This window comes from Methylobacterium sp. Leaf399, from assembly GCF_001424525.1.
Lineage (GTDB): Bacteria > Pseudomonadota > Alphaproteobacteria > Rhizobiales > Beijerinckiaceae > Methylobacterium.
The window spans coordinates 1-44,810 of the sequence record NZ_LMQK01000011.1; the positions used below are offsets into that span (position 1 = coordinate 1).

Sequence of the window (44,810 nt, forward strand, 5' to 3'; positions counted from 1 at the left end):
CCTGACCCTGCCCGACGTCTACCAGGACCACGACACCCCCGAGCGCATGTACGCCCAGGCCGGCCTCGACACCGACGGCATCGTCAAGGCCGTCACCAGCGCCCTGCCCGAGCGCAAGGCGCACGGCGGCGGCAACGTCGTCTCGGTGGGGCGACGCCCGCGCTGAGGCGTCCCGCGAGGCGCGGGACGCCTCAGCGCGTCCTACTTGATGACCGCGCAGGCGATCCGCGCGCCGGCACCGCCGATCGGCTGCGTGGTGTGATCGTCCTCGTTGGCATGGATCACCAGGGCCGACCCGTCTCCGTCCTTGAGCCCGCCTTCGCCGGTCAGTGGGGTATCGCTCGACACCTCGGCGTTCACGGACCCGTCGGCGGCGGCATGGACGTTGGGCAGGTCGCCCTCGTCGGGCCCGTCCGTATTGAGCAGGCCGTGCTTGCTCTGGTCGTGGTTCACATGGGCCTTCGATTTCGCGAAGCCCTCGGGGTCCGAGCAATCGCCCACCGCATGGAAATGCAGGCCGTGCCAGCCCGGCGGCAGCCCGCCCGGCCGGATGGTGAGGCGCAGCACCAGGGCGTTGGCCCCGTCGCGGATCACGATCCGGCCGATGGCCTCGCCCTTGCCGTCGACGACGTCGCTCTCGACGGTGGGGATCGCGGGCGGAGGCGTCTGGGCCAGGGCGGGCATCGCGACCAGCCCGGCTGCGAAGGCAGCGCCGAGGGCGCCGCGAACGACCGTCGGCATGGCGTGTGTCATCATGGATGTCTTCTCCTGTCCGCATCGGCGCAGCGCCCGGGCCGGTGGCCGCCACGGGCCGCTCATGTGGCTCCACGGTCGGGCGAGGGCAACGCCCGGAGGCCCCGCGCCCGCGATTCTGGACGCGACGGCCCGAACTCCCTAAGGTCGGCGGCCAGGACGGCACAGGGGCACATCGGGTTCCGGCGACCGCTTCGAGACAGCCCGGGGGCCGCGCGATGACGATCCGACCGAGTTGGCGTTTCGGACTGGCGGCGGCGAGCCTCCTTCTCGGTCTGCCGGCCGCGCTCGCGCAGTCGGAGGTGCCGTCGAGCGGCGAGCGGCCGTGGACCGACCCGCCGTCGCGGGACGGCCCGGCCCAAGCGGGTCCGGTACGGCCCGCTCCCACGCCGGCCACGCCCTCTCGACCCGTCGCACCGCAGGCGGAGGCCGCACCCGCCGCCGCCGCGCCCGCTCCCCGGGCCACCCGTGCGGACACGCGGGCCGTTCGGCCCCGGCAGGCCTCTCGCCCGAACCGGGATGCGCGCCGGCAACGGCTCGCCCAGCCCCCCTCGCGCCGCGCGCCCGTCGCGGTCGCGCCGTCACGGCGGCGCATCCTCGCCGAGGTGCCGCCGGTCGGTCGGTTCCGCGACGACGGGAGGGGGGATCGCCTGGCCCGGATCAGGGCGGCGGAAGAGGCCGGCTACCTCGTGATCCGCTCGCGCACCATCGAGCTGCCGGACGGCCGCCGCCTGCGCAGCTACGCCCCCTACGAGGGGGAGGACGCCGACGATTGACCCTTTAGGACCGGCCCGCTGCGGCGAGCCGGTCGTCTGATCGTGACGGCGTCAGCCAATGGCGTCCCGCCAGGGCGCGAACCAACCCAGTCCCGCCAGGGTCCCCGCCCGCGGGTTGTACTCGCAGCCGACGAGCCCGTCGTAGCCCAGGCGATCGAGCTCGGAGAAGACGAAGCCGTCGTCGAGTTCGCCGGTACCGGGCTCGTTGCGGGCCGGTACGCCCGCCACCTGGACATGGCCGATCAGCGGCAGAAGCCGGGCGAGCCGCGTCGTCACGTCCCCGTGCAGGATCTGCGCGTGGAAGACGTCGAACTGGAGCCTGAGGTTGGCCAGCCCCTCTCCCCGCAGCTCCCGCACGAGGTCGGCGGCGGCCTCGACGTCGTCGAGGAAATAGCCCGGCATCGAGCGCCGGTTGATCGGTTCGATCAGGAGGTCGATGCCGTGGGGCGCGAGCCGGCCGGCGGCATGGCGCAGGGCGCGGCGGTAGGCGCCCGATGCCGCCGCATCCCGCCGGTCGGCGAGGCCGGCCATCAGGTGCAGGCGCCGGGTGCCCATGGCGAGCGCGTAGGCGAGCGCCGCCTCGACCCCCGTCGTCACCTGCGGGAACCGATCCGGCAGGGCGGCGAGGCCGCGCTCGCCCGCCGCCCAATCGCCGGGCGGCATGTTGAACAGGGCGAGTTCCAGGCGATGCTCGGCGAGGCGCGCGGCGATCGCCCCGGGCGCCTCGGCATAGGGAAACAGGCATTCCACCGCTGAAAATCCCGCCTGCGCCGCCGCCGCGAAGCGGTCGAGGAAGGGATGCTCCGTGAACATCAAGGTGAGGTTGGCGGCAAAGCGCGGCATCGGGATCGCCTCCGGCGCGGACGGGGGGTGGGTGGAGTCCTAATCGCGGATCAGCTTGCCCGAGTAGATCACCGGGCCGGTGGGTTGGCCGGTGGGCGAGCCGCCCGGTGGCTCCACCGATACGGCGAAGAGCCCGTCTGGGTTCGCCTCTCCCTTCGGTAGGGTCACCCTGCGGGCGGATCCCCCGATCACCCCGAGGGTCTTGGGCGCGCCGCCCTCCACGTACCAGAGTTCGAGGCTGCGCCCGTCCGGTGTCTCGGCCGCCACGGGCCGCACCTGCGCGGTGCCGGCGGCGAGATCGACGCTGACGATGAGGGCCGGCGACTCGCCGCTGCGGCTGACCACCGCGACGTAGCGCGGCTCCCCCCGACCCACGGGCCAGGCGCCGACCGCCACGAACAGCGCCAGGCCCGCCGCGAGGCCGCCAGCGGCCAGCGCGGCGCCGCGCCAGAGGCGGACCTGGCGGGCGAGGGCGGCGACTCGGTTGTCGTTGGCGGCCGACGTGCGGCGCCGCCCGGGCAGGCTCGCGGCGATCCGCGGCCAGATCCCGGCATCGGGCACCACGTCCGGACCGACGGAATCGAGCGGGGCCAGCCGCCGCTCCCAACCGCGCACCGCCGCCTCCGTCGCCGGATCGAGGGTGCGTTCGAGGTCGAGGGCGGCCCGCTCCGCGGCGGGCAGGGTGCCCAGGACGTATTCGGCCGCCCGCAGGTCGCGCTCGTCGTCGCCCCCCCCGGTCACGAGGCCGGCTCCAGGCAGCCGCGCAGGGCGGCGAGCCCCCGGTGCAGCCACGTCTTGATGGTGTTGACCGGCCGGTCGTAGCGCGCGGCGAGTTCCTCGCGCGAATAGCCCTCGCAATAGGCGAGCACGATGCAGTCGCGCTGCGTCTCGTCGAGGCGCTGCAGGCAGGCGCGCAGGGCGTCCCGGCCCAGGATCGCGCCTTCGCTGTCGTGAGGGTCGGCGAGCCGTTCCACCCAGTCCTCCCCGTCCTCGGTCACCGGCCCCTGGACCTCGCCCTTCCGGCGGACGACGTCGATCGCCCGGTTGCGGGCGATGGCGCACAACCACGCGAGCGGCCTGCCGGCCTGGGGGTCGTACGATCCCGCACTCTGCCAGACCCGCAGGTAGACGTCCTGGAGGACGTCCTCGGCCGCGGCGCGATCCCTCTGGATACGCGAGATCACACCGTAAAGTTTCGGCGCGGTGAGATCGTAGAGGGATTTGAGGGACTGCGCGTCGCCCTGCGCGACCGCGCTCATCAGCCGGAGCAGCGTGGCATCGTCACGCACGGGGCGAACCATCCTCTCCCACACGACGATCGGCCTCGCCGGGCGCGATCGGACGACCCGGACTTGCCACGGCCGCCGGCCGTCTCGTGTCCGGCTTCGTCGTCACGGTCAAGGTAGGGCAAGCGTGGCCCTCCCGCCACCGTCCCGCCGCCGATCCGGTGTGGGCGGCATGGGCGCGGTCGATGGCCGGCAATGGAATTTTCCGGGGCCGCGTCGGCGGCGCGCCTGTCGCTGCGGCGACCGGCGACCTACCTTGGGGGATCGGACGACAAATCGGCGGGATCGGGCAGGGAGACGAAACGGCATGGCCACGCAGGGAGACTGGAAGATTCCCGCCGCCGTGCAGCCCAAGGCTGCGGATTACGGATACGACCTCGAGCGGGCGCTCACCGCCGTCGTCTCGCTTTCCACGCGGGTGCCGCCGGAGGCCTTCTCCGCTGAGACCCTGGGCACCGAGCGGGCCGGCAACGGCGTGGTGATCGGAGAGGACGGCCTGGTGCTCACCATCGGCTACCTGGTGATGGAGGCCGAGACCGTGTGGCTGACCACCCACGACGGCCGCTCGCTGCCCGGCCACGTGGTCGGCTACGACGCGGTCACGGGCTTCGGCCTCGTCCAGGCCCTGGGAGAGCTCGGCCTGCCCGTCCTGGCTCTCGGGCGCTCGGATGCGATCAAGGTCGGCGACAAGGCCGTGGTGGCCGGGGCCGGCGGGCGCCAGCGCAGCGTCGCGGCCCAGGTGGTCGCCCGGCAGGAGTTCGCCGGCTACTGGGAATACCTCCTCGACGACGCGGTCTTCACCGCGCCCTCCCATCCGCACTGGGGCGGCACCGCGATGCTGGGGGCCGAAGGGCAGCTCCTGGGCATCGGCTCGCTGCAGCTGCAGCAGGGCGGCACCGGCGGACCCCGGGCGATCAACATGATCGTGCCCATCGACCTGCTGCCGCCGATCCTCGACGACCTCACCCGGCGCGGGCGCGTCGACCGGCCGGCCCGGCCCTGGCTCGGCCTCTATGCCAGCGAAGGCGAGGGCTCGGTGGTGGTGATGGGGCTGGCCGACGACGGCCCGGCCGAGAGCGCCGACCTGCGGGCGGGCGACGCCATCGTCGCCGTGGCCGGCGAGCCGGTGGCGGACCTGGCCGGGTTCTTCCGCCAGGTCTGGGCGCTCGGCGAGGCCGGGGTGCGGGTACCGCTCACCGTCCAGCGCGACGGCAAGACCCTCAAGCTCTCGGTCACCTCGGGCAACCGCGAACGCTTCCTCGTGAGCCCGCAGCTGCACTGACGCAGCCGGCGGCCTGCACTGACGCAGCCGGCGGCCTGCACTGGAGACGTGACGGGGTCGGGGAAGGGAGCGGCGGTTGCCCCGGTCCGGCGAGGGAGCTATCCCGTGGCCATGACGCACCCCATCCACATCATCGGCGGCGGGCTCGCCGGTTCGGAAGCCGCCTGGCAGATCGCGCAGAGCGGCCATCCGGTCGTGATCCACGAGATGCGGCCCGTGCGCGGCACCGAGGCGCACCAGAGCCAGGATCTCGCAGAACTCGTCTGCTCGAACTCGTTCCGCTCGGACGACGCCAACGGCAACGCCGTCGGCCTGCTGCACCAGGAGATGCGCACCCTCGGATCGCTGATCCTGCGCGCGGGCGACGCGCACCAGGTGCCGGCGGGCGGGGCGCTCGCCGTCGACCGCGAGGGGTTCGCCAGGGCCGTCACCGCCGCCCTCGAAGACCACCCGCTGGTGACCATCGCCCGCGAGGAGATCGACGGGTTGCCGCCGGCCGACTGGGGTCGGGTGATCGTCGCCACCGGGCCGTTGACGTCGCCGGCCCTGGCGCAAGCGATCCGCGGGCTGACGGGCTCGGACGCGCTCGCCTTCTTCGACGCCATCGCGCCGATCGTCCACCGCGAGTCCATCGACATGGGCAAGGCCTGGTTCCAGTCGCGCTACGACAAGGTCGGGCCCGGCGGCACCGGCGCAGACTACATCAACTGCCCGATGGACCGCGCGCAATACGACGCCTTCATCCAGGCGCTGGTCGGCGGCGACAAGATCGCCTTCAAGGAATGGGAGGCCTCGACGCCGTATTTCGACGGCTGCCTGCCGATCGAGGTCATGGCCGAGCGCGGCCCCGAGACCCTGCGCCACGGCCCCATGAAGCCCGTCGGCCTCACCAACCCGCACGACCCCACCGTGAAGGCCTGCGCCATCGTGCAGCTGCGCCAGGACAATGCGCTGGGCACCCTCTACAACATGGTCGGCTTCCAGACGAAGCTGACCTATGCCGAGCAGGTGCGGGTGTTCCGGACCATCCCGGGCCTCGAGAACGCCGAGTTCGCCCGGCTGGGCGGCCTGCACCGCAACACCTACCTCGACAGCCCGCGCCTGCTCGACGCGACGCTACGCCTGAAGGCCGAGCCGCGCCTGCGGTTCGCCGGCCAGATCACCGGCTGCGAAGGCTATGTCGAGAGCGCCGCCACCGGCCTCGTGGCGGGCCTGTTCGCGGTGGCCGAGATCGAGGGACGGACGTTGCCGCCCCTGCCCGCGACCACGGCACTGGGCGCCCTCATCGGCCACATCACCGGCGGCCACATCGGCGTCGAGGAAGCGGGCAGCCCGCGCTCGTTCCAACCGATGAACGTCAACTTCGGCCTGTTTCCGCCGCTCACCGAGGCGATCAAGGGCGAGGAGGGCCGCCGCCTGCGCGGGCCGGAAAAGGCGGTGGCCAAGAAGCGCGCACTCACCGACCGGGCGCGGGCGGACCTGGCGGGCTGGACCGGCTCATGGGCGCCGGCGAGGGTGGCGGCGGAATAGCCCCCGCCCGTCGGCATCAGTCCTGCGGAGGCAACCGGCTTTGCGGAGGATGGCGCCGGTCGAAGCTGTCGGCTGCCAGCTTGAGCGCCGTCAGCCCGCCGACGATGAGGGCCGCGGCCACAGCCGCGATCTGTGCAGGGACAGCGTCATCGCAGCCGCGATCCGTCAACTCGGTTCGATCACGTAGATCCGCCGGCCCGGTCGGTGGCCCTCGTCGCCGGTATCGCGAAAGCCGACCTTGCGCAGCAGGCCGAGCGAGGCCGTGTTCTCGGGCCTGCACTCGGCGACGACGATGCGATGGGGGAAGCGCTCGCGCAGCAGGCCGAGCACGCCGGAGACCGCCTCGCTGCCAAGACCCTGGCCGCGATGGGCGCCGCCCATCCAGTAGCCGATCTCGACGGCCTGGTCGCCGCGCAGGTGCGTGCCGACGATCCCGACGAGCACGCCGTCCTTGCGGCGCACGCCTAGGAAACGGTCCTTGATCGGCTTCTTGCCGCCGACAAGGCGCCGGGCATGGTCGAGGGTGAAGGGGTCGGGCAGGAAGTCCACCGCGCCCGTGATGGCCGGATCGGCGGTGATCGCCTGGACGGCGCCCGCGTCGGCGGGCACGAGGCCCGCGATCCTCAACCGCTCCGTCTCGACGACGGGCAGATTGGCCAAGGTGTAGCGCGAGGCGAGGGTCTTGAAGAACATGGCGTCCATGTGGGGCATGGCCGCGGTTTGGGGAAGGCGGATTCGTCCGCCTTCCCCTCGGTCGTGGCCCGCCCCGTCGGACCGGGGCGGGCCATGCCCTTACGGGTGGATCACCATCGCGGTGAACGGATAGACGTAGGCCTGGAGCATCACGAGGCCGCCCACGAGGCAGGCGAGCACGATGGAGTGCCAGAACACGAACCGCAGGATCTTGCTCTCCTGCCCGTAGTAGCCCGTGGCGGTGGAGGCGACGACGATCGACTGGGCGTCGATCATCTTGCCCATGACGCCGCCCGACGAGTTGGCCGAGGCCATCAGGATCCCAGACAGGCCGAGTTGCTCCGACGTGATCTTCTGGAGGCCGCCGAAGAGCACGTTGGAGGCCGTGTCGGAGCCCGTCAGCGCCACGCCGAGCCAGCCGAGCAGGGTGCCGAAGAACGGGTAGAGGATGCCGGTTCCGGCAAACGCCAGACCCAGGGTGGCGTCCACGCCCGCGTAGCGGGTGAGCACGCCCAGCGCCAGCATCGCCGCGATGGTGATGATGGAGTAGCGCAGGACCCAGATCGTCTCGAGATAGGCCGTCACCAGGCGCCAGGGCGAGAACCGCATCAGCAGGCCGGAGATGATCGAGGCGAACAGCACGCCGGTGCCGGTGTAGGACATGTAGGTGAAGTTGAAGACGGCCGCCTCGGGGTGCGCCGTGGCCACCACCGGCGGCACCTTCATGATGACGTTGTGGAGACCCGGCACCTCGTACTTCCAGGTGAAGATCGGGTTGACGATGCCCTTGAACCAGCCGGTCCCCCAGATCGCGACGATCACCGAGAGGATGATCCACGGCACCCAGGCCATGAAGATCTCGCGCGAGGTGGCGGTGCGGGTGCCCGCGTTGAAGCTCGGCACCTCGGCGCCGGGGACGCCGGCACCCAGGGCCGCCGGGCGGCGCTCGGCCATGTAGCCGATGGAGGGGTCGTTGCCGCGCAGGGCCGGCGAGGTCCAGGGCGTGGCCGGGCTCCACACCTTGAGGAACAGCACGAGGGCGCCCATCGAGATCAGCGAAGCACCGATGTCGACGATCCAGGGGTTGATGTAGTTCGAGATCGCGAACTGGGCCACCGCGAAGGAGACGCCGCAGACCGCGATGGCCGGCCACACCTGGATCATGCCGCGGAAGCCCGCGAACACCCAGATCAGCCAGAACGGGACGATCACCGAGAAGAACGGCAGCTGCCGCCCGATCATCGCGCCGAGCACGTAGGGGTCGTAGCCGGTGACGGAGGCGAGGCCGGCCACGGGGGCGCCCAGCGCCCCGTAGGCGACGGGTGCGGTGTTGGCGATGAGCGAGAGGCCGGAGGCCGCCAGCGGCGAGAAGCCGAGACCGATCAGGATGGCGCCGGTGACCGCCACCGGGGTGCCGAACCCACCGGCACCCTCGAAGAAGGCACCGAAGGCGAAGGCCACGAGCAGGAGCTGGATGCGCCGGTCCGTGGTGATGCCCGCCACCGACTGCTGCAGGATCGCGAACCAGCCCTTCTCCACCGTGAGCCGGTAGAGGAAGATGACGTTGAGGATGATCCAGCCGATGGGGAACAGGCCGAGCGCCACGCCGTAGGCCGAGGCGCGCAGGGCGAGGTCGGTGGGCATGCCGAACAGGACGATGGCGACGAGGAGCGCGATCACCAGCGAGAGCACCGCCGCGATGTGCACCTTGACCTTGCCGCTGGCGATCATGCCGAGCAGCGCGATGACCGGCAGGGAGGCTGCGAAGGTCGAGAGCCAGGGGCTCCCGAACGGATCGTAGACTTGATTCCAGGTTTGCAAAGCCGTGACTCCTCCCGACGCGGGCCGTCCTCGCGGCGCCGGTCGGGGTGCTACCAGAGGAGGTTATGCGGCTCAACGACGGATGTTCGCCGGGGAGGAAATTGTATGCACCTGTCCCGCCGGCGCCTCAGCGCGCCCTGCGCGCCGCCCGCCACAGGCGCCACAGGCGGCGCCAGCGCGGGATCGCGACGACGGTGTTGAGAGGCACGTAGCCCGGTCGCTCCATCGCGGCGAGGTAGGGCTCGACCAGGGCGACCGGCAGGAACGCGGCGCGTGCGGCCGGCGCCAGGCCGGCCAGGCCGGCGGCGTGGGCGTCGAGGTGGCGCCGGGCCAGCGCCCGCAGGTCGGCGGTGGCGCGCAGGAGCCCCGGCCCGCCGCGGCCGGTGACGATGTCCTCGCGGGTGACGCCGTAGGGCCTGAGGATGTCGGCGGGCACGTAGACCTGGCCCTGGCGGGCGTGCCACGGCAGGGCCCGCAGCAGGCCGGTGACGCCGTAGGCGACGCCGGCATGGCCGGCGGCGGCGGCTCCCCCCGGCTCGGCCCCGTCGCAAAGGACGAGGCTGGCCAGCCGGATGAGCGAGGAGGCGGTCTCGCCGCAATATCCCTCGAGGTCGTTCACCCGCGGCATCGGATCGTCGTAGAGGTCGAACACCCGTGCATCGATGAGATCGACGAAGGGCTGTCGCCCGAGGCGGCGCTTGACGATGGCGTCGTCGAGGGCGGCGGCCACCGGGTTGGCCTTGACGTCGCCGCGGGCCTCGCCCTGGAGGGCGTCGCGCCACCATTGCAGCCGGATCTCGCCGGCCATCGGGTTGGTCACCGCCTCGCGCACCCGGGCGATGGTGAGGCTGAAGGCATAGATCGCGAACAGATGCGGCCGGAACGCCGCCGGGGCGAACAGGGTGGCGAAATAGCGGTCGGGGTCGCCTTCGCGGACCAGGTCCTCGCAGTGCCGGAAGGCGAAGGCCAGGCCCTCGCCGGCAGCACCGGCGGTCTCGGCTTTCGTGGTCATGGCACCGCCACCAGGGCGGCGGCGACCTTGCGGTTCTCGGCCATCAGGATGTTGTAGGTGCGCGCCGCCGCCCCCGTCTGCATCACGTCGAGGCCGACCCCGGCGTCCTTGAGCCAGCGCCGGAGCGGTTCGGGCAGGGGCACGATGTCGAGGCCGGTGCCCACCAGGAGGAGCTCGACCTCGCCGGCCGCCAGCTGGACCGGGCGCAGGGCGTCGCGGTCGATGGTGCGGGCGTCCGCCACGTCCCAGGCCCTGACGCCGGAGGGCAGCATCAGGATGGAACCGCGATGCGACATCTCGGCGAAGCGGAAGCCGCCGTTACCGTAGGCGTCGATGAGGTGGCGACCGGGGACGAAGCCGTCGAGGAGGCTGCCGGACGCCATGGCCCCGGCTACTCCGCCGCCTGCGGCACGCGGGTGGTCGACCGCGCCTGGGCCTTCACCCCCGACAGCATCAGGCCGAGGTAGATCAGCACCGGCGTCGAGACGAAGATCGCCGAATAGGTGCAGATCACCACGCCCGCGAGCATGACCACGGCAAAGCCGTTGATCGCCTCGCCGCCGAACAGGACCAGGGCCAGCAGCGACAGGAAGGCCGAGGTGCCGGTCATCACGGTGCGCGACATCGTCGAGTTGATCGACAGGTTGAGCAGTTCGACGGTGGGGATGGTCTTGTAGCGGCGCATGAGCTCGCGGGTCCGGTCGAACACCACGACGGTCTCGTTGAGCGAGTAGCCGACGATGGTGAGGATCGCAGCGATCGAGGTCATGTTGAACTCGATGCGGGAGATCACGAAGACACCGAGCGTCAGCACGATGTCGTGGAGCGTGCCGACGATGGCGCCCAGCGCCAGTTCCCGCTCGAACCGGAACCACAGGTAGAGCAGCACCGCCAGGACGGAGAGCACGACGCCCAGGGTGCCCGACTGAACGAGTTCGCCCGAGACGCGCGGCCCCACGGTCTCGGTGCGCCGGAACTCGAAATCGGCGTCGAAGGCCGCGTGCGCCTTCTGCATCACGGCGGTCTGCCCCTGCTCGCCGGGCTGAAGCGGGAAGCGCACCAGGATCTGGCCCTCGCCGCCGAGTTCCTGGACTTCGGTCTCGCCGAAGCCGAAACCGTTGGCGGTGTGGCGCACGGCCGCCACGTCCGCCGTCTTCGACTTCGCCTGCAGTTCGACGAGGGTGCCGCCCTTGAAGTCGATGCCGAAGTTCAGCCCGATCGTCAGGAACAGGACCACGGTCGCCACCGACATGAAGGCCGAGAGCGGGAAGGTGAAACGCCGGAACCGCATGAAGTCGAAGTGCGATTCATCGGGCCAGAGGCGGAGCAGGCGCATGGTCGGTCTCGAGTCCGTCAGCGAGGATGTGGGCGGTGCCCCTCCTCCATCAATGGGGCGAAACGCCCGCGGGTCAGAACGGCGCGGCGTCCCGGCAGAGGCAGGCCCCTGCCCGAGGAAGCCGTCCGCCGTCTAGAACGGCAGGGCCTTGGGCCGGGCGTAGTTGTACCACAGTGCGATCATCATGCGCGTGAGGGTCACGGCGGTGATGACGGTGGTGAGGATGCCGAGGATGAACACCACGGCGAAGCCCTTCACCGGGCCCGAACCGAGGAAGAACAGGATCACGGCGGCGATGGCCATGGTCGAGTTCGAATCGATGATGGTGGCGAACGCCTTGTCGAAGCCCGCCTGCAGGGCCGAGACGATGGAGCGGCCCGCCCGCACCTCCTCGCGCACGCGCTCGTAGATCAGCACGTTCGAATCCACCGCCGTCCCGATGGTGAGCACGATCCCGGCGATGCCGGGCAGGGTCATGGTCGCCTCGAGCACCGACATCAGGCCGAGGATGAGGCCGACGTGGACGATGAGCGCGATGTTGGCGAAGAAGCCGAACACGCCGTAGGTGGCGAACATGAAGGCGATGACCAGGACGCCGGCGGCCAGCGTCGCCCACTTGCCGGCCTCGATCGAATCCTTGCCGAGGCCGGGGCCGACGACGCGACGCTCGACGGCGGTGAACTTGGCGGGCAGGGCGCCGGCGCGGAGCAGCACCGAGAGTTCGTTGGCGTCCTTGACCGTGAAGTTGCCGGTGATCTGGCCCGAACCGCCGGTGATCGGGGTGTTGATGCGTGGGGCGGAGACGACCTCGTTGTCCAGTACGATCGCCATGCGGCGGCCGACGTTCTCCGAGGTCGCCTGACCGAAGCGCTGGGCGCCCTTCAGGTTGAACTTGAAGCTGACCATCGGCTCCTGGGTCTGCTGGTCGAAGGCCGGCTGCGCGTCGGTGAGATCGCCGCCCTCGGCCATGATCCGGCGCTCGACCGGGACCCTCGCGCCCTTCTCGTCGCGGGACGGCAGCAGGTCGACGTCGCCCGACGGGCTGTCGGACAGCATGCGGAATTCGAGCTTGGCGGTCTTGCCGACCAGCGTCTCGAGGCGCTGCGGGTCCTGTTCGCCCGGGACCTGGACCAGAATGCGGTCGGCACCCTGCTGCTGGATCGAGGGCTCAAGCGTGCCGGTGCTGTCGATGCGGCGGCGGATGACCTCGATGCCCTGGCTGACGGCCCGGCGGGTGCGATCGCCGATGCCGGCGTCGGTCAGGACGAGGCGGATGAGGCCGTCGGGCTGCTCGGTCACGTCGACGGTGCGACCGCCGCTCTGGCCCACCAGCGGATTGGAGATCGGCAGGGACAGTTCCTGCAGCTTGGGCATGACCTTGGCGCGGGCCGCGGCATCCGAGATGCGGACCTGGACGCCGCGCGGGAGCAGCTGGATACCGCCCTCGGCGCGCACCGATTCCGTCTGCAGGATGCGCCGGACGTCGTCGCGAAGGCCCTTGGCCTGCGACGAGATCAGGTCGTTCTGGTCGACTTCGAGCAGGAGCTGCGATCCGCCCTGAAGGTCGAGCCCGAGCACGATCGCCCGGGTCGGCACGATCCAGCTCGGGAACCAGCTCGGCAGCGAGGCCATGAAGCCCTTGCGCTGCTCGGGCGAGAAGAAGCTCGGCACGGCCAGGCTCAACCCGATCAGGATGATCGCGAGGGTCGTGACGATCTTTGTTCGCGAGAAGCGCAGCATCCGCCCGTTCCGTTGTCTTCTTGGCGATGCCGGGCGTTACGCCGGCATCCTCAGGCTCTGTCTCAAGACCGCCGAACGTCAGGCGGCCTTGACCGGACCGCCCTTGACCCGGACTTCCGAGACCATCGTGCGGACGATCTTGACGCGCACGTTGGGCGCGATCTCGACCTCGAGTTCGGAGGCTTCGTCGGAGACCTTGGTGACGCGGCCGACGAGGCCGCCGGTGGTGACGATGGTGTCGTCGCGGCGCACGTTCTTCACCAGGGCCTGATGCTCCTTCACCCGCCGCTGCTGCGGCCGCAGGATCAGGAAGTACATGATGACGAAGATGAGGACGAACGGCACCACCTGCAAGGCGATGTCCGCTCCACCGGCGGCGGGGCCGGCCGCTTGCGCGAAGGCGGGGGTGATCAGCACGCGGTACTCCTCATGAATGGGAACAGCCGGCCACGCGGCGCGCCGATGGCGGGCGGCCGGGCCGGTCGAAAAGCGCGCGGACTATAGCCACGGGGGACCCGAAAGCAACGCCGCCCGTCCGGCCGAGCGATGGCGCCGGTGATTTCCGAGGTGCGACCCGCTAAGGAGGCGGCTTTCCGCCAGGGTGCCTGGCGCCACGGACGCCACACGATGACCGCCTCACTGTCGAACGATCCCGGCGATGCGCTCGCCGCCCGGCTCCTGCCCCTCCTCGAACGCATCGCCGCGGCCCTGGAACGCGCCGCCCCCGCAGGGTCGCCGCCCCCCGACCTCACCGCCGCCGACGCCTTCCTGTGGGGGGCCGAGCGCCGGCTGATGCCCGTGCCGCGGGTGAACCGTGTCGCCATCGGCCTGCTCACCGGCATCGACCGGGCCCGCGACACGCTGATGGCCAATACGCGACGCTTCGCCGACGGCCTGCCCGCCAACAACGCCCTGCTCTGGGGTGCGCGCGGCATGGGCAAGTCGTCGCTGGTCAAGGCCGTCCAGGCCGAGATCAACGCAACCCGCTCGCAAGGAGAGCGCCCCCTCAAACTCGTCGAGATCCACCGCGAAGACATCGAGGCGCTGCCCGACCTGATGGCGGCCTTGCGGGCCGACCCGCACCGCTGGATCGTGTACTGCGACGACCTGTCCTTCGACGGGGACGACACCTCCTACAAGTCGCTCAAGACCGCGCTCGACGGCGGCATCGAGGGCCGGCCGGAAAACGTCCTGTTCTACGCTACCTCCAACCGCCGCCACCTGCTGGCCCGCGACATGGTCGAGAACGAGCGCTCCACCGCCATCAACCCCGGCGAGGCGGTGGAGGAGAAGGTCTCCCTGTCCGACCGCTTCGGCCTCTGGCTCGGGTTCCACAAGTGCAGCCAGGACGAATACCTCGCCATGATCGAGGCCTACGTGGCGCAACACGGCCTCCGGGCGGACTCGGCCACGGTCCGGGCCGAAGCGCTGGAATGGGCCGCCACCCGCGGTTCGCGCTCGGGCCGCGCGGCGTTCCAGTACATCCAGGACCTGGCGGGGCGGCTGGGCCAGACGCTGGGGTGATACGGTTTGCCGCTTGCATCAAGCGAGAACCGTATCACCGAGCCCGCGCGGCGCCTGAGCGAAGCCCATGTCCGCATCACGACGTGATCAACCGGAAATGGCATGAGGAGGGACTCAGGGCAGGTTCATCGGCGCCGTGGTCCCCTCTCCTCCACGAACCACCGCAAAAGGAGATCGCGATCCGTGAGACGTCTCTTCGCCTGTTCCATCCTAGCTCTGCTGACGACGACGGCGGCCCACCCCGCGTTTGACGCCGGCACCGCGAACGGGATCGCGACCCCTCCGATCGTCCTGGTCGGGGATGACGACGACGACGACGACGACCGCGGCCGAGGCTACGGCCAGCGCCGGTATCGCGGCGGCGAGGGCTATCGCGACCGGCGGTTCGGCGACCGCGACCGCGACGATCGTGGCCGCGAGCGGCGGCGCTCCCGCGACGACGACGACGACGACGACGATTAGGATCGGCTCGCCGGACCGGCCTCAGGCCCGAGGCAAACGGCGAGAAGCCTCCGAACGGACCCGTTCGGAGGCTTCTCGTCTGTCGTCGCCGGCCACCGAGGGCCGGGGGCGGTTGTCAGTTGCTGGCCAGATGCGGCATCGGGTCGACCGGGGTCGCGCCCTTGCGGATCTCGAAGTGCAGCTGCGGCGAGGTCACGTTGCCGGTGGCGCCGGACTTGGCGATGGTCTGGCCGCGCTTGACCTTCTCGCCGGGGCGGACGTCGAGTTCGCCGTTGTGAGCGTAGGCCGAGACGTAGCCGTTCGAGTGGCGCACCAGCACCAGCTTGCCGTAGCCCTTCACGTCCGAGCCGGCATAGGCGACGGTGCCGTCTTCGGCCGCCTTCACCGGCGTGCCCTCGGGCACCGCGATGTTGATGCCCTCGTTGCCCGAGGACCCGTAGCCGGTGATGACGCGGCCCTTGGCCGGCCAGCGGAACGACTGGTCGGACGCAGCCGGGGCGACCGAAGCCGTGGTGGCGGGTTCGGCGGGCGCCACGGCGGCCACCTTCACCGGCGTCGCCTTGGCGGCGGCCTCGGCGGCCTTGGCGTCGGCGGCAGCGGTCTTGGCTTCGGCCGCGGCCGTCTTGGCCTCGGCGGAGGCCGTCTTGGCCTCCGCGGCCTTGCGGGCGGCGTCCTTGGCGGCTTCGGCGCGGGCGAGCTTGGCCTCGGCCTCGGCGGACTTGCGCGCGGCCTCGGCCTTCGCCTTGGCGGGATCGGACTTGGCGGGATCCGACTTGCCCGAATCCGACTTCGCCTCGACCTTCGGCTCGGCCTTGATCTCGATCTTGCGGACCGTCTTGTCGGTCTTCGTCTCGGATTTGGCGTCCTTCGGCTCGACCTTGGCCACGGCCTGGCCGGGCCGCACGTGCTTCTTGGCCGCCGCGTCCTTGGCCGCGTCCTTGGCGACTTCCTTGGCGGTCTCCGCCTTGGTCTCGGCCGCCTTGCGGGCCGCCGTGGCCTCGGCGAGCTTGCGGTCGGCCACGATCTTGCGCGCCTCGGCGAGCTTCTTCTCGTCCGCGAGCCGGTTGGCCTCGACGAGGCGCTTGGCCTCGGCGAGCCGCTCGACTTCGGCCGCCTTGCGGGCGGCCTCGGCGGCGCGCTTCTCGGCGGCCTTGTCGACGACCTTCTCGGCCGCCTTGGGCGAGAGGGACATCGGCGGCGGGGCGGGGCGCGTCGCGGTCCGGCCGGCGTCGGGGTTCAGGCCCGAGACCATGCCCCCCGACACGGGCGCCATCGGCTCGGCGGAGGCGACCCGCGTCGAGGGGGACAGCGGTGCCGTCGCCGTCGGGCGGGGCGACATCCGCATGCCGGGAGAGGCCAGGGCCTCGGACTCGACCCGGCCCGTGCGGATCGGGGCGCTGGGCCCTTCCTCGGGCAGGCTGCCGGTGGCGGCGGGCTCGCTGGAAGAGGAAGCGAAGGGATTCCCGAAGGGGTCCCCCAGTCGCGAAGCATCCGATGAGCAGGCGGCAGCTCCGCTGCCGATCACTCCGATGAGAGCGAAGCGCGACAGCGTCTTCATCCCTCGACCAGTCCCGCGAACCCGCATCGACGCACCCGTTAGCCTGACGCAACTTGATGACGTCATTCAAACGGGATTCAGGTTAAGCAACCGTTCCTGCCGACCCCATTTCCGCCCCGATCGGTTCCTCAGTGCTGCGGCGTGGTGGTGAACCCACCCGCGCGGATGCGCTCGGGAAACCCTTCGGCGTAGCGGGCGGTCGCCTCCTCACCGTAGGTGGTGACCAGTTCCTGGAAGGCCGCGAACAGGGCGGCCTGGGCCATGCAGTCCCCGTCGAGACCGTCGAGGCAGCCTTCCGCGAACGCTTCCGAGACGTAGCCGAGCGCGGCGCGCTTGTCGTCGATGTCGGCCTCGAAGGGGGAAGGGGCGGTTTCGGTCTGCATGGGGTCGCCACATCGTTTCGCGCCGCCTGACGGGTCGGCGGCCGGTGCGGAAACCATAGGCCGGGTCGCGAAGGCCGGGAAGCCAGGAATTGCGAAGGGGTTAACGCCGAGGCTCGAATTGCGCGGATCGTGTTGACGGTACCGCCCTGTGGCACGGGCGCCACAGCGCCCGGCATCGCACTTCGCTCACCCGCCGAACCGTCCGGCCAGGGACTGGGACAGGCGCTCGCCCTCGGTCACGAAACGGTCGGCGGCCAGGGTCGCTGCCGGCGTGCAGACCCGGTAGGTGAGGGCATAGCCGCGGTAGCCGCGGTTGTAGGCGCCCGCGAGGCGCTCGCGGCGGCCCTGCGTCACGCCCTCGGCCTCCATCAGCGCCGCCATCCGGGTCGGCCATTCGCCGGCGTCGGGCGCCTTGCACAGTCCCCTCAGGAAGGCCAGGGCGCCGATGATCTCGGAGAGCCGCATCAGGTCGCGGTCGTAGGGGGCCGCCGGCGGCTCGGCCTGCGGTGGCGGCTCCTTCTCGGCGGGCCTATTGTCGGCTGGCTTGGGCGCCTGGCGGGCCGGCGGGCGCGCCTGGGCGATGACGGGCGCGGGCAGGGCCAGGGCGAGGCTCAGGGCCGCCACGCATGCGAGCGCCAGCGGGTTCCTCACCGGGATTCCGCCCCGCCGGCAGCCCGGCGCGCGAACGCCTCGCCCAGGGTCTCGGCGAGGCCGGGCGTGGTCTCGAGGCCGGCCACCTCGGCCAGGGTGGCCCAGCGGACACCGAGCGCCTCGGGGCCCGGCACCGGCTCGCCGCCGCGCCACAGGGCGGCATGGGGATGGATCACGTAATGGTGGCGCAAGCGCCCGTCGGCCCCGTGCAGGATGATCTCGGTGGGGGTGAGGGGACCCAGGACCTCGGCCTCGACGCCGACCTCCTCGCGCAGTTCGCGCAAGGCGGCCGATGCCAGGGTCTCGCCCGGCTCCACGAGGCCGCCGGGCAGGGTCCAGACCCCGCGCAGGGGTTCGTTGGCCCGGGCGGCCAGCAGCACCCGGCCCTCGCGCAGCACGGCGATGGAGGCTCCCACGAAGGGCCGGGTCGGGAACAGACGTGCGTCCACCTCGCTCACGGGGCGATCACCGCCACGCGCCCGTCGGCGAGCCCGACGAGGAGCGGGGCCTTGGGGCCGCGCCCGAGGGCGGACAAGCCGAACCCGGCCGGCGCCGGCAGGGCGATGCGCGCTCCCTCGCGGAACCCGTCCGTCAGACCGAGGACGACGACGGCACCGCGGTCGGACGAGGCCAGCGCGAGTTCGGGACGGCCGTCGCCGTCGGTATCCACCAGGGCGGCGAGATCCGCTTGTGCCGCGCCCGCTCCCCGGTCGGTCAGGCCCGGCGCTTCCCCGAGGAGGCGGAAGGCGCCCGCCTCCCAGGCCCAGAGCTGGAGCAGGCCGCGACCGCCCGGCGCCAGCACGGTGGCGACCCGGACGGGGCCGTCGCCCGCGGAGGCGGCCACGGCCGCGATGTCGAGGTCCCCCCCGGCCTGCGGCGGCGTCCGTCCCAGCACCTCCCAGCCGGTGCCGGTCTTGCCCACCGCCGCCAGCACCGCGCCGTCGCCCTGCGCGATGACGCCGAACACGAGGGTGGCCGCGCCGGCCCGCGCCGCGTGCGGACGCGCGGGCGCGAAGGCGGCGCCGGATCCGGCCTGGACCGGATGGGTGGCGATCGGGACGGCCTTGGGCTCGGCGCTCATGGCCACCGGCTGGCGTTCGCGGATCGTCAGGGAGGGCCCGGAGGCGCTGGCGGCGAGGTGGGCGCTGACGGGCCCCAGCACCGCCCCCCGCGAGCCGGGCAGGGCGCCCCGCGGCGTCTCGGCCGCGATCAGGCCCTCGATCGCCTCGGCCCCGATCAGGGTCGTCTCGATGCGCCCGTCCCGCAGGCTGAGGGCGGCCCCGCCGCCGTCCCCCCACACCACCGTCACGGGAGCGTCCTCCGGCTCGGCGCCGAGCGTCGCCTTAGGGTCCGAACGTTTGGGACGCGCCAGGGTCAGGAGGCCCGAGGTCGCCACGGAGACCGAGACCGCGCTGCCGGGGCCGCGCATGGCGCGGGCCGTGAACGGCAGGTCGAGGAGGGTGACGGCGGGCTCGGCGAGGGCGCCGGCGGTGGACATCAGGACAGCCAGCAGCGCGAGGGCGCCGCGGTCAGACATGCTGTCCGCCGTTGATGTGCAGTTCGGCGCCGTTCACGTAGGACGAGGCCTCGGTGCACAGGAAGTAGATCGCCTTGGCGACCTCGTCCGGCGTGCCGAGCCGCCGCTGCGGGATGCCGGCCACGATCTTGTCGGTGCCCGGCGACAGGATGGCGGTGTCGATCTCGCCGGGGGAGATCGCGTTGACGCGCACGCCGAGCGGCCCGAAATCGCTGGCGAGCTCGCGGGTCAGGCCGGCCAGGGCCGCCTTCGAGGTGCCGTAGGCCGCCCCCGCGAAGGGGTGGACGCGCGAGCCGGCGATGGAGGTGACGTTGACGATGGAGCCCTTGGCGCGGGTGAGCTCGTCGCACAGGCCCCGCGCCAGCAGGAGCGGCGCGAACACGTTGACCTGGAACACCTTGCGCCAGTCGCCGAACTCGGTGGCGATGGCGCCGAGGCGGTCGCCGTTGGCGCCCTTGGGCGAGATGCCGGCGTTGTTGACGAGGGCGTGCAGGAGGCCGCCCTCGTCGGCCAGGCGCCCAGCGACCTCGGCGATGCCGCGCATGGTGTCCTCGGGGTCGGCCAGATCCACCTGGAGATGGTCCTCGGGTCCCATCTCCCACGGGCAGTTCTCGGGGAAGGCGTGGCGCGAGCAGGTGATGACCCGCCAGCCGGCGGCCGAGAAGCGCTTCACGGTGGCGTGGCCGATGCCCCGGCTCGCCCCCGTGAGCAGCATGACGCGCCGACGTTCGTTGACGGATGTGGCCAAGGCCGTTCCTCATGGGATCGCGGGCGGCCGCTCCCGTCCCGGTTCGCCGCCGCGCCGCACAGGTCTAAGCCGCGGGGCGCGGGAAATCCAGGGTCGATCCCGCGCCGCAGCACGGCGGCGGACGCCCCTCACGGATAGAGGCGCGCGCGCTCCCAGCCGTCGCCGGCGCGGGTGAAGCGCACCCGGTCGTGGAGGCGGAACGGGCCGTTCTCCCAGAACTCGATCGTCACCGGCGCGATGCGGAAACCCGTCCAGTTCGCCGGCCGGGGGATCGGTCCTTCGCCGAAGCGGGCGGACAGGGCCTCGACCTCGGCCTCCAGGGTGGCGCGGTCGGGCAGGGGCCGCGACTGCCGGCTGGCGTGGGCGCCGATGCGGCTGACCCGGGCGCGGCTGGCGAAATAGGCGTCCGCCTCCTCGGCCGAGACCGGGCCGACCGGGCCGCGGGCCCGGACCTGCCGGCGCAGGCTCTTCCAGTGCAGGACGATGGCGGCCTGCGGGTTCTCGCCCAGTTCGCCGCCCTTGGCGGACTCGACGTTCGTGTAGAACACGAAGCCGCGAGGATCGACGCCCTTCAGGAGCACCATGCGCACGTCGGGCAGGCCGTCCGTGCCGGCGGTGGCGAGCGCCATGGCGTTGGCATCCTCCGGCTCGGAGCGCTCGGCCTGGCTCATCCATTGCGAGAACAGCGCCCAGGGGTCGTCGCGGAGGGTGAAATCCTCCGCGTCCGACTCACCGAACGTTAACCCATCCGGGCTGTAGTCGTGGCTCATCGTGTTCATCTCGCAAGGGCAGGGCATCGACCGAGCGGGCGCGGGGCCCGGACGATCGATGCCACGACGACGAATGTGGGGACCAGGCTCGCGGCAAGCGCCAGCGTCCGGTGTCGTTGAGATCAGGTGTGATGCGTGTGCGTAACGATCGGTCCAAGTTCCATAGCCCGAACCCGTCCCCCGATCCACGCCGGAGGCCCTGGCGTCTCGTCGCGAGCGTGGGGATCGGCCTGTCGGTGCTGCCGCTGGTGGGCTGCGGCCTGCCGCTGATCACCTTCCAGACCGAGGAGCCGGCCACGGTCGCCGATCCGGTCAGCACGGGCAGCATCGACAAGCAGCCCAAGAGCTTCGGCGGCGATCTCGGCACCGAGGACTGGCGCCGGGCCCACGCGGCGCTCACCGTCGCCCTCGATCCCCAGGGCAACGGTCGCCCGGTGAAATGGGACAACCCGGAGACGCGGCTGCGCGGGGCGGTGAACCCGACCGGGCTTCCCTATGTCGCGGGCGACTTCGTCTGCCGCGACTTCCTCGCCTCGGTGATCGCGCCGCAGAAGAGCCGCTTCGTGCGCGGCACCGGTTGCAAGCTGTCGGGCGGCGAATGGGAGCTGCGGCGCCTGCGGGCCGCCAAGGCCGGCGCCTGAGGCGCAGGCCCCTCGATCCGGCACGGGCGGCGCCTGAGGCGCAGGCCCCTCGATCCGGCAAGACCGGCGCCTGAGGCGCAGGCCCCTTGATCCGGCAAGACCGGCGCCTGAGGCGCGGGGCCGGGTTTTACCGGCCCGGTTGACGCCCGCGCCGCGACGGGTGAATTCTGGCGCCGGGACCGTTGCATGGAAGCAACACGCTTCCCACTTCCCGGCTGAGGTCCGTTTTACGGACTTCCCCGGGAGTTGGACGGGCAGCCCCTCTCTCGACGCGGTCGGTCCGTCTTCCAACGGCACAGAGATTCAAGAAGCGACGATGCGCAATCCCTATGACGTGCTGGGTGTGCCCAAGGGCGCCAGCGAAGCCGACATCAAGAAGGCCTATCGCCGGCTCGCCAAGACCTATCACCCCGACCGCAACGCCGGCGACGCCAAGGCCAAGGACCGGTTCTCGGAGGCGAATTCCGCCTACGAGATCCTGGGCGACGCGGCCAAGCGCGCCCAGTTCGACCGCGGCGAGATCGACGCCGACGGCAAGCCCCGCGCCACCGGCTTCGAGGGGTTCGGCGGCTTCGGCGGCGGCCAGGGCGCGCGCGCCGGCGGGTTCGACTTCGAGAGCGCCGCCCGCTCGCGCGGCGGTGGCGGTGGCGGGATCGGCGAAGACATCTTCTCGCACCTGTTCGGCGAGGCGTTCCGCACCGGCGGCGGGGCAGGACCCGGTGCGGCGCGCGGGGGCGCCCAGCGTGGCGAGGACGTGGCCGCCGAGCTCAGCGTCACCCTGGAGCAGGTCGCCAGCGAGGAGAAGCTGCGCCTGGGCCTGCCGGGTGGGCGCGAGGTCGACGTGATGGTGCCCAAGGGCGTCAGCGACGGCCAGGTGATCCGCCTGCGCGGGCTGGGCCAGCCCGGCGGCCCGCGCGCGGAGCCCGGGGACGCGCTCCTCACCATCCGCATCCTGCCGCACGCCGCCTTCCGGATGGAGGGGGCGGACCTGCGCACCACCGTCGAGGTGCCGCTCGAGGACGCGATCCTCGGCGGGGCGATCCGGGTGCCGACCCTGACCGGGGCGGTGGAGATGAAGATGCCCGCGATGACGAGTTCGGGCCGGACCTTCCGCCTCAAGGGCAAGGGTCTGCCCAGGAAGGACGGCAGCCGCGGCGACCTCCTGGCCACCACCGCCGTCGCCCTGCCCGCCGCCGAGGACGCGGCCCTGACCGACTACGCCCGCGCCCGTCGCCAGGCCCGGGCCGACGCCGGACAGGCGTGAGCGCGCGGGGCGACCGGGTTCGCCCGATTGCCGGTTCACCGCGACGGGCGGACTTCCGTCGCCCGCGGGCGTCCGCTAAGGATGCCTCTCGCGCAAGGGCCGTCCGGTCCTCCGGGGGGCCCACCAGCGGGAGGTCCGCCCGGATGCGCCGCGGCCCCTCGATCAGGTGATTCATGGCGGATACGAACCCGGTTCACGATCACGTCGGCGGACTCCTGGCCGGCAAACGCGGCCTGGTGCTCGGTGTCGCCAACATCCGTTCGATCGCCTGGGGTATCGCCAAGAGCGCGCACGCGCACGGCGCCAAGCTCGCCTTCACCTACCAGGGCGACGCCCTCAAGAAGCGGGTCGAGCCCCTGGCGCGCGAGCTCGACGCCCATGTGGTCGGCCATTGCGACGTCACCGACCCGGCCTCCATCGACGCGGTGTTCGCCGCCGCCGCCGAGGTGTTCCCCGAGGGGATCGACTTCGTCGTCCACTGCATCGCCTTCTCCGACAAGGACGAGCTCACCGGGCGCTACGTCGAGACCTCGGAGGGCAACTTCACGAAGTCGCTCCTCATCTCCTGCTACTCGTTCACGGCCATCGCCCAGCGCGCCGAGAAGCTGATGCCCAACGGCGGCTCGCTGCTGACGCTGACCTACTACGGCGCCGAGAAATGGATGCCGCACTACAACGTGATGGGCGTGGCCAAGGCGGCGCTGGAGGCCTCGGTGCGCTATCTGGCCGCCGACCTCGGTCCTTCGAAGATCCGCGTCAACGCGATCTCGGCCGGGCCGATCAAGACGCTGGCCGCCTCGGGCATCGGCGACTTCCGCTACATCCTCAAGTGGAACGAGTACAACGCCCCCCTGCGCCGCACCGTGACCATCGACGAAGTCGGCGAGACCGCGAGCTACCTCATCTCCGACATGTCCCGCGGCATGACCGGCGAGATCCTGCACGTCGATGCGGGGTATCACGTGGTGGGGATGAAGAACCCGGACGCGCCGGACCTGTCGCTCGACAAGGATTGAGCGAGGACGGTCTTCGCCGATCGTTGGCGACGGAAGTGCGGTTTCGCTCGTTCGTCCGAGGGCCGGCGGCGTAAGCCGGAGGTCCGACGGCCGCGGAACTCCGACATGAGCGCCATCCCATCGCGTTTCGAGGCGGCGGCCGAGGCCGGGATCATCACCCCCGACCAGGCCGAGACGCTCGCTGCCTTCTACGCGTCGCAGGCCGTTCCGGCGTTCGCGCTCGCCGCTTCGGCCGGGGCTGCGCGGGCGGTCTTCGATCTCGCCCACGTGCTCTGGTATGCCGGGGCGCTGGTCGTCATGGCGGCGATGGGCTTGTTCTCGACCCTCGCCTTCGGCCTCATGGGCGGCCCGGCCCTGACCGCGACCGCACTCGTCTATGCCGCCGCCTTCGTGGCCGCCGGGCGCCATCTCTGGCATGTCCGCAAGCTGCCGATCCCCGGCGGTCTCCTGATCACCTGTGCCGTCGCGATGACGCCGCTCGCGGTCTACGGCATCCAGGAGAGCGGGGGATGGGGGACGGCCGACAGGCAGGGGAACTACCGGGATTTCTTCCTCTGGATCAAGGCGGGCTGGCTCCCGATGGAGATCGCGACCCTCGCCGCCACCGCCCTCGCCTTGCGCTTCCACCGCTTCGGTTTTCTCGCGATGGTCGCGGCGGTGACGCTCTGGTTCGTCTCGATGGACATCGCGGTCTGGATCGCGAACTCGCAAAGCGACTGGGAGACACGCCGCGCGATCTCCCTGTGGTTCGGCCTCGGCCTGATCGTCTTCGCCTGGGCGGTCGACCTGCGCCAGAGCCGCGCCGACTACGCGTTCTGGCTGCACCTCGCCGGAATCGCGACGTTCTGGGGAGCGCTCACGGCGCAGGATTCGTCGAGCGAGGTCGCAAGAGCGCTCTATGCTCTCCTCAACGCCGGCCTCGTCGCGGTCTCGATCTTTCTCTCGCGGCGGGTCTACGCCCTCTTCGGCGCGATCGGACTCGCCCTCTATCTCGGTCACCTCTCCCATCGGGTCTTCGCGGATTCGCTGTTGTTTCCCTTCGGCCTGTCCCTGATCGGGCTCGCGATGATCGGTGCCGGCCTCCTCTACCAGCGCCACAGCGCCCGGATCGGACATGCGATCGACCGGATGCTGCCGGCCCGCCTCGTGCGGCTGAAGCCGCGTCACGCGATCGGATAGCCGCACGTCCATCTGGGTGCATCCTTCAATCCGGCACCGTCAGCCCCGCGATACCCTCCTGCGCGTCGGGATAATGCGGGTCCATCGCCTCGAGGGTGTCGGCGATGGTGCGGGCGATGACGAGGTTGCGGAACCACTTGCGGTTGGCCGGCACCACCCGCCACGGCGCGTAGGGCGTCGAGCACAGGCCGAGGGCGTCGCCGAAGGCGGTCTGGTAGGCGTCCCAGGAGCGGCGTTCCACGAGGTCGGCGGCGTCGAACTTCCAGTGCTTCTCGGGGTCGGCGATACGGGCCTCCAGGCGCTCCTTCTGCTCGTCCTTGGAGATGTGCAGGAAGAACTTGAGCACCGTGGTGCCCGACAGGGTCAGCATCTGCTCGAAGGCGTTGATGAGCCCGTAGCGCGGGCGCCAGACCGCCTCCGGCTCGAGATCCTTCACCCGTACCACCAGCACGTCCTCGTAATGGCTGCGGTTGAACACGCCGATCATGCCGCGGCCGGGGGCCTTGTGGTGGTAGCGCCACAGGAAGTCGTGGTCGCGCTCCTCCGAGCTCGGCACCTTGAACGACCACACCCGGCACCCCTGCGGGTTCACGCCTTCGAACACCGAGCGGATCGTCCCGTCCTTGCCGCCGGTGTCGATGGCCTGGAACACCACGAGCAGGCTCTGGCGGCGCTCGGCGTAGAGGCGCTCCTGCAGGGTGCGGATGCGCTCGCGCTCGGCGCCGAGCGCCGCCTTGGCCTCGGCCTTGTCGAGGCCGCCGTCGGCATCGGGGTCGACCGTGGCGAGATCGAAACGCCGGCCGGGCCAGGCGAGGACGCTGCCGGGCACCGCGGGCACCACCGCCGGCGCCGGGATCGCGTCCGGCGCCAGGGCGGCCTCGCGCGCCATCGCCCGCGCCCATTCCGCGGAGGAGGGCGGCCTGCCGCCCGGCCTGCCGTGTTTGTGCGATGCATCACCCTGTCGCGGCATGGGGTCGGCTTTCACGTTGATGAGGCCGGTTTGGCGCTTGCCGCACCGGCCCGACATCATGAGACTCGCGCTCACCCCCATCACCGCGTCGGTGGCGAGAATCGAAGAGGGACGCGAGGGTGACAACGACCGACAGGCTTGGCCGTTCCGGAATCGCGCCCGGCCGTTCCGGCGTTCGGGACGGGCGACCGGCGCCGTGAGCGTGCGACCGACGATCTATTTCGTCCGCCACGGCCAGACCGACTGGAACGCGGAAGGGCGGCTACAGGGCCAGCGCGACATCGCCTTGAACGCGGAAGGGCTGCGCCAGGCCGCCGAGGCCGCCGCCAGCCTCCGCGGCGTCGCCGGCGACGCCCTCGACGGGGCGGACTACGTGGCGAGCCCGCTCGCGCGCACCCGCCGGACGATGGAGGCCCTGCGCGGCCACCTCGCCCTCGACCCCGCCGCCTACCGCACCGACGACCGCCTCAAGGAGATCAGCTTCGGCGCCTGGGAAGGCTCGACCTGGTCGGAGATCCGGCGCTGGGACCGCGCCAGGGCTCTGGCGCGCGACCGCGACCGCTGGGGCTACCGGCCGCCGGGGGAGGGGGCCGAGAGCTACGCCATGCTCGCCGAGCGTGTCGCCCCCGCCCTGGCGGCACTGGACCGCACCACGGTGATGGTGGCCCACGGCGGCATCGCGCGGGCCGTGCTGGTGAGCCTCGGCTATCTCGGCATCGGGCAGGCGCCGCGCATCGGCATCCGCCAGGGCGGCGTGCTGGTGCTCGATCGCACCGGCTGGCGCTGGGCCTGAATCCCGCCTCACCTTTGGTTCTGGAGCGACGTGCAAACGTGCTAGACGCGCGGCGCCGGGGGTCGTGGCGCCCTTGACGGGGCACGGCCCGGACGACCAGTGGACGCCGCCGGACATCCGGTGGTTGTCGAGCGGAGCAGCGGATGAGCGACCTCGCCGAGACGAGCCGGACGGTATCGGCGCCCATCACCGGCCGTGCCGTTCTGCACGGCGAGGCCCGCCCCGACCTGATCCGCGACGAGGTCCTGGCCGAGATCTTCCTCGCCAGCGCGCGGGCGCGGCCGGGCCATCCGGCCCTCGTCGACGGTGCGCGGCACGGGGCGGACGGCCGCCATCCGAACCTTTCCTATGCCGAGGTCGCCGCGCAGGCGGGCGCCATCGCCAGGGGGCTCTCCCATCGCGGCATCGGCCCCGGCGACGTGGTCGGCCTGTGGATGGCCCGCGGGCCGGAGCTGCTGGTGGCGCAGATCGGCATCACCCTGTCGGGTGCGGCCTGGCTGCCCTTCGACGCCGAAGCCCCCGCCGACCGCGTCGGGATCTGCCTGGCCGACGCCGCGGCCAAGGCCCTGCTGGTCTCGGACGCCCTCGCCGGACAGGCCCCGGACGCCGCCCCGGCCCTGACCGTGGCGGCGCTTCTGGCCGCCACCCCGGCGGACGCGCCCCCCGCCGATGCCAGGGCCGCCGGCCTGACCTCGGGACACCCGGCCTACCTCATCTACACCTCGGGCTCGACCGGCGTGCCCAAGGGCATCGTCATCAGCCACGCCAACATCTGCCACTTCCTGCGCTCGGGAAACGCGCTCTACGGCATCGGCCCGGACGACGTGGTGTTCCAGGGCGCCTCGGTGGCCTTCGACCTCTCGATGGAGGAGATCTGGGTCCCCTATCTCGTGGGCGCGACCCTGTTCGTGGCCTCGCCCGCGATGATGGGCGACGTCGAGGCGCTGCCGGGGCTGATCGCGCGCGGCGGCGTCACCGTCCTCGACACCGTGCCGACCCTGCTCGCGATGCTCTCGCACGATTTGCCCACGGTGCGCCTGATCCTGCTGGGCGGCGAGGCCCTGCCGGAACCCCTGATCGCGCGCTGGGCGACGGGGTCGCGAAAACTGTTCAACACCTACGGGCCGACCGAGGCGACGGTGGTGGCCACGGCCGCGGAGATGCGGCCGGGCGAGCCCGTCACCATCGGCGGCCCGATCCCGAACTATTCGGTCTACGTCGTGGGCGAGGCCCTGGACCTGCTGGGGCACGGCCAGCAGGGCGAACTGCTGATCGGCGGCCCCGGCGTCGCGGAGGGCTACCTCCAGCGGCCCGAGCTGACGGCGGAGAAGTTCGTCGCCAACCCGTTTTCCGAGGGCGGCATCGATCCGGTCCTCTACCGCTCGGGCGACGCCGTCTCCCTCGACGGCGCCGGCCGCATCGTCTTCCACGGCCGCATCGACGACCAGGTCAAGATTCGCGGCTTCCGGGTGGAGCTCGGCGAGATCGAATCGCGCATCCAGGCGCAGGCCGGCATCAACCAGGCGGCGGTGGTGCTGCGCGCCGACGACGGCATCGACCGGCTGGTGGCCTTCTTGGTGCCCGAGCGCGGCGGCGTCATCGATACCGGGCAGCTGCGCCGGACGCTCTTAGAGCAGATGCCGCCCTACATGGTGCCCGGGCACGTGGAGGTGGTGGAGGTGCTGCCGCGCCTGACCTCCGGCAAGGTCGACCGCAAGGCCCTGCGGGCAGCGACCCTGACCGTCGCCGACGTCTCGGGCGAGCAGGAGCCGCCCGCCAACGAGACCGAGGCCGCCCTGCTGGCGGCCGCGACCCAGGTCTTCGGCAACCAGGCGATCCCGTTCGAGGCGGATTTCTTCACGGACCTCGGCGGCCATTCGCTGCTGGCCGCCCGCTTCGTGGGCGCCGTGCGCGAGGCGCCGGCTCTGGCCGCGATCACCCTGCAGGACGTCTATGCCCGGCGCACCCTGCGGGCGATCGCCGACGCGCTGATCGTCCGCACCGGCGGGGCCGGTACGCAGATGGCGGCGCGCGACCTGTCCTTCGCGCCGCCGCCCCTCCTGCGGCGCGCCCTGTGCGGGCTGGCCCAGGCCGCGGCGCTGCCCTTCGTCATCGCGCTCGCCACCGCGCAATGGCTCGGCATCTTCGTCACCTACCTGCTGCTCACCGGCGGCGGCATGGGATTCTTCGGCGAACTCGCCGTGATGCTGCTGGTGTACGTCGGCATCAACGCGGTCACCGCCTGCATCGCCGTGGCGGCCAAATGGCTGATCCTCGGGCGCACAAAGCCGGGGCGCTATCCGCTCTGGGGCGTCTACTACTACCGCTGGTGGCTGACTCAGCGCCTGGTGCCGCTGGTCCACATCAAGTGGCTGCAGGGCTCGCCGGCCATCGTCCTGTTCCTGCGCCTGCTCGGCGCCAGGATCGGCCGGGACGCGCTGATCTCCGACATCGAGGTCGGTGCGCCCGATCTCCTCAGCATCGGCGCCGGGGCGTCGCTCGGCGGGCGCCTCGTCGTCGCCAACGCCGAGGTGGTGGGCGACGAACTCGTCATCGGCACCGTCAGCATCGGCCGCGACGTCGCCATCGGCACCTCCTGCGTCATCGGCCCCGGCACGGTGATCGGCGACCACGCCGAGATCGCCGACCTCACCACGGTCCCCACCGGCACGGTGGTCGGGCCGGCCGAGATCTGGGACGGATCGCCCGGCGCCAAGGTCGGCATGGCCGACCCTTCCGCCCTGCCCGAGGCGGCGCCGGCCTCGGCCCGGCGCCGGGCCGGCTTCGCGCTGGTCTACGCCTTCCTCCTCGCGGCGATCCCGGCCGTGGGCCTGCTGCCGATCTTCCCGGCCTTCTACATCTTCGACCAGATGAGCGATTCCCTCGGCACGCTCACCGACATCGACTACCACTGGTACCTGCCCCTGCTGACCTGGCCCACCGCCATGCTGATGACGGCGGGCACGGTGCTCCTGATCGCGGGCATCCGCTGGGTGGTGCTGCCGCGGGTCTCGTCGGGCACCCACTCGATCCACAGCGGCTTCTACCTGCGCAAGTGGCTGGTGGCGCTGGCCGCCGAGGTGACGCTGGAGACCCTCTCCTCGCTCTTCGCCACCGTCTACATGCGGACCTGGTACCGGCTGATGGGCGCCCGGATGGGGCAGGGGGCGGAGATCTCCACCAATCTGGCCGGCCGCTACGACCTCGCCGACATCGGCGCGCGCAACTTCATCGCCGACGAGGTGGTGTTCGGCGAGGAGGAGATCCGCCGCGGCTGGATGCACCTGCACGAGGTCAGCACCGGGGCGCGCGTCTTCGTGGGCAACGACGCGGTGGTGCCGCCGGGTGCGATCATCCCCGACGACGTGCTGATCGGCATCAAGTCCAAGCCCCCGGCCAACGCCATGATGGCGCCGGGCGACACCTGGTTCGGCTCGCCACCGATCAAGCTGCCCTCGCGCCAGCGGGTCGACCTCGGCTCGCTCGCCCAAACCTACGAGCCGGGGTGGGGGCCCAAGCTGCGCCGCGGCGCCTTCGAGGCGCTCTCGACCTCGTTCTCGCCGATGCTGTTCATCACCCTGGCGATCTCGGCGATCGACTTCTACTTCTACCCGGCGATCCTGGCGCAGGACTGGACCGGGCTCGCCGTCAGCTTCGTGGCCGTCAGCGTCGCCATCGCCTTCATCCAGTCCTTCACCGTCATCGCGGTGAAATGGCTGCTCATGGGCGTCTACAAGCCCGGCATGCAGCCGATGTGGTCGTGGTGGGCGATGCGCACCGAGGCCGTGGCGGTGCTCTACTGGGGGCTGGCCGGCAAGGTGCTGCTCGAACACCTCCAGGGCACCCCGTTCCTGCCGTGGATGCTGCGGCTGCTCGGCGTGAAGGTGGGCAAGGGCGTGTGCATGCTCACCACCGACATCACCGAGTTCGACTGCGTCACCATCGGCGACTACTGCACGATCAACCGTACCTCGGCGCTCCAGACCCACCTCTACGAGGACCGGATCATGAAGGTCGGCCGGGTGGTGGTCGGCACGGGCGTCTCGGTCGGCGCCTTCTCGACGGTCCTCTACGACACCAAGGTCGGCGACTACGCACGCCTGCGCCCGCTCACCATCGTCATGAAGGGCGAGTCGATCCCCGCGCATTCGGAATGGGAGGGCGCGCCGGCGGTCCCGGTGGTGCACGGGGCGGCATGAGAGACGGACCAGCCGCGGACGGGTGGCCTCACCATCGGCGGAACCAGATCCGTGCCGTCACATGATGACGGTCGATACAGGCACAGGGGCGAAAGACGGTTTTGGAGCGACTGGCAAGCGGGTACAGCGCGCAGTCCTGCGACGGGGAGAGAGGTGATCGGACCCCAGGGCGTCGTGTTGGCCGATCATCCGGGCCGTGATAATCTGGTCGTTATGACCAGATCGCTCGGCTCCTTCGATTCAGTACGCCAGTCCGGGCGCTGGCCGCTACAGGATGCCAAGGCCCGGTTCAGCGAACTCGTGCGCCGCGTTCGCAGTGAAGGTCCACAACACGTCACGGTGCATGGACGTGACGAGGTCGTGGTCATCTCCGTCGAAGAGTTTCACAGCTTGAAGGGGGATCGCACCGGCGAGGCGCTCGTCGCCGCGATGCAGGCCTCACCACACTGCGAGGTCGACATCGAGCCGGACCGGACCGTCATGCCCGTACGCGACGTGGTCCTGTGACAGGCTGGTTGCTCGATACGAACGTCCTATCGGAGTTGAGACGCCCGAGGCCCGAAGCGAAGGTGATCGCCTTCGTCGCCGGAGAACCCCTCCACCGGCTCTACGTCAGCACGGCAACGCTCGCCGAGATCCGCTTCGGCATCGAGCGCGTCGCCGACATCGGGCGCCGGACCGAGCTGAACGACTGGCTCGCGTTGAAGGTCCGGCCCCTTTTCGAGGGACGGGTTCTCGGGATCACCGAGGACGTGATGTTCCGGTGGCGGCTTCTGGTCGAGGAAGGCCGGAAGACCGGCCATACCTTCTCTCAGCCCGACCTGATCATTGCGGCGACGGCCATCCATCACGGGCTCACGCTCGTCACCCGCGACACGGGTGACTACGCGCGGACGGGCGCCGTCCTGCTCAACCCCTGGCGCGACACACCGGCCTGACCGCCGTCGTTCACCCCACCTGATCCTTCGGACCCAGCCGCTTGTCGAGGTAGGTGTCCACCGTCTGGGTCAACTCGTCGACCTTGCCATCGAAGAAATGGTTGGCGCCCTCCACCATCTGGTGCTCGATGATGACGCCCTTCTGGGTCTTCACCTTCTCGATCACCGGCATCACCTCGCGGGCCGGGGCGACCCGGTCCTCGGAGCCGTGGACGAACAGGCCCGAGGAGGGGCAAGGCGCCAGGAAGGTGAAGTCGTAGCGGTTGGCCATGGCCGCGATCGAGATGAAGCCCTCGATCTCGGGCCGGCGCATCAGGAGTTGCATCCCGATCCACGAGCCGAAGGAGACGCCGGCGATCCAGCAGGCCCGTGCCTCGGGATTGACCGCCTGCACCCAGTCGAGGGCGGAGGCCGCATCCGACAACTCGCCGGTGCCGTGGTCGAAATTGCCCTGGCTGCGGCCGACACCGCGGAAATTGAAGCGCAGGGCCGCGAAGCCCCGGTTCGCGAACGTGTAGAACAGGTTGTACACGATCTGGTTGTTCATCGTGCCGCCGAACTGCGGGTGCGGATGCAGCACGATGGCGATGGGGGCGCCCTTCCTCTTGGGGGCCTGGTAGCGTCCTTCGAGACGTCCGGCCGGGCCGGTGAAGATGACTTCGGGCATGGCTCTTCTCACAACTCCTGTCGCCGCCGCCGGGGAACGACGCCGTAGCCCGGACGCGAGGCGCGGCGGCGCCCCGCCTTGACTCGCGGGGCGACGTTCCTAAAAGCACGCTTAGAATAATTCCAGACGATTGGAATCGTTCTAGACTGGACAGGCCCCGTCCGTGGGGTCGTTCGGTCGCCGATGTCCGCAGAAACGGACCGTCGGTGGTGTCCCGCGGGCCTTAGCATGGTCGCGGGGGTCGAAAGCAAGGATTTGTCGGTTCGGACCGCGATGCAGGCTTCCCGTCTTCCCCGGGCCTATCTCGACCACAACGCGACCTCGCCGGTTCACCCGGAGGTCGCGGCGGCGGTGGCGCGCGCCCTGGCGATGCCCGGGAACCCGTCCTCGATCCATGCGGAGGGCCGCGCCGCCCGCGCCGCCCTGGAGGAGGCCCGCGCCGCGGTGGCGGCCCTGGTCGGGGCGGCCGCCAAGCGGGTGGTGTTCACGAGCGGCGGGACCGAGGCGGCCAACGCGGTCCTGTCCGGCGCCCTCGTGCGCCGGAACGGGATCGCCCCGACCCGGCTCCTAATCGGCGCCACCGAGCACCCCTGCGTCCTGCACGGCCACCGCTTCGCGCCCGCCCGGGTCGGGGTGATTCCCGTGGACGCCGCCGGTCTCATCCGCCTCGACGCGCTGGAAGCGGCGCTCGCGGAGTGGTGCGGCGAGGACGTGCTCGTCTCCGTCCAGGCCGCCAACAACGAGACCGGGGTGATCCAGCCCCTCGACGCGGTGATTGCGCTCGCCCGCGCCCACGGGCGCGCCCTCGTCCACAGCGACGCGGTCCAGGCGGTGGGCAAGATCCCGGTCGATACGGCGGGTCTCGATGCGCTGACGCTGTCGGGCCACAAATTCGCGGCCCCCAAGGGGGTCGGGGCGATCGTGCTCGGGGACGGCGTCGGCCTCGACGGCCCGTTCCTGCGCGGCGGCGGTCAGGAAGGGCGCCTGCGCGCGGGCACCGAGAACCTGCCGGGGATCGTCGGTCTCGGCGTGGCGGCCCGGCTCGCCGGCGAGCGGCTGGCGGGCCCCGATGCCGACATCCCGGCTTGGCGCGATCGGATCGAGGCGGGCCTGTACGCCCTGGCGCCGGACCTCGTGGTGTTCGGCCAGGGCGCGCCACGCCTGCCCAACACGCTTCAGTTCGCCGTGCCGGGTCTCACGGCGGAGTCCGCGATCATCGCCCTCGATCTCGCCGGGCTCGCGGTCTCGTCGGGCTCGGCCTGCGCATCGGGCAAGGTCGCACGCTCCCACGTGCTCGCGGCGATGGGCGTCGGCCCTGCGCTGGCCGCGGGGGCGCTGCGCGTCAGTCTCGGGTGGAACAGCGTGGAAAGCGACGTCACGCGCGCCCTTGTCACCTTAGAACGGCTCATCGCCGCCCTATATCACCGGCAGGGCCGCGCGGCATGATCGCCGCCGTCCACGCCATCCGTTTGCAAACCCCCGGCCCTTGAAGCCGGGGCGGTCAGGAGACGTCACATGCCTGCAGTGCAGGAAACCATCGACCGGGTCCGCTCGATCGACCTCGACCAGTACAAGTACGGGTTCGAGACCACCATCGAGATGGAGAAGTCCGAGAAGGGCATCTCCGAGGACGTGATCCGCTTCATCTCGGCCAAGAAGGAAGAGCCCGAGTGGATGCTGGCCTGGCGCCTCGACGCCTACAAGCGCTGGCAGACCATGCAGGAGCCCGACTGGGCCCGCGTCTCCTACGACAAGGTCGACTACAAGGATATTTATTACTATGCGGCCCCGAAGCGGCCTGCCGCCATGTCCTTGGATGAAATCGATCCAGAAATTCTGAAAACGTACGAAAAACTCGGCATTCCGCTGCGCGAGGTCGAGGTGCTGGAGGGCATCGCCCCCGAGCGCCGGGTCGCCGTCGACGCGGTGTTCGACTCGGTCTCGGTGGCCACCACCTTCAAGGCCGAGCTGTCGAAGGCCGGCGTGATCTTCATGCCGATCTCGGAAGCCATTCGCGAGTACCCGGACCTCATCAAGAAGTATCTCGGCTCGGTCGTGCCGGTGACGGACAACTTCTTCGCGACGCTCAACTCGGCGGTCTTCTCCGACGGGTCGTTCGTGTACATTCCGCCGGGCGTGCGCTGCCCGATGGAGCTGTCGACCTATTTCCGCATCAACGAGCGCGACACCGGCCAGTTCGAGCGCACGCTGATCATCGCCGACAAGGGCTCCTACGTCTCGTACCTCGAGGGCTGCACCGCCCCGAAGCGCGACGACAACCAGCTCCACGCCGCCGTGGTCGAGCTCGTGGCGCTCGATGACGCCGAGATCAAGTACTCGACGGTGCAGAACTGGTACCCCGGCGACAACGAAGGCAAGGGCGGCATCTACAACTTCGTGACCAAGCGCGGCGATTGCCGCGGCGCCAACTCGAAGATCTCGTGGACGCAGGTCGAGACCGGCTCGGCGATCACCTGGAAGTACCCGTCCTGCATCCTGCGCGGCGACAATTCGCGGGGCGAGTTCTACTCGATCGCGGTGTCGAACGGCATGCAGCAGGTCGATTCCGGCACCAAGATGATCCATCTGGGCAAGAACACCACCAGCCGGATCATCTCGAAGGGGATTTCCGCGGGCCGTTCGCAGAATACCTATCGCGGGCTGGTGTCCGCGCACCGCAAGGCCACGGGCGCGCGCAACTTCACGAACTGCGATTCGCTGCTGATCGGCGACCAGTGCGGCGCGCACACCGTGCCGTACATCGAGTCGAAGAACTCCTCCGCGCAGTTCGAGCACGAGGCCACCACCTCGAAGATCTCGGAAGACCAGATGTTCTACTGCCAGCAGCGCGGCCTCTCCAACGAGGAGGCGACCGCGCTCATCGTCAACGGCTTCGTCCGCGACGTGCTGCAGCAGCTGCCGATGGAGTTCGCCGTCGAGGCCCAGAAGCTGATCTCGATCAGCCTCGAAGGCTCGGTGGGCTGACGAGGACGCCATGGCCTTCGCGTTCGACACCCTCAAGTTCACCCAGCGCCTCGAACAGGTGGGTGTCGGGCGCGAGCAGGCCATTGCTCATGCCGAGTTGGCGCGGGACATGATCCTTGCTGACTCCGCCACCAAGGCGGATTTGAACGAACTGAAGAAAGAGATCGACGCATCGTTGCGCGAACTCGAACTCCGAATGACCGTGAAGCTTGGTGCGATTATTGGCGCTGCTGTCGCCGTGATCGCGGCTCTTCAAAAATTCTTCTGACGCTTCGACCCCATTCGCGCGTCGGCGTCATGCATCGAAATCGGGACTAAACTTCAATGATCGAAATCAAGAACCTCACCGTCGCCATCGAGGACAAGCAGATCCTCAACGGGCTCAATCTGACCGTGAACGACGGCGAGGTCGCCGCCATCATGGGGCCGAACGGCTCGGGCAAGTCGACCTTGTCCTACGTCATCGCCGGCAAGGAAGACTACGAGGTCACCAGCGGCGAGATCCTGCTCGACGGCGTCAACATCCTCGAGATGAGCCCCGACGAGCGCGCCGCCTCGGGCGTGTTCCTCGCCTTCCAGTACCCGCTGGAAATTCCCGGCGTCGGCACCATGACCTTCCTCAAGGCGACCCTCAACGCCCAGCGCCGGGCGCGCGGCGAGGGCGAGCTCTCGACCCCCGACTTCATCCGCAAGGTGAACGCGGCTGCCGAGAAGCTGGAGATCAACAAGGAGATGCTCAAGCGCGCCCTCAACGTCGGGTTCTCCGGCGGCGAGAAGAAGCGCATGGAGATCCTGCAGATGGCGCTCCTCGAGCCGAAGTTCTGCGTGCTCGACGAGACCGATTCCGGCCTCGACATCGATGCCCTGCGCATCGTCTCGGAAGGCGTGAACGCGCTGCGCGCGCAGGGCCGCTCTTTCCTCGTCATCACCCACTACCAGCGCCTGCTCGACTACATCGTGCCGGACGTGGTCCACGTCATGTCGCAGGGGCGCATCGTGAAGTCCGGCGACAAGGACTTGGCCAAGGCCCTCGAAGCCTCCGGCTACGCCGAGTACCGCACGGGCGAGGCCGCCTGAGATGGCCGACATCACTCCGCTCCGCACCGCGGCCGAGACCGGCCTGTCGAAGCTCTTCGAAGCCACGAAGATGAAGTACCCCACGGGCGTGTCGATCGCCCGCGAGGAGGCGTTCCGCTACTTCGAGGCGGTGGGCCTGCCGACCCGGCGGGTCGAAGCCTTCAAGTATACGGACCTGCGCTCCGCGTTCCGCGACGCCGCCCACCCGGCCGAGATGCCCTCGGCCGAGACTGCCAAGGCGGCGTCCGCCGAGGCCAAGGGCTTTGCGGGGATCGAGGCGGTCCGGCTCACGTTCGTCAACGGACACCTGATCGAGGCGGAATCCGACCTCGGACGCATCCCGGCCGGCATCACCGTGACGCCGCTGACGCGGGCCCTCACGGAGGGGCATGCCCTCCTCGACCAGCTGACGCCCGTGCGCCAGGCCTCGGAGAACGCGATCTATCAGCTCAACACCGCCTTCCTGGCGGACGGCGCGCTGATCGCGGTGGAGGCCGGAGCCAAGGTCGAGGCGCCGCTGCACCTGCGCTTCGTCGGCACCGGGCCTGACGCCTATTCCACCGCCACCCGGGTATTGGTGACGTTGGGGGAGGGTGCCGAGGCGCTGATCCTGGAGAGCCACGAGGGACCGGACGGTGTCGCCTACCAGCCTAACGACGCCGTCGACGTGGTGGTGGCCGATGGGGCCACTTTCCGGCACGCCCGCCTCAACGCGGAAGGGCGCGAGGCGGTGGCGCTGTCGACGCTGTCGGTCAAGCTCGGGGCCGCCTCGGCGGTGGAGACCGTCAACGTGGTGGTGGGCGCCGTGCTCTCGCGCCATCAGGTCTACCTGAACTTCGCGGGAGCCGATGGCCGCGCGGTGGTCAATGGTGCTGCCATGCTCAACGGCAAGCAGCTCGCCGACACCACGTTCCTCGCCGACCACGCCGCCACCGGAGGAATTAGCCGCGAGCTGTTCAAGACCGTGGTGGACGGGGCCGCCACCGGCGTGTTCCAGGGCAAGATCATCGTCCAGCAGGCGGCCCAGCAGACCGACGGCAAGATGATGTCGGCCTGTCTCATCCTGTCCGACGAGGGCCAGATGATGAACAAGCCCGAGCTCGAGATCTTCGCCGACGACGTCGCCTGCGGCCACGGCGCCACTTGCGGCGCCCTGGACGACGACCTCCTGTTCTACCTCATGCAGCGCGGGCTGCCGAAGGCGGAAGCCGAGAGCCTGCTCGTGCAGGCGTTTCTGGGCGCCGCCATCGAGTCGGTGAGCCACGAAGGCGCGCGTGATGCGCTGATCGGAACCGTCGAGGCGTGGCTGAAAGCGCGGGGCTAGAGAAAATCGCAGACCGACCTCGAAAGCGAGGCCGATCTGCGGATGCCCGACCCACCCCGCGACCTCATCCCGAGGTGCCGGAGCGCAGCGGAGGCTTCGAAAGAGGCCGCCCGTTCGCACAGGGGTTCTGAAGCCCTCGGTCGAGGCTGCTTTGCAGCACCTCAGGATGAGGGACAGGGTGGGTTCGTCACCCGACTCCTGTTTTGGAAAGTCGAGACATGAACGCACCCGTTCCATCCGCCCCCTACGACGTCCAGGCGATCCGGGCCGAGTTCCCGATCCTCGCCCAGAAGGTCTACGGCAAGCCCCTGGTCTATCTCGACAACGCGGCCTCGTCGCAAAAACCGCGCGCGGTGATCGACGCGATGGTGGCCTGCATGGAGACGGGCTACGCCAACGTCCATCGCGGGCTGCACTTCATGGCGAACGCCGCCACCGAGGGGTTCGAGGGCGCGCGCGAGACCACGCGCCAGTTCCTCAACGCCGGGTCCACCGACGAGATCGTCTTCACCCGCAACGCCACGGAGGCCTACAACCTCGTGGCCTCGTCCATGGGCCTGATGGGCCAGATCGGGGAGGGGGACGAGATCATCCTCTCGATCATGGAGCACCATTCCAACATCGTGCCCTGGCACTTCTTGCGCGAGCGGCGCGGCGCGGTGATCAAGTGGGCGCCCGTGGACGACGAGGGCAACTTCCTGATTGAGGAGTACGAGAAGCTGTTCTCGCCCCGCACCAGGATGGTGGCGATCACCCACATGTCGAACGTGCTCGGCACGGTGACGCCCGCGGCCGAGATCGTGCGCATCGCCCATGCCCACGGCGTGCCGGTGCTCCTCGACGGTGCCCAGAGTGCGGTCCACGGGCGCATCGACGTGAAGGCCCTCGATTGCGACTTCTTCGTCTTCACCGGCCACAAGGTCTACGGACCGACGGGTATCGGTGTGCTCTACGGCAAGAAGGAATGGCTGGAGCGCCTGCCCCCCTACCAGGGCGGCGGCGAGATGATCCGCACGGTCGGGGAGGATTTCGTCACCTACAACGACCCGCCCCACCGGTTCGAGGCGGGCACGCCGGCGATCGTCGAGGCGGTGGGCCTCGGCGCTGCGCTGGAGTTCATGATGACCCTGGGCCGCGAAAAGATCGCGGCGCACGAAGCTTCGTTGCTCGCCTACGCGCAGGAGCGCCTCGGGGCGATGAACTCCGTACGGATGATCGGCACCGCCAAGGGCAAGGGCGGCGTCATCGCCTTCGAGATGAAGGGCGCGCATGCCCACGACATCGCCACCGTGATCGACCGCTACGGCGTGGCGATCCGGGCCGGCACCCATTGCGCCATGCCTTTGCTCACCCGGTTCGGCGCGACCTCCACCTGTCGCGCCTCGTTCGGGCTGTATAATACCCGTGACGAGGTAGACGTCCTCGCCGAGGCCCTGGCCAAGGCCGAGATGATGTTCGCCTGACGTTCGACATCCCGGCGGCAGGCCCGCCATACGCGCGACAGCGCGCCGCCGCGCATGCGGCGGACGGCGCGGATCGACAAACGATCCGCGACCTCACGAGGACAGGACCATGAGCGACGCCGCCATCACCGGCGGGGCCAACACCCCCGCCATCGCCACCGCCTCGGCGATCCCGCCCGAGGAGCTCGACCGCCTGACCGACGACATCGTCGCGGCCTTGAAGAGCGTCTACGATCCCGAGATCCCGGCCGACATCTACGAGCTCGGCCTGATCTACAAGGTCGACATCGCCGACGACCGCAAGGTCGCCATCGACATGACGCTGACCGCCCCGGGCTGCCCGGTGGCCGGCGAGATGCCGGGCTGGGTCGAGACGGCGGTGGCCGCCGTGCCGGGCGTCCAATCCTGTGCCGTCACCATGGTCTTCGATCCCCCGTGGGATCAGAGCCGCATGTCCGATGAGGCCAGGATCGCGCTGGACATGTGGTGACAGCCGCGAGGGTCGGCCTCAGGCGCCCGTCGCCACGTTGCGCCGCGGCGCGAAGGTCAGCCCCTCATAGACCTCGGCGAGCGCGAGCCGCGCGCCGATGGCGGGAAGGTCGATGATCGCGTCGACGCCTTCGAAGGTTGCGATCGCCCAGGCATCCCCCTGGCGGGCATAGAGCAGGGCCTGGGGCTTCAGCGTCTCGACGAGCAGAATGTAGGCAAGCGTCGGATGGCGCTTGTACTCTTCGAGCTTGCGCGCCCGGTCGACGGCCGTCGTCGACGGCGAGGCCACTTCGACGACGAGTTTCGGTTCCCGGGCCTCGTAGGTGTCGGGGACCAGAGCCGCGCATTCCACCATCACGTCGGGCCGTCGAAGGTCCATGATGCTGGTGCGGATCGCGACATCGGCTGTCGTCGGCCGGCAGGGTGTGCCCTTCAGTTGCGTTCCCAGACTGATGATGATGTTCACCGTCGCCTGGTCGTGCTGCAGGCTCGCCCCCGTCATCATGCGGTGCCGGGGTACGGGATGGCCGTCGATGAGTTCGTAGAGTTCGTCCTGGTCGCGCTGCCAGGCGAAGAATTCCTCTGGCGTCATGATTCGGCGCGCGGCGTCTGCCATAAGGTCCTCCCACCACGGGTGGACGATACCACAAGGCGGCGACGTCTGCCGCATCACGGCAGTGGACCGCGCCATCCGCGATCCTTATCTTGCGGGATGGACGATCACCCTCAACCGCCCGGACCTTGAACCCGGCTGCCGGAGAGACACCATGGCTTCCAAGTTCCAGGTCCTGTCGCTGACCGACGCGGCCGCAGACCGCATCAAGGCGATCATCGCCGATGCCGACCGGCCCATCGCCGGCCTGCGCGTCGGCGTGAAGAACGGCGGCTGCGCCGGCATGTCCTACACGATGGAATACGCCGACGGCCCCAACCCCGGCGAGGACAGGGTTGAGGATCGCGGCGTCACCGTGTTCGTCGACCCCAAGGCGCTGCTGTTCCTGCTCGGGACGCAGATGGACTTCCAGACCTCGAAGCTGTCGTCCCAGTTCGTGTTCAACAACCCGAACCAGACCTCGGCCTGCGGCTGCGGCGAGTCCGTGGCGATCACGCCGGTCAATCCGGAGATGATGCGCGCCTTCGCCTGACCGGCGTCAGGCCACGTCGGGCAAGTCGAGGGATTCGGGCGCGGCGGTGTCGTCCACCGTGCGGTTGCGGCCGTCGCGCTTGGCCAGGAACATGCAGATGTCGGCCCGCTCCAGGAGCGAGGCCGGCGTCTCTCCCCTGCGGGCGGTCGCCACCCCGAGCGAGATCGTGATCTTGCCCAGCGACTCGCCGGTGGACCGCTTGACGAGTTCGCGGCCCATCACGCTGGTGCGGACCTTTTCCGCGATCTCCACCGCCGCGGCGCGATCGGTCTCGGGCAGCAGGATGCCGAACTCCTCTCCGCCGAAGCGCGCCAGGGTCGCCCGTCCCTTGACGTGCTCGCGCATCACGATCGCCACCAGCCGCAGCACCTGATCGCCGGTGAGGTGACCGTAGAGATCGTTGAACCGCTTGAAGAAGTCGACGTCGATCACGACGAGGCTGGCCGGCGCGCCCTGGCGGGCGGCACCTTCCACGAGTTTGCCCAGCGAATCCTCGAAGTGCTTGCGGTTGGCCAGCCCGGTGAGCGAGTCGGTGAGGCTCTCGATCCGGGTCGCCTCCAGCGCCTCGCGCAGGGTCTCGATCTCGCCGCGGCTGTCGCGCATGCGCGCCTCGAGGGTGCGGTTGTTGGCCGACACCTCGCGGGTGGTTGTCACCAGGGCGGCCACGATCTCGCGCACGCGGGTGCGGTTGAGGCCGGAGCCGTCGAGGTCGATCGACAGGGCCTTGAGCGATTCCCCGTACTGCGCGGTCGAGCCGAGGGAGAGGTCGAGCACCTCCATGATGCCCTCGATCTCGGCGAGCACGTTGGTGCTCGTCCGCTCGGCTTCGGTGGAGAGGCGGCGGCCGTCGAGATAGGTCTCGTAAAGGGAGTCGATGTCGGTGTCGGTGAGGTTGCCCTGCTGCGCGGTGAGACGCTTGATCGCATCGTTCATGAGGGGCTGCGCCCCCGCGACGTAGGTGTACCAGACCGTGTAGGCGCGTGGCGTGGCGGAGGAACCGTAATCGCGCATCAGTTCGTTCGCCCGCTCGGCCAGGGCGAAGGTTCGTTCCCGGTCTCCATGGGGGGCGCTGCTCATCCGCTAGACCATCCGCTGACGACGATCCGGCGCGTTGGTGAGCCGTGTCTCGAGTCGACCGCAGGATGTGGGACGATGGTGGAGATCGCGTTAAGGCGACCGGCCAAGCTTCTCCCCGCCGCATCGGGCGGGGAGCGATATGGGTCGCGCTCAGTCCTTGCGCGGCTTGACCGGCGCGGGCCTCAGCAGGAAGGCCGGCACGTGCGCGCCGAGACCCACCGGCGAATCGCCGTCCTCATCCTCGTTGCGGCGGCGGGCGGCGGCAGGGGGGCGGCGCTCGTCGCGAACACGCTCCTGGCGGGGAGCGGCGGCCGCGGGCCGTGGCTCGCGGGGTTGCTGGGCTACGCGGGGCTGGGCCTCACGACGGCGGGGCTGGGCCTCGCGGGGCTTGCGGTCGCGCTCGACCTCCGCGACGGCTTGCACGTCGGCGGCCGGCGCCTCCACGACCTCGATGCTGGGCTTCGATGCGCGGCGACCGCGGGACGAGCGGGGCATGTCGGCATCGGAGGACTCGGACCGCGAGGACTCGGACCGCGAAGGTTCGGAGCGCGAAGGTTCGGAGCGCTTGGCCGCGCCGCCTCGTCCGCGCCGGGGGGCATCGGCGGCCTTGCCGCGATGGCGGCTGCGGGGCTCCGCCTCCTCGCCGGTGGCTTCCGGCAGGGTGGCGAGATCGCCCTCGGCCCAGGGGATCGGCTGGCCGATCAGCGCCTCGATGGCGTGGAGCGAGCGTTCGTCGGCCCGGCTCGCCAGGGTGAAGGCGTGACCGGCGCGGCCGGCGCGACCGGTGCGGCCGATCCGATGGACGTAGTCCTCCGGGTGGTGCGGAACGTCGAAGTTGAAGACGTGGCTCACGGCCGGGATGTCGAGGCCGCGCGCCGCCACGTCGGAGGCCACCAGCAGCGGCACCTCGCCGGAGCGGAAGCCGTCGAGCGCGATGGTGCGGGCGCGCTGGTCCATGTCGCCGTGGAGGGCGGCCACGTTGAAGCCGTGGCTGGCCAGCGACTTCTGCAGCAGCGCCACGTCGCGCTTGCGGTTGCAGAAGATGATGCCGTTGTTGAGCTCGGCCTCGCCGCGGATGAGCTTGCGCAGGACCTCGCGCTTCTCGTGACCTTCCGCGCCCACCGCCACGAGCTTCTGGACGATGGTGGCGGCGGTGGAGGCCGGCCGGGCCACCTCGATCCGCTGCGGGTTGTGCAGGAAGACGTCGGCCAGCCGCTCGATTTCCGGCGGCATCGTCGCGGAGAAGAACAGGGTCTGGCGCGTGAACGGCACCATCTTCACGATGCGCTCGATGTCGGGGATGAAGCCCATGTCGAGCATGCGGTCGGCCTCGTCGATGACGAGGAGCTCGACGCCGGTGAGGAGGAGCTTGCCGCGCTCGAAATGGTCGAGCAGGCGGCCGGGCGTGGCGATCAGCACGTCGGTGCCGCGCATCAGCTTGGCGTCCTGGTCGCCGAACGACACGCCGCCGATGATGAGCGCCACGTTGAGCTTGTGGTTGGTGCCGTAGCGCTCGAAGTTCTCCACCACCTGGGCGGCGAGTTCGCGGGTCGGCTCCAGGATCAACGTGCGCGGCATGCGGGCGCGGGCGCGTCCGTTCTCGAGCATGGTCAGCATCGGCAGGGTGAAGGCGGCGGTCTTGCCGGTTCCGGTCTGGGCGATGCCGAGCACGTCGCGCCGGGCGAGCACGTGCGGAATGGCCTGGGCCTGGATCGGCGTCGGCTCTGTGTAGCCGGCGGCGGTGACGGCCTGGAGGACCTTGTCGCTCAGTCCGAGGTCGGCAAAGGACATATCGTTCTAAAAAACCGTTGCGCGCGGGAAGTGGATCGAGGGACCGGCGCGGAGGGTAGCGTCACAGATGGCGACGATGAGCCCCGGCCCGGTCGTCGGCCTCGCCCAACGCCGCACGGGCGCATCGCGTGGACATCTAGAGCCTTGGGACAGCGTGTCAATCGGCGCTGCCCGCCGGGACGGGGTTATCCGCAACCTCCCCATGCCGATTTCTCCCGCAGCGGGATCTGCGGCAGGGCCTTGCGCCAAGCCCTCCGGTGACCGCGACCGGCACGTCCGGCCGGTCTTCCGGTCATGCGGACCCGCACGGCCGACAGGCCGACCTTGGACAGGAGATGTCACGCCCCCCGGGGAAACGCGTCCCGACCGGCACGATCCTGCCAATTCGTTAACTTAAGCAAGCATTCAAGCGGTGTGACAGGCTGTAGCAAGCCGGCGATCGTGAAGATCGGCGTGATGTGCGCGAACGCACGGACGGTCAGGCCCATCGGCCAACTGGGGCTAACCTTTACCGTTCATTGACGGGTGAGGCCGTATCAGAGACCTTGTTGCAGGAAAGCGACAGACCTCGCGGCTGCCAGGACCTACAAGCGCGGCGGCTTTCGCCAATCCCAGGACCAGTGGACACCATGAAAAGACTGCTTCTCGCCTCGACCGTTCTGGCCGGCCTCACCGCCGTCGCTTCGGCCGCCGACCTTCCGCGCCGCGCCGCGCCGCCGGTCTTCGTTCCGGTCCCGGTCTTCACCTGGACGGGCTTCTACTTCGGTATCAACGCCGGCTACGGCTTCGANGACCTTCCGCGCCGCGCCGCGCCGCCGGTCTTCGTTCCGGTCCCGGTCTTCACCTGGACGGGCTTCTACTTCGGTATCAACGCCGGCTACGGCTTCGACACCGGCAAGCAGGACCGTAACGTCTACGACAACGTCTTCCCGAACCTCGTCACCGGTGGTGTGGGCCCGTCGCAGGTCGCCTATTCCAACAGCTCCAACGAGGGCTTCACCGGCGGCGGCCAGGTCGGCTACAACTACCAGTTCACCCCGGGCTCGGGCCTGGTGGTCGGCGTCGAGGCCGACGCCCAGTACGTCGA

General features: G+C 70.4%; 44 protein-coding genes and 2 pseudogenes. 23 read left to right on the forward strand and 23 right to left on the reverse strand.

Translation table 11 applies throughout. The annotated features are described in order from the left end of the window. Positions 1 to 201: 201 nt before the first annotated feature. The gene (locus tag ASG40_RS08040; protein ID WP_055883448.1) at positions 202 to 753 is read right to left on the reverse strand and encodes a superoxide dismutase family protein; all 552 of its coding nucleotides are present in this window, start codon (positions 751 to 753) and stop codon (positions 202 to 204) included. A 218-nt stretch (positions 754 to 971) separates the two neighbouring features. Between ASG40_RS08040 and ASG40_RS08045 the strand changes: the two genes are divergently transcribed. After that, complete coding sequence (locus ASG40_RS08045) at positions 972 to 1,529, forward strand: hypothetical protein (RefSeq protein WP_055883329.1); 558 nt, start codon at positions 972 to 974, stop codon at positions 1,527 to 1,529. 51 nt (positions 1,530 to 1,580) lie between these two features. On the opposite strand, the gene otnI is transcribed toward ASG40_RS08045, so the two are convergent. The 3 genes from otnI to ASG40_RS08060 are packed head-to-tail and all read right to left on the reverse strand — an operon-like array spanning position 1,581 to position 3,661. After that, on the reverse strand, positions 1,581 to 2,372 hold the full coding sequence (gene otnI, locus ASG40_RS08050) for a 2-oxo-tetronate isomerase (RefSeq protein WP_055883331.1): 792 nt from the start codon (positions 2,370 to 2,372) through the stop codon (positions 1,581 to 1,583). Between the two features lie 39 nt (positions 2,373 to 2,411). Then, positions 2,412 to 3,113, reverse strand: a complete 702-nt coding sequence (locus ASG40_RS08055; protein WP_055883334.1) for an anti-sigma factor — start codon at positions 3,111 to 3,113, stop codon at positions 2,412 to 2,414. Continuing rightward, complete coding sequence (locus ASG40_RS08060; protein WP_055883451.1) at positions 3,110 to 3,661, reverse strand: RNA polymerase sigma factor; 552 nt, start codon at positions 3,659 to 3,661, stop codon at positions 3,110 to 3,112. The genes ASG40_RS08055 and ASG40_RS08060 overlap by 4 nt, the downstream gene beginning before the upstream one ends. A gap of 304 nt (positions 3,662 to 3,965) precedes the next feature. Between ASG40_RS08060 and ASG40_RS08065 the strand changes: the two genes are divergently transcribed. Together ASG40_RS08065 and trmFO are read left to right on the forward strand one after the other, a co-directional pair. Continuing rightward, positions 3,966 to 4,940, forward strand: coding sequence for a S1C family serine protease (locus tag ASG40_RS08065; RefSeq protein ID WP_055883335.1), 975 nt, complete (start codon positions 3,966 to 3,968; stop codon positions 4,938 to 4,940). 111 nt (positions 4,941 to 5,051) lie between these two features. Continuing rightward, positions 5,052 to 6,470: a methylenetetrahydrofolate--tRNA-(uracil(54)-C(5))-methyltransferase (FADH(2)-oxidizing) TrmFO gene (gene trmFO / locus ASG40_RS08070; RefSeq protein ID WP_055883338.1), complete on the forward strand. Its 1,419-nt coding sequence runs from the start codon at positions 5,052 to 5,054 to the stop codon at positions 6,468 to 6,470. 165 nt (positions 6,471 to 6,635) lie between these two features. Here the strand turns inward: trmFO and ASG40_RS08075 are convergent, their stop codons facing one another. The 7 genes from ASG40_RS08075 to yajC form a co-directional block, all read right to left on the reverse strand. Next, the gene (locus ASG40_RS08075) at positions 6,636 to 7,163 is read right to left on the reverse strand and encodes a GNAT family N-acetyltransferase (protein ID WP_055883454.1); all 528 of its coding nucleotides are present in this window, start codon (positions 7,161 to 7,163) and stop codon (positions 6,636 to 6,638) included. A gap of 99 nt (positions 7,164 to 7,262) precedes the next feature. Next, on the reverse strand, positions 7,263 to 8,984 hold the full coding sequence (locus ASG40_RS08080) for an L-lactate permease (RefSeq protein ID WP_055883343.1): 1,722 nt from the start codon (positions 8,982 to 8,984) through the stop codon (positions 7,263 to 7,265). A gap of 127 nt (positions 8,985 to 9,111) precedes the next feature. Beyond that, positions 9,112 to 9,996, reverse strand: coding sequence for a phytoene/squalene synthase family protein (locus tag ASG40_RS08085; protein WP_055883347.1), 885 nt, complete (start codon positions 9,994 to 9,996; stop codon positions 9,112 to 9,114). Next, positions 9,993 to 10,379, reverse strand: coding sequence for an Mth938-like domain-containing protein (locus tag ASG40_RS08090; RefSeq protein ID WP_055883350.1), 387 nt, complete (start codon positions 10,377 to 10,379; stop codon positions 9,993 to 9,995). Before ASG40_RS08090 ends, ASG40_RS08085 begins: the two co-directional genes overlap by 4 nt. Before the next feature lie 8 nt (positions 10,380 to 10,387). Continuing rightward, positions 10,388 to 11,332 carry a protein translocase subunit SecF gene (secF, locus tag ASG40_RS08095; protein ID WP_055883355.1) on the reverse strand — a complete coding sequence of 315 codons (945 nt, stop codon included), beginning with the start codon at positions 11,330 to 11,332 and terminating at the stop codon, positions 10,388 to 10,390. A gap of 132 nt (positions 11,333 to 11,464) precedes the next feature. Further along, positions 11,465 to 13,072, reverse strand: coding sequence for a protein translocase subunit SecD (gene secD / locus ASG40_RS08100; protein ID WP_055883358.1), 1,608 nt, complete (start codon positions 13,070 to 13,072; stop codon positions 11,465 to 11,467). 78 nt (positions 13,073 to 13,150) lie between these two features. Then, positions 13,151 to 13,486, reverse strand: a complete 336-nt coding sequence (gene yajC / locus ASG40_RS08105) for a preprotein translocase subunit YajC (protein WP_055883457.1) — start codon at positions 13,484 to 13,486, stop codon at positions 13,151 to 13,153. Positions 13,487 to 13,699: 213 nt separating this feature from the next. Between yajC and ASG40_RS08110 the strand changes: the two genes are divergently transcribed. Both ASG40_RS08110 and ASG40_RS21645 read left to right on the forward strand, forming a co-directional pair. Beyond that, entirely contained in the window at positions 13,700 to 14,596 is an 897-nt protein-coding gene (locus ASG40_RS08110) for an ATP-binding protein (protein ID WP_055883460.1), read from the forward strand. Between the two features lie 102 nt (positions 14,597 to 14,698). Continuing rightward, positions 14,699 to 15,058: a hypothetical protein gene (locus ASG40_RS21645; protein WP_200944222.1), complete on the forward strand. Its 360-nt coding sequence runs from the start codon at positions 14,699 to 14,701 to the stop codon at positions 15,056 to 15,058. Positions 15,059 to 15,173: 115 nt separating this feature from the next. Here the strand turns inward: ASG40_RS21645 and ASG40_RS08120 are convergent, their stop codons facing one another. From ASG40_RS08120 to pdxH, 7 genes are all read right to left on the reverse strand, one after another. After that, on the reverse strand, positions 15,174 to 16,616 hold the full coding sequence (locus ASG40_RS08120; RefSeq protein WP_082494682.1) for a M23 family metallopeptidase: 1,443 nt from the start codon (positions 16,614 to 16,616) through the stop codon (positions 15,174 to 15,176). Between the two features lie 128 nt (positions 16,617 to 16,744). Beyond that, complete coding sequence (locus tag ASG40_RS08125; protein ID WP_055883370.1) at positions 16,745 to 16,999, reverse strand: hypothetical protein; 255 nt, start codon at positions 16,997 to 16,999, stop codon at positions 16,745 to 16,747. 186 nt (positions 17,000 to 17,185) lie between these two features. Next, positions 17,186 to 17,650, reverse strand: a complete 465-nt coding sequence (locus ASG40_RS08130; protein ID WP_055883375.1) for a TIGR02301 family protein — start codon at positions 17,648 to 17,650, stop codon at positions 17,186 to 17,188. Next, positions 17,647 to 18,099: an NUDIX hydrolase gene (locus ASG40_RS08135; RefSeq protein ID WP_082523972.1), complete on the reverse strand. Its 453-nt coding sequence runs from the start codon at positions 18,097 to 18,099 to the stop codon at positions 17,647 to 17,649. The genes ASG40_RS08130 and ASG40_RS08135 overlap by 4 nt, the downstream gene beginning before the upstream one ends. 5 nt (positions 18,100 to 18,104) lie before the next feature. Next, positions 18,105 to 19,187: a hypothetical protein gene (locus tag ASG40_RS08140; protein WP_055883382.1), complete on the reverse strand. Its 1,083-nt coding sequence runs from the start codon at positions 19,185 to 19,187 to the stop codon at positions 18,105 to 18,107. Beyond that, entirely contained in the window at positions 19,180 to 19,902 is a 723-nt protein-coding gene (locus tag ASG40_RS08145; protein ID WP_055883387.1) for an SDR family NAD(P)-dependent oxidoreductase, read from the reverse strand. Before ASG40_RS08145 ends, ASG40_RS08140 begins: the two co-directional genes overlap by 8 nt. Positions 19,903 to 20,063: 161 nt before the next feature. Next, entirely contained in the window at positions 20,064 to 20,705 is a 642-nt protein-coding gene (gene pdxH / locus ASG40_RS08150; protein ID WP_082523973.1) for a pyridoxamine 5'-phosphate oxidase, read from the reverse strand. A gap of 131 nt (positions 20,706 to 20,836) precedes the next feature. Between pdxH and ASG40_RS08155 the strand changes: the two genes are divergently transcribed. From ASG40_RS08155 to ASG40_RS08170, 4 genes are all read left to right on the forward strand, one after another. After that, the gene (locus ASG40_RS08155) at positions 20,837 to 21,346 is read left to right on the forward strand and encodes an RT0821/Lpp0805 family surface protein (protein WP_082523970.1); all 510 of its coding nucleotides are present in this window, start codon (positions 20,837 to 20,839) and stop codon (positions 21,344 to 21,346) included. Between the two features lie 316 nt (positions 21,347 to 21,662). Beyond that, a complete protein-coding gene (locus tag ASG40_RS08160; RefSeq protein ID WP_055883397.1) occupies positions 21,663 to 22,610 on the forward strand; it encodes a DnaJ C-terminal domain-containing protein in 948 nt (315 codons plus the stop codon). A 173-nt stretch (positions 22,611 to 22,783) separates the two neighbouring features. Further along, the gene (gene fabI / locus ASG40_RS08165) at positions 22,784 to 23,626 is read left to right on the forward strand and encodes an enoyl-ACP reductase FabI (protein WP_055883400.1); all 843 of its coding nucleotides are present in this window, start codon (positions 22,784 to 22,786) and stop codon (positions 23,624 to 23,626) included. A gap of 105 nt (positions 23,627 to 23,731) precedes the next feature. Beyond that, positions 23,732 to 24,805, forward strand: coding sequence for a hypothetical protein (locus ASG40_RS08170; RefSeq protein WP_055883402.1), 1,074 nt, complete (start codon positions 23,732 to 23,734; stop codon positions 24,803 to 24,805). A gap of 25 nt (positions 24,806 to 24,830) precedes the next feature. Here ASG40_RS08170 and ASG40_RS08175 read toward each other — a convergent pair whose 3' ends face one another. Next, the gene (locus ASG40_RS08175) at positions 24,831 to 25,775 is read right to left on the reverse strand and encodes a polyphosphate kinase 2 family protein (protein ID WP_055883467.1); all 945 of its coding nucleotides are present in this window, start codon (positions 25,773 to 25,775) and stop codon (positions 24,831 to 24,833) included. A gap of 196 nt (positions 25,776 to 25,971) precedes the next feature. Here ASG40_RS08175 and ASG40_RS08180 point away from each other — a divergent pair, with 196 nt between their 5' ends. The 4 genes from ASG40_RS08180 to ASG40_RS08195 all read left to right on the forward strand — a co-directional run bounded on the left by ASG40_RS08180 (position 25,972) and on the right by ASG40_RS08195 (position 31,705). Then, a complete protein-coding gene (locus ASG40_RS08180; RefSeq protein ID WP_055883469.1) occupies positions 25,972 to 26,568 on the forward strand; it encodes a histidine phosphatase family protein in 597 nt (198 codons plus the stop codon). A gap of 143 nt (positions 26,569 to 26,711) precedes the next feature. Then, positions 26,712 to 30,767 carry a Pls/PosA family non-ribosomal peptide synthetase gene (locus ASG40_RS08185; protein WP_055883405.1) on the forward strand — a complete coding sequence of 1,352 codons (4,056 nt, stop codon included), beginning with the start codon at positions 26,712 to 26,714 and terminating at the stop codon, positions 30,765 to 30,767. 213 nt (positions 30,768 to 30,980) lie between these two features. Continuing rightward, on the forward strand, positions 30,981 to 31,274 hold the full coding sequence (locus ASG40_RS08190) for a type II toxin-antitoxin system Phd/YefM family antitoxin (protein WP_055883408.1): 294 nt from the start codon (positions 30,981 to 30,983) through the stop codon (positions 31,272 to 31,274). Then, the gene (locus ASG40_RS08195) at positions 31,271 to 31,705 is read left to right on the forward strand and encodes a type II toxin-antitoxin system VapC family toxin (protein ID WP_055883412.1); all 435 of its coding nucleotides are present in this window, start codon (positions 31,271 to 31,273) and stop codon (positions 31,703 to 31,705) included. Before ASG40_RS08190 ends, ASG40_RS08195 begins: the two co-directional genes overlap by 4 nt. A 10-nt stretch (positions 31,706 to 31,715) precedes the next feature. Here ASG40_RS08195 and ASG40_RS08200 read toward each other — a convergent pair whose 3' ends face one another. Then, complete coding sequence (locus ASG40_RS08200; RefSeq protein WP_055883415.1) at positions 31,716 to 32,372, reverse strand: alpha/beta hydrolase; 657 nt, start codon at positions 32,370 to 32,372, stop codon at positions 31,716 to 31,718. Positions 32,373 to 32,645: 273 nt separating this feature from the next. Here ASG40_RS08200 and ASG40_RS08205 point away from each other — a divergent pair, with 273 nt between their 5' ends. The 7 genes from ASG40_RS08205 to ASG40_RS08235 all read left to right on the forward strand — a co-directional run bounded on the left by ASG40_RS08205 (position 32,646) and on the right by ASG40_RS08235 (position 39,711). Further along, positions 32,646 to 33,818: a cysteine desulfurase family protein gene (locus ASG40_RS08205; RefSeq protein ID WP_055883417.1), complete on the forward strand. Its 1,173-nt coding sequence runs from the start codon at positions 32,646 to 32,648 to the stop codon at positions 33,816 to 33,818. A 69-nt stretch (positions 33,819 to 33,887) separates the two neighbouring features. Further along, positions 33,888 to 35,357, forward strand: coding sequence for a Fe-S cluster assembly protein SufB (sufB, locus tag ASG40_RS08210; protein WP_055883419.1), 1,470 nt, complete (start codon positions 33,888 to 33,890; stop codon positions 35,355 to 35,357). Positions 35,358 to 35,367: 10 nt separating this feature from the next. Continuing rightward, positions 35,368 to 35,625: a hypothetical protein gene (locus ASG40_RS08215; RefSeq protein WP_055883421.1), complete on the forward strand. Its 258-nt coding sequence runs from the start codon at positions 35,368 to 35,370 to the stop codon at positions 35,623 to 35,625. Between the two features lie 56 nt (positions 35,626 to 35,681). Then, entirely contained in the window at positions 35,682 to 36,434 is a 753-nt protein-coding gene (gene sufC / locus ASG40_RS08220) for a Fe-S cluster assembly ATPase SufC (RefSeq protein ID WP_055883424.1), read from the forward strand. Between the two features lies 1 nt (position 36,435). Next, a complete protein-coding gene (gene sufD / locus ASG40_RS08225; RefSeq protein ID WP_055883427.1) occupies positions 36,436 to 37,758 on the forward strand; it encodes a Fe-S cluster assembly protein SufD in 1,323 nt (440 codons plus the stop codon). 218 nt (positions 37,759 to 37,976) lie between these two features. Continuing rightward, positions 37,977 to 39,221 carry a cysteine desulfurase gene (locus ASG40_RS08230; protein WP_055883432.1) on the forward strand — a complete coding sequence of 415 codons (1,245 nt, stop codon included), beginning with the start codon at positions 37,977 to 37,979 and terminating at the stop codon, positions 39,219 to 39,221. 109 nt (positions 39,222 to 39,330) lie between these two features. Beyond that, positions 39,331 to 39,711, forward strand: a complete 381-nt coding sequence (locus tag ASG40_RS08235) for an SUF system Fe-S cluster assembly protein (RefSeq protein ID WP_055883435.1) — start codon at positions 39,331 to 39,333, stop codon at positions 39,709 to 39,711. 18 nt (positions 39,712 to 39,729) lie between these two features. Here ASG40_RS08235 and ASG40_RS08240 read toward each other — a convergent pair whose 3' ends face one another. Next, complete coding sequence (locus ASG40_RS08240) at positions 39,730 to 40,326, reverse strand: Uma2 family endonuclease (protein ID WP_055883438.1); 597 nt, start codon at positions 40,324 to 40,326, stop codon at positions 39,730 to 39,732. Positions 40,327 to 40,477: 151 nt separating this feature from the next. On the opposite strand from ASG40_RS08240, the gene ASG40_RS08245 reads away from it, so the two are divergent. Next, positions 40,478 to 40,855, forward strand: a complete 378-nt coding sequence (locus ASG40_RS08245) for a HesB/IscA family protein (RefSeq protein WP_055883472.1) — start codon at positions 40,478 to 40,480, stop codon at positions 40,853 to 40,855. A 6-nt stretch (positions 40,856 to 40,861) separates the two neighbouring features. Here ASG40_RS08245 and ASG40_RS08250 read toward each other — a convergent pair whose 3' ends face one another. Next, positions 40,862 to 41,932 (reverse strand): GGDEF domain-containing protein, encoded by a 1,071-nt coding sequence (locus ASG40_RS08250; protein WP_055883441.1) that lies wholly within the window; start codon positions 41,930 to 41,932, stop codon positions 40,862 to 40,864. Between the two features lie 150 nt (positions 41,933 to 42,082). Further along, a complete protein-coding gene (locus ASG40_RS08255; RefSeq protein ID WP_055883444.1) occupies positions 42,083 to 43,723 on the reverse strand; it encodes a DEAD/DEAH box helicase in 1,641 nt (546 codons plus the stop codon). A 629-nt stretch (positions 43,724 to 44,352) separates the two neighbouring features. On the opposite strand from ASG40_RS08255, the pseudogene ASG40_RS22520 reads away from it, so the two are divergent. Next, a pseudogene (locus ASG40_RS22520) lies at positions 44,353 to 44,439 on the forward strand (porin family protein); the annotation flags it as partial. Positions 44,440 to 44,514: 75 nt separating this feature from the next. Continuing rightward, positions 44,515 to 44,810, forward strand: a pseudogene (locus tag ASG40_RS22095) (porin family protein); the annotation flags it as partial.

Coding starts and splice junctions, on each gene's coding strand:
- ASG40_RS08040 (WP_055883448.1), bottom strand. CDS start 753: ATGACACACGCCATGCCGACGGTCGTTCGCGGCGCCCTCGGCGCTGCC.
- ASG40_RS08045 (WP_055883329.1), top strand. CDS start 972: ATGACGATCCGACCGAGTTGGCGTTTCGGACTGGCGGCGGCGAGCCTC.
- otnI (WP_055883331.1), bottom strand. CDS start 2,372: ATGCCGCGCTTTGCCGCCAACCTCACCTTGATGTTCACGGAGCATCCC.
- ASG40_RS08065 (WP_055883335.1), top strand. CDS start 3,966: ATGGCCACGCAGGGAGACTGGAAGATTCCCGCCGCCGTGCAGCCCAAG.
- trmFO (WP_055883338.1), top strand. CDS start 5,052: ATGACGCACCCCATCCACATCATCGGCGGCGGGCTCGCCGGTTCGGAA.
- ASG40_RS08075 (WP_055883454.1), bottom strand. CDS start 7,163: ATGTTCTTCAAGACCCTCGCCTCGCGCTACACCTTGGCCAATCTGCCC.
- ASG40_RS08085 (WP_055883347.1), bottom strand. CDS start 9,996: ATGACCACGAAAGCCGAGACCGCCGGTGCTGCCGGCGAGGGCCTGGCC.
- ASG40_RS08090 (WP_055883350.1), bottom strand. CDS start 10,379: ATGGCGTCCGGCAGCCTCCTCGACGGCTTCGTCCCCGGTCGCCACCTC.
- secF (WP_055883355.1), bottom strand. CDS start 11,332: ATGCGCCTGCTCCGCCTCTGGCCCGATGAATCGCACTTCGACTTCATG.
- secD (WP_055883358.1), bottom strand. CDS start 13,072: ATGCTGCGCTTCTCGCGAACAAAGATCGTCACGACCCTCGCGATCATC.
- ASG40_RS08110 (WP_055883460.1), top strand. CDS start 13,700: ATGACCGCCTCACTGTCGAACGATCCCGGCGATGCGCTCGCCGCCCGG.
- ASG40_RS21645 (WP_200944222.1), top strand. CDS start 14,699: ATGAGGAGGGACTCAGGGCAGGTTCATCGGCGCCGTGGTCCCCTCTCC.
- ASG40_RS08120 (WP_082494682.1), bottom strand. CDS start 16,616: ATGAAGACGCTGTCGCGCTTCGCTCTCATCGGAGTGATCGGCAGCGGA.
- ASG40_RS08125 (WP_055883370.1), bottom strand. CDS start 16,999: ATGCAGACCGAAACCGCCCCTTCCCCCTTCGAGGCCGACATCGACGAC.
- ASG40_RS08140 (WP_055883382.1), bottom strand. CDS start 19,187: ATGTCTGACCGCGGCGCCCTCGCGCTGCTGGCTGTCCTGATGTCCACC.
- ASG40_RS08145 (WP_055883387.1), bottom strand. CDS start 19,902: ATGCTGCTCACGGGGGCGAGCCGGGGCATCGGCCACGCCACCGTGAAG.
- pdxH (WP_082523973.1), bottom strand. CDS start 20,705: ATGAGCCACGACTACAGCCCGGATGGGTTAACGTTCGGTGAGTCGGAC.
- ASG40_RS08155 (WP_082523970.1), top strand. CDS start 20,837: ATGCGTGTGCGTAACGATCGGTCCAAGTTCCATAGCCCGAACCCGTCC.
- ASG40_RS08160 (WP_055883397.1), top strand. CDS start 21,663: ATGCGCAATCCCTATGACGTGCTGGGTGTGCCCAAGGGCGCCAGCGAA.
- fabI (WP_055883400.1), top strand. CDS start 22,784: ATGGCGGATACGAACCCGGTTCACGATCACGTCGGCGGACTCCTGGCC.
- ASG40_RS08170 (WP_055883402.1), top strand. CDS start 23,732: ATGAGCGCCATCCCATCGCGTTTCGAGGCGGCGGCCGAGGCCGGGATC.
- ASG40_RS08175 (WP_055883467.1), bottom strand. CDS start 25,775: ATGCCGCGACAGGGTGATGCATCGCACAAACACGGCAGGCCGGGCGGC.
- ASG40_RS08185 (WP_055883405.1), top strand. CDS start 26,712: ATGAGCGACCTCGCCGAGACGAGCCGGACGGTATCGGCGCCCATCACC.
- ASG40_RS08190 (WP_055883408.1), top strand. CDS start 30,981: ATGACCAGATCGCTCGGCTCCTTCGATTCAGTACGCCAGTCCGGGCGC.
- ASG40_RS08200 (WP_055883415.1), bottom strand. CDS start 32,372: ATGCCCGAAGTCATCTTCACCGGCCCGGCCGGACGTCTCGAAGGACGC.
- ASG40_RS08205 (WP_055883417.1), top strand. CDS start 32,646: ATGCAGGCTTCCCGTCTTCCCCGGGCCTATCTCGACCACAACGCGACC.
- sufB (WP_055883419.1), top strand. CDS start 33,888: ATGCCTGCAGTGCAGGAAACCATCGACCGGGTCCGCTCGATCGACCTC.
- ASG40_RS08215 (WP_055883421.1), top strand. CDS start 35,368: ATGGCCTTCGCGTTCGACACCCTCAAGTTCACCCAGCGCCTCGAACAG.
- sufC (WP_055883424.1), top strand. CDS start 35,682: ATGATCGAAATCAAGAACCTCACCGTCGCCATCGAGGACAAGCAGATC.
- sufD (WP_055883427.1), top strand. CDS start 36,436: ATGGCCGACATCACTCCGCTCCGCACCGCGGCCGAGACCGGCCTGTCG.
- ASG40_RS08230 (WP_055883432.1), top strand. CDS start 37,977: ATGAACGCACCCGTTCCATCCGCCCCCTACGACGTCCAGGCGATCCGG.
- ASG40_RS08235 (WP_055883435.1), top strand. CDS start 39,331: ATGAGCGACGCCGCCATCACCGGCGGGGCCAACACCCCCGCCATCGCC.
- ASG40_RS08240 (WP_055883438.1), bottom strand. CDS start 40,326: ATGGCAGACGCCGCGCGCCGAATCATGACGCCAGAGGAATTCTTCGCC.
- ASG40_RS08245 (WP_055883472.1), top strand. CDS start 40,478: ATGGCTTCCAAGTTCCAGGTCCTGTCGCTGACCGACGCGGCCGCAGAC.
- ASG40_RS08250 (WP_055883441.1), bottom strand. CDS start 41,932: ATGAGCAGCGCCCCCCATGGAGACCGGGAACGAACCTTCGCCCTGGCC.
- ASG40_RS08255 (WP_055883444.1), bottom strand. CDS start 43,723: ATGTCCTTTGCCGACCTCGGACTGAGCGACAAGGTCCTCCAGGCCGTC.